This is a genomic window from Ruegeria sp. BF12 (genome assembly GCF_056538705.1).
Window position 1 is genome coordinate 1 of record NZ_JBQFTP010000004.1, and the last position, 56539, is coordinate 56539.

General features: G+C 58.7%; 55 protein-coding genes (1 of these 55 cut by a window edge). 26 read left to right on the top strand and 29 right to left on the bottom strand.

Annotated features, from left to right (window positions below; translation table 11 throughout):
• The coding region (locus ACR0J0_RS08335) for a transposase (protein ID WP_480662894.1) at window positions 1-266 on the top strand (266 nt) is incomplete at its 5' end.
• Between the two features lie 39 nt (window positions 267-305).
• Here ACR0J0_RS08335 and ACR0J0_RS08340 read toward each other — a convergent pair.
• Complete coding sequence (locus ACR0J0_RS08340; protein WP_480662896.1) at window positions 306-1562, bottom strand: tetratricopeptide repeat protein; 1257 nt, start codon at window positions 1560-1562, stop codon at window positions 306-308.
• A 238-nt stretch (window positions 1563-1800) separates the two neighbouring features.
• Here ACR0J0_RS08340 and ACR0J0_RS08345 point away from each other — a divergent pair, with 238 nt between their 5' ends.
• Entirely contained in the window at window positions 1801-2730 is a 930-nt protein-coding gene (locus tag ACR0J0_RS08345; protein WP_480662898.1) for a transferrin-binding protein-like solute binding protein, read from the top strand.
• A gap of 97 nt (window positions 2731-2827) precedes the next feature.
• On the opposite strand, the gene rpe is transcribed toward ACR0J0_RS08345, so the two are convergent.
• Window positions 2828-3523, bottom strand: coding sequence for a ribulose-phosphate 3-epimerase (gene rpe / locus ACR0J0_RS08350; RefSeq protein ID WP_480662900.1), 696 nt, complete (start codon window positions 3521-3523; stop codon window positions 2828-2830).
• Window positions 3524-3688: 165 nt separating this feature from the next.
• Here rpe and phnC point away from each other — a divergent pair, with 165 nt between their 5' ends.
• From phnC to ACR0J0_RS08375, 5 genes are all read left to right on the top strand, one after another.
• Window positions 3689-4510, top strand: coding sequence for a phosphonate ABC transporter ATP-binding protein (gene phnC / locus ACR0J0_RS08355; protein ID WP_480662902.1), 822 nt, complete (start codon window positions 3689-3691; stop codon window positions 4508-4510).
• Between the two features lie 65 nt (window positions 4511-4575).
• Window positions 4576-5478: a phosphonate ABC transporter substrate-binding protein gene (gene phnD / locus ACR0J0_RS08360; RefSeq protein WP_480662904.1), complete on the top strand. Its 903-nt coding sequence runs from the start codon at window positions 4576-4578 to the stop codon at window positions 5476-5478.
• A 67-nt stretch (window positions 5479-5545) separates the two neighbouring features.
• Window positions 5546-6427 carry a phosphonate ABC transporter, permease protein PhnE gene (gene phnE, locus ACR0J0_RS08365; RefSeq protein WP_480662906.1) on the top strand — a complete coding sequence of 294 codons (882 nt, stop codon included), beginning with the start codon at window positions 5546-5548 and terminating at the stop codon, window positions 6425-6427.
• Window positions 6424-7791, top strand: coding sequence for a phosphonate ABC transporter, permease protein PhnE (phnE, locus tag ACR0J0_RS08370; protein ID WP_480662908.1), 1368 nt, complete (start codon window positions 6424-6426; stop codon window positions 7789-7791). The genes phnE (ACR0J0_RS08365) and phnE (ACR0J0_RS08370) overlap by 4 nt, the downstream gene beginning before the upstream one ends.
• A gap of 23 nt (window positions 7792-7814) precedes the next feature.
• Complete coding sequence (locus tag ACR0J0_RS08375; RefSeq protein ID WP_480662910.1) at window positions 7815-8435, top strand: LbetaH domain-containing protein; 621 nt, start codon at window positions 7815-7817, stop codon at window positions 8433-8435.
• A gap of 155 nt (window positions 8436-8590) precedes the next feature.
• On the opposite strand, the gene phnF is transcribed toward ACR0J0_RS08375, so the two are convergent.
• A complete protein-coding gene (gene phnF / locus ACR0J0_RS08380; protein WP_480662912.1) occupies window positions 8591-9301 on the bottom strand; it encodes a phosphonate metabolism transcriptional regulator PhnF in 711 nt (236 codons plus the stop codon).
• A gap of 103 nt (window positions 9302-9404) precedes the next feature.
• Between phnF and phnG the strand changes: the two genes are divergently transcribed.
• Genes phnG through ACR0J0_RS08420 form a run of 8 tightly spaced genes read left to right on the top strand, consistent with a single transcriptional unit; the run spans window position 9405 to window position 14990 of the window.
• Entirely contained in the window at window positions 9405-9863 is a 459-nt protein-coding gene (phnG, locus tag ACR0J0_RS08385; protein WP_480662914.1) for a phosphonate C-P lyase system protein PhnG, read from the top strand.
• A complete protein-coding gene (gene phnH / locus ACR0J0_RS08390) occupies window positions 9863-10438 on the top strand; it encodes a phosphonate C-P lyase system protein PhnH (protein WP_480662916.1) in 576 nt (191 codons plus the stop codon). The genes phnG and phnH overlap by 1 nt, the downstream gene beginning before the upstream one ends.
• Window positions 10439-10441: 3 nt before the next feature.
• Window positions 10442-11533: a carbon-phosphorus lyase complex subunit gene (locus ACR0J0_RS08395; protein WP_480662918.1), complete on the top strand. Its 1092-nt coding sequence runs from the start codon at window positions 10442-10444 to the stop codon at window positions 11531-11533.
• Entirely contained in the window at window positions 11530-12126 is a 597-nt protein-coding gene (locus ACR0J0_RS08400; RefSeq protein ID WP_480662920.1) for an HAD family hydrolase, read from the top strand. Before ACR0J0_RS08395 ends, ACR0J0_RS08400 begins: the two co-directional genes overlap by 4 nt.
• Window positions 12123-12983, top strand: a complete 861-nt coding sequence (locus ACR0J0_RS08405) for an alpha-D-ribose 1-methylphosphonate 5-phosphate C-P-lyase PhnJ (protein ID WP_480662922.1) — start codon at window positions 12123-12125, stop codon at window positions 12981-12983. The genes ACR0J0_RS08400 and ACR0J0_RS08405 overlap by 4 nt, the downstream gene beginning before the upstream one ends.
• A complete protein-coding gene (gene phnK, locus ACR0J0_RS08410; protein WP_480662924.1) occupies window positions 12980-13750 on the top strand; it encodes a phosphonate C-P lyase system protein PhnK in 771 nt (256 codons plus the stop codon). Before ACR0J0_RS08405 ends, phnK begins: the two co-directional genes overlap by 4 nt.
• Before the next feature lie 11 nt (window positions 13751-13761).
• Entirely contained in the window at window positions 13762-14445 is a 684-nt protein-coding gene (gene phnL / locus ACR0J0_RS08415; RefSeq protein WP_480662926.1) for a phosphonate C-P lyase system protein PhnL, read from the top strand.
• Window positions 14442-14990: an AAA family ATPase gene (locus ACR0J0_RS08420; protein WP_480662929.1), complete on the top strand. Its 549-nt coding sequence runs from the start codon at window positions 14442-14444 to the stop codon at window positions 14988-14990. The genes phnL and ACR0J0_RS08420 overlap by 4 nt, the downstream gene beginning before the upstream one ends.
• Here ACR0J0_RS08420 and ACR0J0_RS08425 read toward each other — a convergent pair.
• Entirely contained in the window at window positions 14972-15655 is a 684-nt protein-coding gene (locus tag ACR0J0_RS08425) for a DUF1045 domain-containing protein (RefSeq protein ID WP_480662931.1), read from the bottom strand. The two genes, ACR0J0_RS08420 and ACR0J0_RS08425, sit on opposite strands and share 19 nt — an antisense overlap.
• 52 nt (window positions 15656-15707) lie before the next feature.
• On the opposite strand from ACR0J0_RS08425, the gene ACR0J0_RS08430 reads away from it, so the two are divergent.
• Window positions 15708-16847 (top strand): alpha-D-ribose 1-methylphosphonate 5-triphosphate diphosphatase, encoded by a 1140-nt coding sequence (locus ACR0J0_RS08430; RefSeq protein WP_480662933.1) that lies wholly within the window; start codon window positions 15708-15710, stop codon window positions 16845-16847.
• Here the strand turns inward: ACR0J0_RS08430 and ACR0J0_RS08435 are convergent, their stop codons facing one another.
• Genes ACR0J0_RS08435 through ACR0J0_RS08465 form a run of 7 tightly spaced genes read right to left on the bottom strand, consistent with a single transcriptional unit; the run spans window position 16848 to window position 23342 of the window.
• Window positions 16848-17324 carry a class I SAM-dependent methyltransferase gene (locus ACR0J0_RS08435; protein ID WP_480662935.1) on the bottom strand — a complete coding sequence of 159 codons (477 nt, stop codon included), beginning with the start codon at window positions 17322-17324 and terminating at the stop codon, window positions 16848-16850.
• A 14-nt stretch (window positions 17325-17338) separates the two neighbouring features.
• Window positions 17339-18091 (bottom strand): polysaccharide deacetylase family protein, encoded by a 753-nt coding sequence (locus ACR0J0_RS08440; protein WP_480662937.1) that lies wholly within the window; start codon window positions 18089-18091, stop codon window positions 17339-17341.
• On the bottom strand, window positions 18088-19230 hold the full coding sequence (locus ACR0J0_RS08445) for a glycosyltransferase family protein (RefSeq protein WP_480662939.1): 1143 nt from the start codon (window positions 19228-19230) through the stop codon (window positions 18088-18090). The genes ACR0J0_RS08440 and ACR0J0_RS08445 overlap by 4 nt, the downstream gene beginning before the upstream one ends.
• Window positions 19227-19811: a histidine phosphatase family protein gene (locus ACR0J0_RS08450; protein ID WP_480662941.1), complete on the bottom strand. Its 585-nt coding sequence runs from the start codon at window positions 19809-19811 to the stop codon at window positions 19227-19229. Before ACR0J0_RS08450 ends, ACR0J0_RS08445 begins: the two co-directional genes overlap by 4 nt.
• Entirely contained in the window at window positions 19808-20884 is a 1077-nt protein-coding gene (locus ACR0J0_RS08455; RefSeq protein ID WP_480662943.1) for a glycosyltransferase family 4 protein, read from the bottom strand. Before ACR0J0_RS08455 ends, ACR0J0_RS08450 begins: the two co-directional genes overlap by 4 nt.
• The gene (locus ACR0J0_RS08460) at window positions 20884-22131 is read right to left on the bottom strand and encodes a glycosyltransferase (protein ID WP_480662944.1); all 1248 of its coding nucleotides are present in this window, start codon (window positions 22129-22131) and stop codon (window positions 20884-20886) included. Before ACR0J0_RS08460 ends, ACR0J0_RS08455 begins: the two co-directional genes overlap by 1 nt.
• The gene (locus ACR0J0_RS08465) at window positions 22128-23342 is read right to left on the bottom strand and encodes a glycosyltransferase family protein (RefSeq protein WP_480662946.1); all 1215 of its coding nucleotides are present in this window, start codon (window positions 23340-23342) and stop codon (window positions 22128-22130) included. The genes ACR0J0_RS08460 and ACR0J0_RS08465 overlap by 4 nt, the downstream gene beginning before the upstream one ends.
• A gap of 365 nt (window positions 23343-23707) precedes the next feature.
• On the opposite strand from ACR0J0_RS08465, the gene ACR0J0_RS08470 reads away from it, so the two are divergent.
• Window positions 23708-26083: a mechanosensitive ion channel domain-containing protein gene (locus tag ACR0J0_RS08470; RefSeq protein WP_480662948.1), complete on the top strand. Its 2376-nt coding sequence runs from the start codon at window positions 23708-23710 to the stop codon at window positions 26081-26083.
• A gap of 88 nt (window positions 26084-26171) precedes the next feature.
• Here ACR0J0_RS08470 and ACR0J0_RS08475 read toward each other — a convergent pair whose 3' ends face one another.
• Genes ACR0J0_RS08475 through ACR0J0_RS08495 form a run of 5 tightly spaced genes read right to left on the bottom strand, consistent with a single transcriptional unit; the run spans window position 26172 to window position 33390 of the window.
• Window positions 26172-27527, bottom strand: a complete 1356-nt coding sequence (locus ACR0J0_RS08475) for a CoA transferase (protein ID WP_480662950.1) — start codon at window positions 27525-27527, stop codon at window positions 26172-26174.
• Window positions 27524-28678 (bottom strand): ABC transporter permease, encoded by a 1155-nt coding sequence (locus tag ACR0J0_RS08480; RefSeq protein ID WP_480662952.1) that lies wholly within the window; start codon window positions 28676-28678, stop codon window positions 27524-27526. The genes ACR0J0_RS08475 and ACR0J0_RS08480 overlap by 4 nt, the downstream gene beginning before the upstream one ends.
• Window positions 28675-29703 (bottom strand): ABC transporter permease, encoded by a 1029-nt coding sequence (locus tag ACR0J0_RS08485; RefSeq protein WP_480662954.1) that lies wholly within the window; start codon window positions 29701-29703, stop codon window positions 28675-28677. The genes ACR0J0_RS08480 and ACR0J0_RS08485 overlap by 4 nt, the downstream gene beginning before the upstream one ends.
• Before the next feature lie 14 nt (window positions 29704-29717).
• Window positions 29718-31625, bottom strand: a complete 1908-nt coding sequence (locus ACR0J0_RS08490) for an ABC transporter substrate-binding protein (RefSeq protein ID WP_480662955.1) — start codon at window positions 31623-31625, stop codon at window positions 29718-29720.
• Window positions 31618-33390: an ABC transporter ATP-binding protein gene (locus ACR0J0_RS08495; RefSeq protein ID WP_480662957.1), complete on the bottom strand. Its 1773-nt coding sequence runs from the start codon at window positions 33388-33390 to the stop codon at window positions 31618-31620. Before ACR0J0_RS08495 ends, ACR0J0_RS08490 begins: the two co-directional genes overlap by 8 nt.
• Window positions 33391-33623: 233 nt before the next feature.
• Here ACR0J0_RS08495 and ACR0J0_RS08500 point away from each other — a divergent pair, with 233 nt between their 5' ends.
• From ACR0J0_RS08500 to ACR0J0_RS08530, 7 genes are all read left to right on the top strand, one after another.
• A complete protein-coding gene (locus ACR0J0_RS08500) occupies window positions 33624-34121 on the top strand; it encodes a class I SAM-dependent methyltransferase (protein ID WP_480662959.1) in 498 nt (165 codons plus the stop codon).
• A 17-nt stretch (window positions 34122-34138) separates the two neighbouring features.
• Entirely contained in the window at window positions 34139-34768 is a 630-nt protein-coding gene (locus ACR0J0_RS08505) for a glutathione S-transferase family protein (protein ID WP_480662961.1), read from the top strand.
• A 113-nt stretch (window positions 34769-34881) separates the two neighbouring features.
• Window positions 34882-37284 (top strand): GcvT family protein, encoded by a 2403-nt coding sequence (locus tag ACR0J0_RS08510; RefSeq protein WP_480662963.1) that lies wholly within the window; start codon window positions 34882-34884, stop codon window positions 37282-37284.
• A gap of 2 nt (window positions 37285-37286) precedes the next feature.
• On the top strand, window positions 37287-38837 hold the full coding sequence (locus tag ACR0J0_RS08515) for a trimethylamine methyltransferase family protein (RefSeq protein ID WP_480662965.1): 1551 nt from the start codon (window positions 37287-37289) through the stop codon (window positions 38835-38837).
• On the top strand, window positions 38838-39509 hold the full coding sequence (locus ACR0J0_RS08520; protein ID WP_480662967.1) for a TetR/AcrR family transcriptional regulator: 672 nt from the start codon (window positions 38838-38840) through the stop codon (window positions 39507-39509). It abuts the gene before it with no gap.
• Window positions 39509-40813 (top strand): NAD(P)/FAD-dependent oxidoreductase, encoded by a 1305-nt coding sequence (locus tag ACR0J0_RS08525; RefSeq protein ID WP_480662969.1) that lies wholly within the window; start codon window positions 39509-39511, stop codon window positions 40811-40813. Before ACR0J0_RS08520 ends, ACR0J0_RS08525 begins: the two co-directional genes overlap by 1 nt.
• A gap of 55 nt (window positions 40814-40868) precedes the next feature.
• Window positions 40869-41600 carry a hypothetical protein gene (locus ACR0J0_RS08530; protein WP_480662971.1) on the top strand — a complete coding sequence of 244 codons (732 nt, stop codon included), beginning with the start codon at window positions 40869-40871 and terminating at the stop codon, window positions 41598-41600.
• Window positions 41601-41614: 14 nt separating this feature from the next.
• Here the strand turns inward: ACR0J0_RS08530 and ACR0J0_RS08535 are convergent, their stop codons facing one another.
• A complete protein-coding gene (locus ACR0J0_RS08535) occupies window positions 41615-41974 on the bottom strand; it encodes a DUF3307 domain-containing protein (protein ID WP_480663395.1) in 360 nt (119 codons plus the stop codon).
• 244 nt (window positions 41975-42218) lie between these two features.
• On the opposite strand from ACR0J0_RS08535, the gene ACR0J0_RS08540 reads away from it, so the two are divergent.
• Entirely contained in the window at window positions 42219-45215 is a 2997-nt protein-coding gene (locus ACR0J0_RS08540; RefSeq protein WP_480663397.1) for a cyclic nucleotide-binding domain-containing protein, read from the top strand.
• A gap of 3 nt (window positions 45216-45218) precedes the next feature.
• Here ACR0J0_RS08540 and ACR0J0_RS08545 read toward each other — a convergent pair whose 3' ends face one another.
• The 9 genes from ACR0J0_RS08545 to ACR0J0_RS08585 form a co-directional block, all read right to left on the bottom strand.
• Window positions 45219-45560 (bottom strand): ArsR/SmtB family transcription factor, encoded by a 342-nt coding sequence (locus tag ACR0J0_RS08545; protein WP_480662973.1) that lies wholly within the window; start codon window positions 45558-45560, stop codon window positions 45219-45221.
• Between the two features lie 58 nt (window positions 45561-45618).
• On the bottom strand, window positions 45619-46851 hold the full coding sequence (locus tag ACR0J0_RS08550) for a mandelate racemase/muconate lactonizing enzyme family protein (RefSeq protein WP_480662975.1): 1233 nt from the start codon (window positions 46849-46851) through the stop codon (window positions 45619-45621).
• A gap of 24 nt (window positions 46852-46875) precedes the next feature.
• The gene (locus tag ACR0J0_RS08555) at window positions 46876-47970 is read right to left on the bottom strand and encodes a Zn-dependent alcohol dehydrogenase (RefSeq protein WP_480662977.1); all 1095 of its coding nucleotides are present in this window, start codon (window positions 47968-47970) and stop codon (window positions 46876-46878) included.
• 81 nt (window positions 47971-48051) lie between these two features.
• A complete protein-coding gene (locus tag ACR0J0_RS08560) occupies window positions 48052-49251 on the bottom strand; it encodes a TCR/Tet family MFS transporter (RefSeq protein WP_480662979.1) in 1200 nt (399 codons plus the stop codon).
• Window positions 49252-49318: 67 nt separating this feature from the next.
• Entirely contained in the window at window positions 49319-50047 is a 729-nt protein-coding gene (locus tag ACR0J0_RS08565) for an alpha/beta fold hydrolase (RefSeq protein WP_480662981.1), read from the bottom strand.
• A 12-nt stretch (window positions 50048-50059) separates the two neighbouring features.
• Entirely contained in the window at window positions 50060-50848 is a 789-nt protein-coding gene (gene pcaD, locus ACR0J0_RS08570) for a 3-oxoadipate enol-lactonase (protein WP_480662982.1), read from the bottom strand.
• Between the two features lie 59 nt (window positions 50849-50907).
• Window positions 50908-51882: a threonine ammonia-lyase gene (locus ACR0J0_RS08575; RefSeq protein WP_480662983.1), complete on the bottom strand. Its 975-nt coding sequence runs from the start codon at window positions 51880-51882 to the stop codon at window positions 50908-50910.
• Window positions 51879-52706: an alpha/beta fold hydrolase gene (locus tag ACR0J0_RS08580; RefSeq protein WP_480662984.1), complete on the bottom strand. Its 828-nt coding sequence runs from the start codon at window positions 52704-52706 to the stop codon at window positions 51879-51881. Before ACR0J0_RS08580 ends, ACR0J0_RS08575 begins: the two co-directional genes overlap by 4 nt.
• Window positions 52706-53392, bottom strand: coding sequence for a haloacid dehalogenase type II (locus tag ACR0J0_RS08585; protein WP_480662985.1), 687 nt, complete (start codon window positions 53390-53392; stop codon window positions 52706-52708). The genes ACR0J0_RS08580 and ACR0J0_RS08585 overlap by 1 nt, the downstream gene beginning before the upstream one ends.
• Window positions 53393-53520: 128 nt before the next feature.
• On the opposite strand from ACR0J0_RS08585, the gene ACR0J0_RS08590 reads away from it, so the two are divergent.
• Window positions 53521-53949: an FKBP-type peptidyl-prolyl cis-trans isomerase gene (locus ACR0J0_RS08590; protein ID WP_480662986.1), complete on the top strand. Its 429-nt coding sequence runs from the start codon at window positions 53521-53523 to the stop codon at window positions 53947-53949.
• 263 nt (window positions 53950-54212) lie between these two features.
• Here the strand turns inward: ACR0J0_RS08590 and ACR0J0_RS08595 are convergent, their stop codons facing one another.
• The 3 genes in view from ACR0J0_RS08595 to fabA are tightly spaced (at most 31 nt apart) and all read right to left on the bottom strand, a layout consistent with a single transcriptional unit that may run on beyond the window.
• Complete coding sequence (locus ACR0J0_RS08595) at window positions 54213-55004, bottom strand: enoyl-ACP reductase FabI (RefSeq protein ID WP_480662988.1); 792 nt, start codon at window positions 55002-55004, stop codon at window positions 54213-54215.
• Window positions 55005-55009: 5 nt separating this feature from the next.
• Window positions 55010-56239, bottom strand: a complete 1230-nt coding sequence (gene fabB, locus ACR0J0_RS08600; RefSeq protein ID WP_480662990.1) for a beta-ketoacyl-ACP synthase I — start codon at window positions 56237-56239, stop codon at window positions 55010-55012.
• Between the two features lie 31 nt (window positions 56240-56270).
• Window positions 56271-56539, bottom strand: the 3' portion of a protein-coding gene (gene fabA, locus ACR0J0_RS08605) for a bifunctional 3-hydroxydecanoyl-ACP dehydratase/trans-2-decenoyl-ACP isomerase (protein ID WP_170326986.1). It continues 241 nt past the right edge of the window; the window shows 269 of its 510 coding nt (coding positions 242-510); the start codon falls outside the window, past its right edge; the stop codon is at window positions 56271-56273.

Genomic DNA, 56539 nt, shown 5'->3' on the forward strand with positions numbered 1-56539 from the left:
ACTGGCTACTTGGGGATCGCGGCTATGACGCCGACTGGTTTCGAGAAGCGTTAAAAGACAAAGGGATACGCGCCAGCATCCCCGGCCGTAAACAACGCAAGACCCCGGTCAAGTACGATAAGCGTAGGTACAAACGCCGCAACTGTATCGAGATTATGTTCGGCAGACTCAAGGACTGGAGACGCGTCGCAACCCGCTATGACCGCTGTCCCAAAGTACTCCTTTCTGCCATCGCGCTCGCAGCAACCGTAATCTATTGGTTATGAATCCTGACCCTAGAAATCTTGATCAACCCTGCTTGCAACTCAAAACCTACGTTCAAGCCCAAGCTCAAAATCAGTTTCTGAGAAACTGTAGGCATCGATGCCGGAGTTTGTGCGGCGATACGCGACTTGTGCAAAGGGCGAAAAACCATTGCCGATAAAAAGGTCGTTTTTTTCAACTCTTAACGTCGAACCCCAAGTGATTTCATCCGGGTCTCCAGTCAGCAAAGGGCTCGGTGTCTTAAACGCTGTGCGTTCGAGATAAGCGGAGGGGCGATATGTGAATCCCCCGCGTGCATTATATTGGCCAAACAGAGTCAGTCTTTTGCGGGTGTAGTTTTCGAGGTTGGCGTCCACGGATTTGTCCTGCACAAAAGCACTCAGTCCAATTACGCCACGTCCACCTACTGATCGCCGTAAGCCCAACTCGCCTTCAAAACTGTGTCCGTCCAGCGCGCTAGATCTGGGGCTATGCAACTTGAAACCGCTGATGGCACCAAAGACGGAGACACCCAGCAAGTTGCGGCGCTCGAACGCTGCTTGCAGTCCGACGCGGTTCTCATAGACGTTCCCCCCGATCAACCGGGTGGCCAGAACCGGCCCAAATGAACTCGTCGTGTATTGCGAAAGAGCGCGCAGCCCAAGACGTCCCACGAAGATATAATCATCATGTTGCGAAGTAGGTGCTTCGGTGAGGTCAAAGTCTACCGAGGCAAAAGCGACCATTTGTACATTAGGAAGGGAAATATTGAGCGGCTGTCGAAAATTGGCGGCACCCGTTGCACGCAGCCCTATCTCCGTCGAGGTGTCGCGGTTTAGAGTAAAAGGCAGATCCAGCCCGAAGAAGTTGAGTGTTATCGAGTCTGTATCGTATCTTCTGTTGTTGCCGACTTGCGTGAACCCGATGCTGAGATCCCAGTCAAATCCACGCCGTGCGTCAATTTCGCGTATAAAACCCAATACGCGAGCCCGTACAGGATCTGGAAGATCACCAGAGAGAACGGTGAAAAACTCATTTCTGGCGCGGGTCCACTGTCTGGCCATGAAAAATGCACGGGCCAGTTCCAGGCGAACCCTGATCAGGTTCGGGTTTGTCGCCAGAATAGTTGAGAACTTTTCGATCGCGGACTGGGGTCTACCGTTTTCGAGGTCAGAAAGCCCGCTCAGAAACAAGGATTCGATCTCGATTTCATCTGCAAGCAGTGCGGTAGACGTTGCGACGCTTGACTCGGCTTGCAGTCGCCCGGCAGTTAGACTCGTCAACAAAAGACATGTGAACACAAGTAACAGCCGTATCATACCAGATTCCATTGATGAGTAATTCTGTGGTGGTCTGAAAAGGCTTGGTTGGGCGAGCTAATAATTTGATTTAATTTTGTTTTAGGTATTGCGTTGCCGGAATATTTCTGTCCCTCACCCAATACCTGTCGCATTTCAAACACCAAACAGATAGTCCTTTAGATTGAAATGTTAACAGAGGTTGCACTGATTAAGGGAGTAACTAATGTGCCGTTAATACATTGACTATGGAGCAGTTATGAAATCCCGAATTAGTTGCCGGATTGCAGCATTTATTCCGGTTGTTCTTTTGAGCGCCTGCGGTGGTATCGCGGGGCTTGATATAGATCTTAGTGACGACGACGATAGTAGTAGTACGCCTTCAGGCGGCCCGATTTCCACCATACCGGCGGAAAAAATTGTTCTTCCCCAGAATGGTACGGCGACGCTCAATGGGCGGGCTGTGGTCCAGGCGTTTACTACAGATCAGTCGACCGGAAACATCACGGCACAGGGGCAGACCGGTCCTGCATCCTCCACAATGGTCGTTACGACCAGCGCAGGAAACATTGTCGCTGCCACTGCAAGCGCGGCTGGTTCCGTTGCTGAACTTGACGGACGCGCAGGAGACACTGTCGACCAGGGCACTGTAGTTGTTGCGATCAACTCGCCTGATCGGGACAAGGCGGTCGTGCTTGTCGACCCGTCCAGAGCTACTTTTGAATATCAGACGTTTGGGGTCTGGTTAGAGGGGCGGGGAGAGGCCAACGGCACTGCAGGTGCTGGTTCGTGGGGGTCGGTCACCCCGACAGCAGATATGCCCAGTGGAGGGACCGCGCAGTACACCGGTGCAAGCACAGGAATCGCGCGCCTTTCTGATGGTGATAACTACCAGACTTCATCGGCCATCAATGTAACTACAGATTTCTCAACGGCGACCATAACCAGTAAGAACACATCTGTGGACAGTTTGCGAGTAGGTGGCACGACACGTGCGGCCCCCGAACTGGATTTCTCAGGGACAGGGAACGTCTCGAATTCGGGGTTTACGGCTAATATCTCAGGTTCTGCGACAAGCGGCCGAGCCGATGGTGTGTTCTATGGGCCCAAAGCCGAAGAGGTGGGCGGCACATTCAGTGCAACCGGTTCCGGTGGCGTTGCATATATAGGTGCATTTGGGGCGGATTGATATCTGAAGAGAGCCTTTGGCAAACAAAGGCTCTCGCTGCAATTGGTACGGGATGGCTAAGTTTATGCCAGAGCCGGAGAACAGTAGCGAAAAGCGTTCACTCGGCGATCTTTATTGCCGCCGCAGCAGTTCGAATAGCCTGAAGATTCTCACCGTACACTTCGGGCCGGTCGACCGATCCGCCTTTGAACACGGCAGATCCAGCCACAAGCACATCCGCTCCCGCTGCAGCAACTAATGGAGCGGTTCGAGGATCGACCCCACCGTCGATCTCGATATGCACCGGGCGGTCTCCGATCATCTGGCGTAGCTTGCGAATCTTGGCGGTCATGTCGATGAACTTCTGCCCGCCAAAGCCGGGGTTGACGGTCATGACACAAACCAGATCGGTGAGGTCCAGCAGGTGCTCGACCGCCTCGGCCGGAGTGCCGGGGTTCAGTGCAACACCTGCTTTCATTCCGGCCGCGCGGATGGCTTGCAGGGTGCGGTGCGTGTGCGGACCGGCCTCGACATGCGCCGTCAGAATGTCTGCTCCTGCATCTGCATAGGCCTGAATGTAGGGATCAACCGGCGCGATCATCAGATGCACGTCCATGACCGTTTTGACATGCGGACGGAACGCTTTGACCGCTGGCGGGCCAAAGGTCAGGTTTGGCACGAAATGCCCGTCCATAACGTCGACATGGACCCAATCAGCCCCTTGGGCTTCGATAGCCTGAATCTCGGCGCCGAAATTGGCGAAGTCGGCGGACAGGATCGACGGGGCGATCTTGATGCTGCGGTCAAAGCTCATGGTTGGCCTCATTTGGATAGCGTGTTGGCACCGCATATAGCGGCGATATGCAGCGATGGGTAGGCCCCTTGGGCCGCAACGGCGTTTACAAAACTTTCACCCAACCGACACATAGCCGTTGAATCTCATCTGTAGCTGACCGCCAACACGAATTGGGGGTGGCACGTGCTGCGCATAGAGAAATTGACCAAACGCTTTGGCGACAATGTTGCCGTAGATGCAGCGACACTGGATGTAGACAAGCCTTGCATGATCGGCATCATCGGGCGGTCGGGCGCGGGCAAGTCGACCCTGCTGCGGATGATCAACCGCCTGACCGACGCAAGCAACGGCGAGATTCTGTTCGAAGGCCGCGATGTCACCAAACTGAGGGGCCGCGAGAAACGCGCGTGGCAAGCCGATTGCGCGATGATCTTTCAGCAATTTAACCTTGTACCGCGCATGGACGTGGTATCGAACGTGCTGCACGGCACGCTGAACCGTCACTCGACGCTGGCGACCATGTTCAACCTGTTCCCGATGGAAGACATCCACCGCGCGATCGACATTCTGGATCGTCTGGGGATTGCCGAACATGCGCCCAAACGGGCCGAGGCGCTATCGGGCGGTCAGCAACAGCGTGTCGCCATCGCGCGCGCCCTCATGCAGGATCCCAGTATCATTCTGGCGGACGAACCCATCGCCTCGCTTGACCCAATGAACGCGCAGGTCGTGATGCAAGCCCTACGTCGCATCCACGAAGAGGACGGCCGCACCGTCATTGCCAACCTGCACACACTGGACACTGCCCGCCGCTATTGCGACCGCGTGGTCGGTATGCGCGACGGTCGTATCGTATTCGACGGCCTGCCCGAGCAACTGACAACGGGTGTCGCCCGCGAAATCTATGGAGCCGATGCCAGCTTCTCGGAAGAGGCGACCTCGACCGAGATCGAAACGCTGGACGCGACCCAGAAGGCCCTGATGGAAGCCGAGGCCACCATCTAAGCCCGATCGACCCCTTTCATCGACCGGCCGATGAAAGGCCGGCGCATCAAACCGGAGAGAGACAGATGAAAAAACTGATTGCTGCCCTGGCGGCCACAACCGCGATGGCCGCGCCGGCCATGGCTCAGGAAATCAGCGAATTCCGCATCGGTATCCTGGGTGGCGAGAACGCTCAGGACCGTCTGAATAACAACGAATGCCTGCGCGAATACGCCGAAGAAGCACTGGGCGTTGAAACCAAGCTGTTTGCCCCCGCTGACTATGACGGCGTAATCCAGGGTCTTCTGGGCGGCACTATCGACATGGCGTGGTTGGGCGCGTCGAGCTATGCAAAAACCTATTTGAGCGACGCCGAAGCGGTTGAGCCGGTACTGGTCAAAGTCAACACCGACGGCGGCTACGGCTATTATTCGATCGGTTTTGCCCGCAAGGACAGCGGCATCGCCTCTCTGGAAGACATGAAGGGTAAGACCTTTGGCTTTGGCGACCCGAACTCGACCTCTGGTTACCTGATCCCGTCCATCGAAATTCCTGCGGCTACCGGCGCGACCATGGACTCGGGTGATTACTTCGGCGAAGTGAAATTCACCGGCGGCCACGAGCAGACCATCGTTGCAGTGAACAACGGTGACGTTGACGGCGGCGTAACCTGGGCCGACGGTCTGGGTGACTGGGAAGACGGGTATCAGTCGGGTGCGCTGCGCCGTGCCGTCGATGCCGGTCTGGTCGACATGAACGACATGGTCGAAATCTGGAAATCCAAGCCGATCCCGGAAGGCCCCATCGTTTTGCGCAAAGCTCTGCCTGTGGACGTCAAAGAAAAGATGACCGCCCTGATGGCCGGTCTGGCTGACAAGGACCGTGACTGCTTCTACGGCGTTGCAGCGGGTGAAGCGAAAGCATTCGAGCCGATCACCCACGATGCGTATGAAATCATCATCGAAGCGCGAAAGCTGAAGTCCAACTAAGCCTGCACACCCATTGATCGGGGTCCGGTGACAAATCGGGCCCCGTTTTTCCACTCAGGAGCATTCCATGACAGACCTGACCGCAGGGTCCCCCAGCGTCGACCAGATCCGGGCCGACTATACCGAGATGACACGACGCAAGCGGGTCTATGGTGGTATCCTTCTGATCGTTTTTGTGGCCCTGTTGGCCGCAGGTTTCCGCACAGCTGACGATCGAAACGCTGGCAGTTTTATCGACGGTTGGCACCGCATCTTCGACTACCCAACCGAGGTTCTGTCAGAGGCGTGGGATAAAATCGACGCGCTGCCTGCCAATCTGGTCAAGTTCTTTCCGGCACTGGTCGAGACCCTCAACATCGCCGCCGCATCGACCCTGACCGGAACTATCGCAGGGACGTTTCTGGCGCTGATGTCCACCCGCGGCATGGCGCTGTGGCCGTCGCTGATCCCGCTGTTTCGCCGCATCGCGGACATCTGCCGCGCGGTGCCTGAAATCGTGATTGCCCTGGTGCTGATCTTTGTTCTGGGCGGTGGCCCGGTTCCGGCGATGATTGCCATTGCAATCCACACCGCAGGCGCGCTGGGCAAACTGTTTTCCGAAGTGAATGAGAACGCCTCGCTGAAACCGGTCGAGGGTCTGCACTCGGTGGGCGCCAACTGGTCGCAACGGATGTACCTGGGTGTCATTCCTCAAGTCGGTCCAAATTATGTCAGCTATGCGCTGTTGCGGTTCGAAATCAATATCCGCGCCTCGGCCATTCTGGGTTTCGTCGGTGCGGGCGGTCTGGGCTATGAGCTGCGGAACTCGATGTCCTGGGGGCAGGGACGGTATGACGAGGCTGCTGCCATCTTCCTTCTGCTGTTCGTGACAATCGTCGTCGTCGATCAAATCTCGGGTCTCCTGCGCGAGCGTCTGACCCATGGTTCCGAAAAAGGAGCGCGGGCATGAGCACCTTCGCCACCGACTTGTCCATTTACGAACTGAAGGCCGAAGCCGACCGACTGTTCAACCGCAAACGTCTGGTGAATTTCGGCCTACCCGCGCTGGTGCTGGCCTATCTGACCTATGTGTTCTTTGCCTTTGACGTACCCGGTCTGACCGAGCGGGCCAACTGGGACAACGGCCAGACGCTGATTGCCGACAGCTATAGCTACAAAACCCATATCGAGCGCGACAACCGCACAGGCGAGGTTTCGGCTGCCGTCGAAGGGGAACGCAAAGGCCGCTACCCGGAAGGGCAGGCCCCGGAGTGGGTCAGCCTGGGGGAAACCACGGTCATTGATCTGGAAGACGGCCATGTCGTGCGCTTTGGACCCGAGACTGTAGAATACGATATCCCGGGTTACGGCACGGTCCGTGCGACACCGACTCGCTCATCGGGCGTTCAGGCTGAACTACCGGGCGGAGATGTCCCGGATTGGATCAATGTCTCGAAAAACCGGATGGCAATCACTACGGAAGCGGGGCGCCTGACGGTGACGCGTAATCGTTCCGAGGTGTTCCGCTACTTCAACGGGTGGGAATTGTTCTGGTTCACCCTCGATAGCCCCTACTATCGCAAGTCCTTCACTGAGTTGGCCGGGTTGGCCGCTCAAGGTGAGGCTGGAGAGATTTTCAACGATTTCTGGACCAACAAGATGTGGCGGCACCAAGACGTTGCATGGGCAATCTTTGAAACCATCCTGATGGCTTTCCTTGGAACATTTGGTGCCGCGATGGTGGCCCTACCGTTGGCATTCCTCGCCGCTCGCAATTTCAACCCTCTAAGGTCGCTCAGATTTGCCACTCGTCGCATCTTTGACTTTGTGCGAGGCGTGGATGCGCTGATCTGGACAGTTATACTGGCGCGGGCTTTTGGCCCCGGACCATTGACCGGCGCACTTGCCATGCTGGTGACTGATACGGGTACTTTCGGCAAGATTTTCTCAGAAGCGCTTGAAAACGTCGACCAGAAGCAGATCGAAGGGGTTCAGTCCACAGGCGCGAATGCCCCGCAGCGCTATCGCTTTGGTGTGATCCCGCAGGTGACACCGGTGCTGTTGAGCCAGCTGCTTTACTTCCTTGAGTCCAACACCCGTAGTGCGACAGTGATCGGCGCGATCACGGGCGGTGGTATCGGCCTGCTGCTGACGCAGGCGATCATTACCCAGAAGGACTGGGAGGAGGTCGCTTACTACATTGTCCTGATCATCCTGATGGTGATGCTGATGGACTGGTTCTCGGGCTGGCTGCGGCGGCGGCTCATTCAGGGAGAAACCGGCAAAAAGCGTAAGCCCAAGGACGCTAAAGCGAAGTCGTTCCCGCTGCCATGACCATAGTTAAGGACAAACAGACCATGGCGCGACTGCGTTTAGACCAGCCGTTCATCCATCCGGAGTGTCAGATCACCGCCAGTTACTTCGGCGAATTCGTCGAAATCGGCGCAGGGACCCGTGTGGCGAATTCGACTTTTGGCGACTATTCCTACTGCGACCGTACCTGTGACATCGCCAATGCGGAAATCGGCAAGTTTGCCAACATCGCCAGCTTCACGCGGATCGGTGCAACGGATCACCCGATGGAGAAAGCGTCGTTACACCATTTCCTCTATCGCTCGGCCGACTATTGGGACGATGCGGAAGACGACGCAGAATGGTTCGAGTGCCGCGCCAGCCGCATAACTCGGATAGGCCACGATACGTGGATCGGTCACGCGGCGATCATAAAGCCCGAAGTGACCATCGGCCACGGTGCGGTCATAGCTTCGGGTGCGGTCGTCACCAAGGATGTGGCACCATATACCATCGTAGGTGGTGTCACGGCTGAGCCGATCCGGGGCCGGTATCCGAAAGGCGTGGCCGAGCGTATGATAGCTTTGGCCTGGTGGGATTGGGACAATGCCCGCCTGCGCGCGGCTCTGCCGGACTTCCGTGCATTGAGCGCGGAAGCGTTTCTGGACAAGTACGAAACGGTTTGAACGGCCGTGAGGCGAAAACTCCCGCGCCCGCGTCCGCATCGGCTGCGCCGACGCAACCTGGCGGCCTTGGGCTCGGCGCCGCGCTTTGCGCGGCGCTATGCCCAACGGGATGAGCCCTCCGTGAGGAGGTCGAAGAGGGGCGGGAGCGTTGCCGCCTAATCTTCGTTCAAAGTCAGGGTAACCCGGTCTCCGGCAAAAACAGTCCGTCCGAACTCAACAGGCAACCCGTTTGGGTCCGCGTTTATTCCAACAGAATAGAGAACCGGCGTGCCTTCGGGCAGGCGCAGGTGCAGAGCTTGGGTCGCCGTGGCTGCGCGGGCAGTCAGGCGCGTTGAGATACGTGTGTAGTCCGCAACACCGCATTGCTGCAGGGCTTTGGTCACGGACTGAGTGTCTGACAGGGCTTCAAGAATTTCGGGCAGGCGTTCTGCGGGGAAGACGCTTTGAAACAGGCCGATCGGCTGCCCGTCGGCGAGGGAAAGCCCGTCATAGACATGCACAGGATCACCAGCGGCAATCTGTAATGCCTCGGCTTCGGTTCCATCCGCTGTGCGCGTGGTCAGGGTCAGGATTTTCTTTCCGGGAATCTTGCCACTGGCCGAAATACTCTTGTGGTATCGCACGCGTCTACCAATCGCATAGTCGGTTGGTTGTGCGGCCACAAAAACACCGGCGCCGCGGCGGGCATGAACCAGGCCTTGTTCGGCCAAATCTGACAGGGCACGTCGCACCGTGTGGCGGTTGACCCCATGTTTGGCGGCCAGTTGCGCCTCGGTCGGCAGGCGATCACCAGTGTTATAGCGGCCTTCGGCGATGTCGGATGTCAGGCTCAACGCGATGCCTTTCCAGACGGGTGTTTTTCTCATGTCATCAAAACTTCACAAGGATGCGGATTGCGAGTCGCCGTGGTGGGGTGTAATATTTGTCTAGTTGTATAGATCAAGTAGACAACCCGGCCAAGAGGCTTTGATGGCAGATCAGACAAATATTGAGAATGCAGCACGGCAGGGCTGGATGGGCCTGCTGGCGCGTGCACCCGAAGGGGCGCTGATGGCGCTTTGGGACAAATACGAAGCTTGTCCAGATTTCGAGTGGCTGCGCAGCCCCGAAGTCGGTGGCGTGATGGTTCGCGGGCGCACAGGTGGTACCGGCGCACCGTTTAACCTTGGAGAAATGACCGTCACGCGCTGCTCATTAGTACTGAACGACGGAACAGTCGGGCACGGATATGTGCAAGGCCGTTCCAAGCCCAAGGCCGAGGCGGCCGCGCTGATCGATGCCTTGATGCAGACCTCGGCTGCAGATGCTGTTCGTGCGCAGGTGATCGCGCCGCTCAACGATCAAATGCAGGCCGCCAAAATGGGCCGAGCGGCCAAGGCCGCAGCAACGAAGGTCGAGTTTTTCACCATGGTCAGGGGAGAGGATTGATGAGCACGCAGTCCCAGTTTTCGGGTGGGTTTCAGAACGCGCCGGTCGATGCCGCCCACGCGTTTCGTGCCGCCATGACCGTGATGGCCCGGCCGGGCGAGATCCGTCACGTCACCGGTGGCCAGCCGCCAGAACCCCTTTCGGTCGCAGCGGGAACTCTGCTGCTGACACTGTGCGATCCGGACACAAAGGTTCATCTGGCGGGCGCAGCTGATACGGATGCCGTACGCCATTGGCTGACCTTTCACACAGGGGCGCCTCTCTCGGCGCCTGCGAACGCAGATTTTGCGGTCGGGACTTGGTCGGAACTTGGGCCATTGAGCACATACCGTATCGGGACGGCAGAACACCCGGACCGGTCAGCAACCCTGATTGTTGAATGTGACGACCTGCAACAGGCGGGAGCTGTCTTGCGCGGTCCGGGCATCAAAGACACGGCGCGTCTGACCTTGCCGGACGTTGTGGCGTTGCAGGCCAACGCGACTTTGTATCCGTTGGGGTGTGACTTCTTTTTCACGTGCGGTGACAGGGTTGCAGCCCTGCCGCGCAGCACGCAGATCAGTTTGGAGGTCTGAGCGATGTATGTAGCAGTCAAAGGTGGTGAAAAGGCCATCGAAAACGCGCATTCCTGGTTGGCCGAGGAACGGCGTGGCTCGACTGATATTGCCGAACTGAGCATCGCGCAAATCCGTGAGCAACTCAGTCTGGCGGTCAACCGAGTTATGGCCGAGGGCTCTTTATACGACCCCGATCTGGCTGCGCTGGCGATCAAACAGGCGCGCGGCGATCTGATCGAGGCGATCTTTCTGATCCGGGCCTATCGGACCACGTTACCGCGATTTGGGTATTCCAATCCGGTTGAAACAGGCGAGATGGCCTGTGACCGCCGTATCTCGGCCACGTTCAAAGACGCGCCGGGCGGTCAGGTCCTTGGACCAACGTTCGATTACACACACCGGTTGCTGGATTTCAAACTGGCCGCCGACGGTGAGGTTCCAGCCGCGCCCGAGGGGCAACCTCGCATGGAAGCAACGCCGCATATCACCGAATTCCTCAAGGGAGAGGACATTATTCAGGATGATCCAGTCAGCAATGCGACGCCTGGCGACCTGACGCGTGAACCGATGGAGTTTCCGACGAACCGCCCCCTGCGCCTCCAATCGCTGACACGCGGGGACGAAGGGTTCGTGTTGGGCATGGCCTATTCGACCCAGCGCGGCTACGCCCGCAACCACGCCTTCGTGGGCGAATTGCGCATCGGAAAAGTCGCGGTTGAGATGGACATCCCCGAGCTGGGTTTCGCCATCGAGATCGGTGAAGTCGAACTGACCGAATGCGAGACGGTGAACCAGTTCAAAGGATCCAAGACCGAACCGCCGCAATTCACGCGCGGATATGGGCTGGTATTCGGCCAGTCGGAACGTAAATCCATCGCGATGGCTCTGGTCGATCGCGCCCTGCGTTGGGAAGAGTTGGGTGAGGACAATCTGGGCGCTCCTGCGCAGGATGACGAATTTGTCCTCAGCCACTCAGACAACATTCAGGCCACCGGTTTCCTCGAACATATCAAGTTGCCGCATTACGTGGATTTTCAGTCCGAGCTGGAACTTGTCCGCAAACTGCGCCGTGAGGCCGAAGAGCGGATCACACCGAAGGAGGCTGCGGAATGAAGGCTGTCGTTTTTGATATCGGTGGAGTGTTGGTCGACTGGCAACCCCACCTTGCTTGGGCTGAAGAGTTGGGTTCAGAAGAGGCTGCGCATGCGTTCATTGAACGCACGGATTTCCTGGCCCGCAATGCCCGCGGAGATAGCGGCGAACGCTTTGCCGATCTGGCACTGGAGCTTGAGGACCCGCGGGATCAAACCCTGTTTGCGGCTTATGTCGAACTATACACGCGTACCGTCGAAAACCCGATCCACGGTACATGGGATGTGCTGGACCGGCTCAAGATGCGTGGAACTCCGGTTCATGCCATCACCAACTGGTCAGCTGAAACATGGCCGGAAGGGTTGAAGGTTCACCCGCGTCTTGGCGAAGTTTTCGGAACTCTTGTCGTTTCGGGGCAGGAGTGTGTGATGAAGCCCGATGCGCGGATTTTCGAACTGCTTTGCGAACGGGCAGGTATCGCGCCTCAGGACTGTGTGTTCATCGATGACGGTTTGCACAATGTCGAAGGCGCGCGCGCTGTCGGCATGGACGGCATACACTTTACCACTCCGCGAGCGTTGGAGGTTGAGTTGACCGAAAGAGGTTTCCTATGAGCGAGTATAATTTCGCCTATCTGGATGAACAAACCAAACGAATGATACGCCGTGCCATTCTCAAAGGGTTGGCGGTGCCGGGTTATCAGGTGCCGTTCGCCAGCCGCGAAATGCCGATGCCCTATGGCTGGGGCACCGGTGGGGTGCAGGTCTCGGCAGCGACCCTGACGCCCGAGGATACGTTCAAGGTGATCGATCAGGGTGCGGATGATACGACCAACGCCGTTTCTATCCGTAAGTTCTTTGAAAACACCGCAGGTGTTGAGACCACGGAAGAGACCGAGAAGGCAACGGTCATCCAGACACGCCACCGTATCCCCGAGGCTAAGCTGCGCGGGGATCAGATCATCGTCTATCAGGTGCCGATCCCGGAGCCTCTGCGCTTTCTGGAGCCGCGCGAGACCGAGACGCGAAAGATGCACAGCCTCGAGGAATACGGTTTGATGCACGTAAAGCTGTATGAGGATATCAGCCAACACGGTGCGATTTCGACCGCCTATGCCTATCCAGTGAAGGTGTCGGACCGCTATGTCATGGACCCGTCGCCGATCCCGAAATTCGACAACCCCAAGCTTGAGATGGACGCGATCCAGCTATTTGGCGCGGGGCGCGAGCAGCGGATTTACGCGGTGCCGCCGCATACCAAAGTCGTGAGCCTCGATTTCGAGGACTACCCGTTCGAGGCGACCAAGGCCAATCATCCCTGCGACCTATGTGGGGCCGAAGACAGCTATCTGGACGAAGTGATCATGGATGACGCGGGCAACCGGATGTTTGTCTGCTCGGATACCGATTATTGCCGGTCGCGCCGCGAGGCGGGCCAAGTAGGTCGACTGGCCGAGGAGGACGCGGCATGACCCCCCTGTTGCAGGTCAAAGGCATCGAGAAACGCTATGGCGCGCGGATCGGGTGCACGGATGTAAGCTTTGATCTCTATCCCGGCGAGGTGATGGGGATCGTGGGTGAAAGTGGCTCGGGCAAGTCCACCTTGCTGAATTGTATGGCCGGGCATCTGGAACCTGACGCCGGGCGGGTGGTCTTTGACACACGTGCCGATGGGCCGGTGGATACGGTCACCATGTCCGAGCCCGAGCGCCGGATGCTGAGCCGAACGGACTGGGCCTTTGTGCACCAACATGCCCGTGACGGTCTGCGGATGTCGGTCAGCGCTGGCGGTAATATCGGTGAACGCCTGATGGCCGTCGGCGACCGCCACTACGGCGCCATCCGGGACCGCGCGATCGACTGGCTGGGGCGAGTCGAAATCGACGAGACCCGCGTGGATGACCGCCCAACAGCCTTTTCTGGCGGGATGCAGCAGCGGCTGCAGATTGCGCGTAATCTGGTGACCGGACCGAGGCTGGTGTTCATGGACGAACCGACCGGCGGGCTGGATGTCTCGGTACAGGCACGTTTGCTGGATCTGCTGCGCGGGCTGGTTCGTGAGATGGGGCTGAGCGCCATCATCGTCACCCATGATCTGGCCGTGGTGCGTCTGTTGGCGGACCGGCTGATGGTCATGAAAGGCGGTCATGTGGTCGAAGCCGGGCTGACAGATCAGGTTCTGGACGATCCGCAACATGCCTATACGCAACTGCTGGTCTCCAGCGTTCTGCAGGTTTGAAGGTGAAGGCAATGATTGAACTCAAAGATGTCAGCAAAAGCTTTACCCTGCACAATCAGGGCAGCGCAGTTATTCCTGTGATGACAGGTGCGACACTGAAAGTGGCGCCCGGCGAGTGCGTTGCCCTGACAGGGGCATCAGGGGCGGGGAAATCCACGCTGATGCGGGTGATCTACGGAAATTACCTGGCCGCTTCGGGGCGGGTTCTGGTCGACGGGCTGGACGTTGCGCAAGCTGAACCTCGCGAAATCCTTGCGCTGCGGCGCGAGACCTTGGGCTACGTCAGCCAGTTCCTTCGTGTTGTACCACGGGTTCCAACGCTTGAGGTAGTGGCCGAACCTTTGCTGGCCATCGGCTGTGATAGACAGGTTGCGCTGGACAAGGCCGCGGGGCTGCTGGCGCGATTGAACATTCCAGAGCGTCTGTGGACCCTCAGCCCGACCACCTTTTCGGGGGGCGAACAGCAGCGGGTCAATATCGCGCGCGGATTTGCGCATGAATATCCTGCGATGCTGTTGGATGAACCCACAGCGTCTTTGGACGCACAGAACCGCGAAACAGTGCTGTCCCTGATCGAAGAGGCCAAGGCGCGCGGCGCTGCGATTGTGGGAATTTTCCATGACGTCGAAGCGCGTGACCGTGTATGTGACCGCGAGATTAACGTCTCGGATTTTACTCCGGGGATCGCTGCATGAGCCTTGCTCCGGTCATAGCGGTCGTTGGACCATCGGGTGTTGGGAAGGACAGCGTGATGGAAGCGCTGGCCGCGCATGCGCCGGGGATATCTCGTGTTCGTCGCGTGATCACCCGCCCCGAAGGTAAAGTGGGCGAGGATTTCGACCGGGTCTCGGTCGAAATCTTCGAGCAGATGGTGCTGGACGGCGCGTTTGCGCTGCACTGGCCGGCGCACGGATTGCTGTATGGCATCCCAAAAGAAATCGCAGCGCAACGGCAAGAGGCTGATGCTTTGTTGGTCAACCTGTCCCGATCGATGCTGATGCGGGCGCAGGAGGTTTTTGGTGATCTGATCGTGATCTCTCTGACCGCTGACCCCGAGGTGCTGGCGCAGCGCCTTTCCTTGCGCGGACGGGAAAGCGCCAGTGATCAGGTGCGCCGCTTGGGGCGGGCTGGCATTCCTTTGCCGGAGGGGTTGAACCGCGTGATCGAGGTCGACAATTCAGGGCCGCTGGACGTCACGATAGACACCATTCTCGCCCGACTTCAGCCGGAAAGGGCATAGCGATGGATCAGGTGAAACCGGCCATCTTTGGCTTCGCCCATCAGAGCGAGATCCTTGATCTGAAACGGTTCGGGCAGCAGCGGGACCAGTTGGTCTTCCAAAGCCGCCTGAACGGTGCTCAGTGTAGGCTTGTCCAGCCTGCCGCTGAGAGTGATGTGAAAGCGGAACATATCCATCACGTAGGGATATCCCCATCGAACAAGATTGGCGTCTTGTTCGGGGGTCAAACCGGTCGCGCGCCGACGCGCCAGTTCAGCCTCGGGCGCAGGGGCGCGAAAACGGTCCAGATCGCGGACGCAAGCCGCCGCCAGGTCGTTCAGCCCGTCCGAGTCGCCTGTCGGCCGCAACGCCAGAAAACGACCCAGCCGGGCAATTTCGACTCCGTCCAGGGTCACTACAGGCCGAGATTCTGCCAATCGTTCGCACGCGTCTTTCAGGTCGCCCAACGCCTGCCCATCATTGAGGCGAAACGGCGGCTTCATCGTCGCATGCAGCCCATATTTTCGCGGAACTTCGGTCACGGCCGAAACGTCCACGCCGTCAACGACAGGGTGCGCAACCTCGTTCCCGGATTCCATGTCCCATCCCAGCCATTGGGTTGCAAATTTCGTCCATTCGGCCTCGGCCGGTGGCGCAAAATAGATCGCGTATCGCGTGAATGTCACATTGGCCTCCTATGCGTGGCCTTCCCAATAGCTCAAACGTTGTGAAATTCAGATGACAGAAGAAATGATACTTGCCAATGCCACACTTGTTCTTCCGGATGAGACGGTGACAGGCAGCGTTCGGATTGTGGGTGATACCATTGCTGAGATCGCCACCGGCGCGACAGTTCCGGCGGGCGCGACGGATTGCGAGGGCGATTACATCTGTCCTGGTCTGGTTGAGCTGCACACCGACAATCTGGAACGGCACATCCAGCCGCGTCCCAAGGTCGACTGGCCGCACGCTGCCGCGATCCTGGCGCACGACGCGGAACTGGCGAGCACAGGGATCACCACTGTGTTCGACGCAATGCGGATCGGTTCGATCCCATCCGGCAACCGTTACAAGAAATACGCTCGTGGACTGTCACAAGAACTGTGGGACCTGCGCGAACAGGACGCGCTGAAGATCAGCCATTTTTTGCATCTGCGCGCCGAAGTGTGCTCGGAAACGCTGGTGGATGAGCTGGATGAATTTGGTCCCGAGGACCGGGTCGGGCTTGTTTCACTGATGGACCACACACCCGGACAGCGCCAGTTCCGCGACATGTCGCAGCTTGAAGCCTATATGAAGGGCAAGCACGCGATGAACGACGATGACTTCCTGCAACATGTGGCGCAGCTCAAGGCGCTGCGGGACCGGTTCGGTGACAGGCACGAGATCGAAACCGTTAAGGCCGCAAATCGGTTCGGCGCAATGCTCGCCAGCCATGATGACACGACGGAGGGGCAGGTCCGCGTGTCGGCTGGGCACGGCATCACCTTGGCTGAGTTTCCGACTACAGTTGAGGCCGCACGCGCCTGCCATGATCACGGCATCAAGGTGATGATGGGCGCGCCGAACGTGATCCGGGGTGGGTCGCATTCCGGCAATGTCGCCGCGCAGGAACTGGCCGAGCTTGGCCACCTCGACATCCTGTCTTCGGACTACGTGCCGGCCGCCCTGCTGCTGTCCGCTGCGCGCCTGGGCGAGATGTGGGGCGATTTCGCCCGCGGTATGAAGACCGTGACAAAAACACCTGCCGAGGCTGTTGGATTGGATGACCGGGGCGAGCTGCGGGCAGGCGCACGCGCGGACGTTATCCGGTTCCGCATGCGCGAAGGCGCACCGGCACTGAATGGCGTCTGGTCGCGCGGGCGGCGCGTGGCCTGATCAGGCCCTGTAGAACAGATAGCGATCCGGAGCGATGGTGTCCGGGCCGCCGATCTGGTCAAAGCCAACCAGAGGCTGGCCCGAGATCAGCAGACCCCCGGGCAGCACTACTTGTGCGATCAAAGGGCTGAGGCGCGCCGCTTCGGCAACGTCCTCATCCTTGACGCCGCGCCCGAAATCGTAATGCGCCATGGCGATCGTTGGCCCACCCTCGGCCAGTTTCTGCAGCATCGGTTCGGCCTCGCCCTGCAGAAAGTCCTCTGCCGGAGGCGTACTGGACGGATGACATTGCAGCACGCGGTCCATTACCCAGATTCTTCGGTTCGGCAGGATTTCCCGCAGATGGTCGTAGGTGCGGCCGTTTCCAAGGCCCATGTCCAGCACGTCGCCATCCATGTCGGCAATCTGATCAACTGCCCAGTTCAGACCGTCGCGTTGGGCAGTCAGGCGGCGCAGCATGGAATCCAGTCGGCTCATTCAGGTCTCCGTATTCAATCGCGGGCTACCGACCAGACAAAACCCGGGCCTTTCATAAGCCGGTGCAGCAGGTCGTGAGAAAAGGTCCAGATGTCCTCATCATGAACCAGATGGTGGGTCAAGATACCAAAGGGTTCCGTGTTGTCTGTACGGCCCTCGCGGCGGTCGCGCAGCAGCTGAACCGTTTTGGCGATCAGCGTCTCGGGCGCGGCCAGTCCGCGGGTTCCACGCCAGTCAATCGGATCCAGGTGTGTGTTGATCTGATCCAGCCCCGGGGCGGCCTGCGGGCTTGGTCTTGGCGTCGCGGTCGACAGGATGCGATACCCTGCGGCGGGCAACTCCTTGACAACTTCGGGCGCGATGCGGTTCCAGGGGGGGACGAACATGGGGCACAGCTGATCTGCGAACAGCGTGCGCATGCGCGTAGTCCCGGATTGCGCGTCTTGGACGATTTCGGACAGAGGTCGATGCAGGCGAAACTCGGATTTCTTCTCGCCTTTAGGCGCGTGGTTCTGATGTGCCCATCCATGAACAACAGGGATCAGGTTCGGTCGGGAGGATACGTATTCGACAAGCCCGTCTTCGGCATCGCGTGGAATGATGGCCAGATGAACCGGTACGCCCAGCTTATCCGACATCGCGGAAAGCCGATCCAGGTGTGGCGTCGTTGAAACGGCGTCATCGTCGCGCCACCATATCGGCAGATCCAGCCCTTGCTGGTGCCAGACTTCAAGCTCTGCGGTCAAAGGGCTCCAGTCTGCAATCATGTGCGCTGCTCCCAAAGCCTTTTCGCAATCTGAACGGATTGCGCAGCACCATCGAAACCATGGGTGGAAACCGGGCGCGGCCCGGAAGCAATTACTTCGCTGACGGCCTGAAACAGGGCTTCCCCGTCCAGGGATTTACTTGGCAACACGCCTATTGCCGAAAGGTCCGATAGGGTTTGGCCGCGCAGGCTTTGCTCGACTTCGTTGCCGTCGTCAAACGGGATGAAAACAGCAGGTATCCCAGTCTGCAGAATGTCCAACGCAGTGTTGTAGCCGCACATGCTGACTGAGGCCGCTGCATGGGGCAGCATGTGTCGGAAATCGGGGCGCACGGGTCCCAATATCACTGGGAGGTCACCCGCCAGTTGCGCTAGTTGTTCAATACGCGCCTGTGCGTCCTGCCCGCCCACCAACAGGCGCCAGCGCCTGTTGGGCATCTTTCGGGCGGCCTCGATGGCCGCGCGAAAGATTGGCTGACCTACCGATCCGCCACCGGCGCTGACCAGCACTTCGTCCCTACCTATCGCGTTTGCGTGTGGGGTCGGGGTGGGTGGAGCCACGAAACCGGTGTAAAACAGGCGATGTGCCAATTGCTCGGACACTGGCCAACTGACGTTCAGGGGCACGACATTCTGATCCGAATGTACAAGGACGCCGTCGTAATGCTCCAGAATGATTTTTTCGGCCCGTTCAGCCTTCGAGGGTTTGGACGGCGGCGCCAGAATGTCCCGGATCGATCCCAGAATGACCGGGCGCGGGTTCATGTTCCGGGCTGTCTCCAATGCTGCCGTGAATTCAGCGGCCAGTGACCGTCGACCGAATGGGTAAAGCTCTGTGATCAGAACGTCTGGCTCAAAGGTGCGAATGGCCTCGACCAATGCGGTTTTTCGCGCCTCGAAATAGTCGGGATCGGCGACCGTTCCTTCCTGAGTCAGTAAGCGGGTGAATTCTGTACCATCCGAACGCAGTGGCGGCAGTCCCAACATTGTCATTTTGGTGCTGTCCAGTTGCGGGGCAGGCATTCCGCCGGACACAATGAAGGTTTCGTGCCCATCCTGAACAAAGGCTCGGCCCAAGGTCAAAGCACGGCTGAGATGCCCGGTGCCCAGCAAGTGGGTCACAACGATCATGACCTTCATTCGGGAGCCTCCTGTCGCAGCAGCCGGATCGGCTCAGGGTAGGCGCAGAAGCTATCAAGATCGATGATGTAAAGGCGGTTTCGTTTGATTTTGAAGGGTGCAGGGCCTTCGAAATTCCAACTCCATGCCCCGGCTAATATCACGCGCATGATACCAATGTGGCACACGGCCACCGTGTCGCCCTGCAACCCGTCCAGCCACGGCTGCAGCCGTACCCGGACTTCTGCAGGGCTTTCGCCGTTCGGGGGGCGATAATCCCAACCCCAGTCCTCAATATGGCGGTAACCGCTGTCCGCGTCGGCAATCAGGTCGACACCGCGTTTACCTTCCCAATCGCCCCAGTTCATTTCGGTCAACGCTTCGGAAACGCTGGGTTCTTGCCCTGCCACCAAACGAGCTGTTTCGCTGGCGCGTTGCAGTGGGCTGGACCAGAGAGCCGCCGCACCCCACGGTTCGGGCAGTTGATAACCTGCCAGTTCCGTTCGGGCATCGGCATCCAATGGAATGTCGCTGCGTCCCTGAATGCGGCCCGCGCGGTTCCAATGCGTGTGACCATGGCGCAAAAGGGCAAGCTGGCTCATGAAATGGTCTCCGTCAAAGGTCGGGCCGCCTGCCAGAACCGGTCGGTTGCGCCGGGCATCAGGTGGAGTTCGGACATACGTTTACGGGCCTCGTTGCCCAACGCGCGGCGTGTTGCGATATCTTCAAGCAGCACCCGTATTCTGGCGGCCAGGCCTTCCGCTCCGGCATCGACGGACGGATACTCAGCAGGTGCCAGAACGTCTCGTACACCGGGTCTGTCCTGCGCGACGACGGGTACACCATTGGCCTGAGCCTCCAGATAGACCATGCCATAGGCTTCGTTGACGCCGGGCCAGACCAAAAGTGAAGCGGTCGCGTAAACAGCCTGCAGGGTTTCGCGGTCCAACTGGCCAAGAAACCGGACTTTAGACCCGAATGGGGCCATCAGGCCTTCGACTTCGGACCGGGCAGGACCGTCGCCTGCGATATTCAAGGTCCAATCGCCGGACAGCCGCGTCAGTGCCTGCGCCAGCAGTGTATAGGAGGCAAATTTATCGCCGTGCCGCATCATCCCGACAGCCAACATTGGACCTTCGCAGGTTGACGCAGGCGGTAGGTTATCCATTGGCAGGAATGGCGGCAGTTCGACCAAACTCTGATCGCCGAATTTTTCGCGCTCCAAAGTAATAAGGTCGTTGGCCGTATGGTAAAAAATGATCCGAGCGGCGTTGCAGGCGTCATGTGCGGCCTGCGCGAACCCTGCCCATGGACCGTGCAAACGACTGGTCGCGCGGGTGCTTTCCAATTGAACATAGGGAATTTTCCGCGCGGCGCACACCTTTGGGCCCAGCAGGTCGGGTGCCTTGTAATAGTTGTGGTACGTCACCCACAAGGCCGTGTCCGTGGGCAAATCTACAATTACACGCTGCGCTTCAGTGTCGGCTTCGGCTCGTAATTTGGACTGAACCTGAACGTCGCCAGATTTGTCGTAAATGCGCAACCGGGACACCAGATCGACCCGATCCCCCTGTGCCGCAATGGCCTGCATCAGATTTCGCGCCATTTCCCTGTCGCCCGAAGGCACCGGGCTGTCCGGTGATTTCATCGGAGAGTAAAAGGCGACGCGGGCCATCAGCCTCTGTCCGCGCCCAGCGCACTCAGGCGTTTGGATAAAAGAGCAATGCCGGGATCCATGCGGAACTCGGCAATCAGGCGGTCATAGGCAGCCGCCGCCATCGCGGCCGAGCGTTCGGGATTGGTCGCCATTTCCGTTATGGCGGCTGCAAGAGCAGCCGGACTGTCATCCGACAAAAGCCCATGTACGCCGGTGTCGATGAATTCGGGAATGGCGGAAACCGGAGTCGACAAAACGGGCAGCAGCTGAGACGCGGCCTCCATCAAGACATTCGGCAAACCGTCCCGGTCGCCGTCTTCCGCGATCCGGCTGGGAAGCACGAACAGATCAGACTGGCGCATCGCTTCGATAACCTCGGGTTGATCGCACGCCCCTTTCCAAGTGATCCGATGCGATATCCCGGCGGCTTCGGCCCTGTTGCGCAGCGCATCGCCAAGCGCGCCGCCACCTATATGCGTCCAGTGCCAGTCCAGCGATTCCGGCAGAAGCGCGAAAGCATCTATCAGGCGGTCGAACCCCTTTTTCTCGACAAGGCGGCCAACCGAAACCATGTGAAACGGTCCCTCTGGTTTCCGGGCCTCTCGGGTTGGGGGAGCAGGGAAGCGGTCCAGATCCAAACCGTGGTAGATCAGGTCGACCCGCGCCGGGTCGTCGGCCAGACTGCGCAGGTGCTTGGCCCCGATTGCGGTGCAGGTCGCGCCGAAGGCCGCGCCGTGGGTGTTGGCTTGCAGTTTTTCCGCCTTTTCCCAGTCGGGCGAGGTCCAGATGTCCTTGGCATGTGCGGCAAAGCTCCAGGGCAGGCCGCGCATGATGGCCGTGTAGCGAGCGACCGAAGATGGAGTATGCATGAAATGCGCATACATGACCCGAGTTTCTTGGGGTAATTCGGTGGCCAGAACGCAAGCCTGCCCAAACCGTCGGATCCGGTTATGCGTCGGATCACGGCGTAGATCTGCGCGCCAGACATCATAGGCCTCGGCGTATCCAGGCAGGGTTTGCGCGATGCGACGCCCGGCCCAGACGCGCTCAGGTTCCTCATACAGGTATTCGGGCAGATAGTGCACGTTCCCGTTGAAACGATCATGCAGCGGATGACGCTTGATGTCCGTTGGGTGGCGCAGGGACCAGATATCAAAGCTGTGGCCCGCGTCCTGCAGGGCGACCAGTTCCTGAGCGATGAACGTCTCGGACAGGCGCGGCCACCCTTTGACCAGCACCGCGAGCTTAGGTTTTGCAGAAGTCATCCGGTGGCCCGTTCCCGTTCCCCGCCAAGCAGCGCGTCAACGCGGCTTGTTACATAGTCCAGGCCGTCCAGCAGGCCTTCGCGGATTGCTTGGGACGGCAATGGCTGATGGGGCAGGTTACGGATAGCCTGTATCATGGCATCCGCCGACAGCCCGTCGCGGTTTTCGTCCAGCATCCGAACAAGCCCCAGATCTTCGGCTCGGGACGCCCTGATCCATTGCTCTAGGCGCGGGGTCGTGCGTGGAACGATGACAGCACGTTTGTCGAACGACAGGACCTCGCAGAAGGTGTTGTACCCGCCCATGCAGACCACCCCTGCGGCCCCGGCAAACAGCGTTTCGATCTGGGATTCGAACCCGACGGCTGTGACCCGACCGTTAAGTGCAGCAACTCGCGTCTCAAACTCTTCGCGCAGTTCGCCAGCCAGAAAAGGGCCGTAAACAAGTACGGCGCGCGGCGACAATGTTGGGTCTTTCTCATAGGCGGACAAGACCTGATTGACCATGGCTTTGCCGTCACCGCCGCCACCGGGCGTAATCAGGATGTATGGCTGTTCCGGCGGTTCGCCGACCGGCCCCAGATCTCGCCGCAGATAGCCGGTCCAATGGATACGCGACTGCGCGGCCGGGCTGAGCGGTAGCCCTTGGGTGGGATCATAAATCGAGCGCAGCCCATAGACCCAGATTTCGTCATAGTATCGCTCGGTTGCTTCGATGGCCTCTTTCCGCTCCCATTCGGCCGCCAGAACCTCGGGTTCATCCAGAACGTCGCGTAAGCCAAGAACCAGTTTGGCACGAGGGTTCCGCAGAAGGCTCTCCAAAGTGGGCAGAAGCTCGCTCCGAAAACCGGTCGGTTCCTTGTCGACGATCAACACGTCCGGGTCGAACTGTTGCACCGCCGTCTGGATCAGTCCCGCGCGCAGCTCGGTCACTTCCTCGATGCCCATTCCGATCGTCTGCGCGGCATAGGATCCGTCGGCGCGCTTGGTCACCCCCGGCAAGCGCACGTGATCGACGCGACGTGGAAAGGTGAACCGTCCGGCCACGGGCGATCCGGTCAGGATCAGCGCAGATGCCGACGGGTTAACCTGAGTGATCGCCCCGGCCAGCGCGCGGGAACGGCGCAAATGACCCAACCCGAACGTGTCGTGGCTGTAGAACAGAATGCGCGGCGCACGGCCGGTTATTTCTTTTTGTATTCCTAGGCTCATGCCTTCGCCCGTTTCAGTTTTGGTGCAACTCCGCGCGCTCGCACCAGTATCGTATATTTTTTCCAACCGCTTGCAAAATCACCGGTGTAACCAGTCATTCCCGGCTTTCATTGCGAATTGGTGACATTTTACCAGCCCGGTTCGAGTGCCCGCTCTGTTTTACATCAAAATGTCAACTCGTCCGCCACGCAGCCTGCGCCGGATCGGTCATATTCAGTTTTTGCCGGGTTGAAAACACTTCTATTCATAGCATGGTCTCAGGAACACGGCTTGACACGATATCGAGAAGGCAGGGGTTGATTATTTGAACCCACCAGCCGGCTTCTATAACCTGTGTGGCGAAAGACGAATTGGAAAAATACCCGATGACACGCACATTGCTGGCCGGATTAACGCTTATAATCTGGTCCTTTACCCTGACAATTGTCACCGGGGCTGCGGCGCAGACCTCGCTTATTCCTGGGTATACCTCGGGTACGGACTCCAGCAGTGCAACACCCGACGAAGGTGATCTGGCTGCGGCGATCCGTTCGGCGACCGAAGCCGGGGCCAGTGTGATCGTCATAGACAGCACCGGCCAGATCGTTTCGTCAGGCGGACAAAACACGGCTGCTGCCGGACCTGAGTCACAAGACCCGATGGGCGACGGGTCCCAGCTTATGAAGGCGCAGGAACGGTTCTCGAAGTTCCGAGAGTCGATGAATTCAAGGCTCGAGGCTTTGCCCTATTCGATCTTTGAGGTCCAATACATCCTGCGCCAAACCAGCCCGGACGGCCGGATACAAACTTATGTCGAGGTCCTGTTCTGGAACGTCTTGTTTCTGCTGATCGGCCGATGGTTGTCGATCGAGATCTATGGCAAGCGGATCGCAAAAGGCATTGTTGTTGCCCGATCCAAGGAAGATCCACAGGGTTATCGGGAAAAGATGCCGTTTCTGGTCTTCCGGTTTCTTATGGGGATCGGAGCCACGATCTTTGCAATGTTGATGGCGCTGATCGTCGGATTTCTGTTCTTCGGCGAGGCCGAGGACATTTCGATCCAGTTTACTGTCACGGCTATTTTCACGGCGTTTTTCCTGTCGCGCACCGTGTCAGACCTTTGGCGGATGGTCCTGTCCCCCTATCTCAGCCAATACCGCTTGCCGCCGTTTTCGGACCGTGACGCAAAGCGCTTGTATCGCTGGGCCTCGGCGCTGGCGACCTATGACATTACCGTGGTGCTTTTTGCGACCTGGGTTGCGGATTTTGGGCTGAACTACAACGTCTACGCGATGGTCTATGGCAGCCTGACCATGTTTGGTGCGGTCGGCAATGTCCTTATGATCCTGTTCAACGCGCGTGCCATTTCGAACGCCATTCGCGGTGGCCGGGCGCCGGATCAGGTGTCTTGGATACTTAGGTTCATTTCGTTTGCGTGGGCACCGGCGTTGATCGTGTACATGGTGTTCAGCTGGTTCAAGCTTGCCGTGGATCTGGTTTTGGAAAACCAAAACTCGATCCCGATCGTGGCCAGCAGCTATGCGATCTTCATGTCGGTCGTCATTGCCTATGGTGCCATGAACTATCTGCTCGAGCGGTACTTCGACCGAAATCGCCAGCTTGAAGAACTGAACGCCGAAACAGACGAGGCAGAAGCAGAAGCTGAGGTGATTGAGACACCGCAGTCTGAAATGAGAAAGCACTCGATCCTGACTTACGAAGATCTGGCGCGTCGAGTTGCTGGTATTCTGGCTTTTGTCGTCGGGCTGTATGCGCTGGTGGTGATCTGGAACCCGGATGCCAGCTGGAGTGAGGATCTGCCGATCGAGCGTGCGCTGGATGTAATGGTGATCCTGTTCATTGGGTATATCCTGTTCCATTTCTTCCGCATCTGGATCGACTCGAAGATCGCTCAGGAAATTGACGACGGTGGGGGTGAGGCCGAGCTGGGCGATGAAGGCGGGGAAGGCGGGCAGAGCCGCCTTGCGACGCTGTTGCCCTTGTTCCGCGGAGCCATTCTGGCAGTGGTGGTTGTGACGATCGTCCTGATTGCACTGATGGAGCTGGGCATCAATGTTAGTCCGCTATTCGCGGGTGCCGGCGTTGTCGGTCTGGCGGTGGGTTTTGGTTCTCAGACCCTGGTGAGAGACATCTTCTCGGGGGCGTTTTTCCTGATGGATGACGCATTCCGAAAGGGCGAGTATATCGACATCGGCGACGTGAAAGGGACGGTCGAAAAGATCTCGGTCCGGTCGTTCCAACTGCGCCACCATCTGGGCGCGCTGAACACCATTCCGTTTGGTGAGATCAAGGTCCTGACCAACTACTCTCGCGACTGGGTCATCATGAAACTGCCATTGCGTGTGACCTACGACACCGACGTCGAGAAGGTGCGCAAGCTTATCAAGAAACTGGGACAGGAACTGCTGAGCGATCCTGTGATCGGTGACAACTTCATTCAACCGCTGAAGTCTCAGGGCGTGATCGAGATGCAGGATTCCGCAATGATCATCCGGGTCAAGTTCATGACCAAACCGGGAGATCAGTGGTTGGTACGCAAGAAGGTCTATCAGGACATCCGCGAGTTGTTTGCCCGTGAAGGTATCAAGTTCGCGCACCGCGAAGTCACTGTGCGCCTTGCTGATGGCAAGGAGGCTGAGGATCTGACGCCGAAACAGCGCGAAGCGGTAACCGGTGCGGTGCAGGCTGCGATAGATGAAGACTATCTGGACGATATCGGCCCTGGCGGGGATGACCGCTGACCGGTGCTCCCGCCCCTTTGAGCTGCGTCTCTGACGAGACGCCGCCCAAAGCGTTGGGCCGGGCCGCGCGTTCCGCGCGGCGGTCGGTTCAGGTGGTCATCGAGGACCAGACCGCAGATGACGTGCCAAGCTTTGACGCAGGCAGGTCCCAGGACATGTTAGCAGTTCCGACGGTGAGCGCCGGTTTCAGGCGGTGACCGGGTCCCCATCCAGACGCCTCGGGCGTTGTGGCGTAGTCGGATGGCGCGGCGTTTGTGATGGGTTCTTCCTTGTCGGACTTGCTAAGAACGGCCAATAATTCGGCCGTACGAGCCAGTGAGAGCTGCCCCGACATGATCGGGTTTCCAGAGGCTGCCTCAGCCATGGCCGACAGCGTAGCGGCGGCCATCAGATACCCCGTTGCATGATCCAGCGCCTGGACCGGTAACGGCGTGGGCTTGTCGGCATTGGCCCAGTCACGGCCAGCATCTGCGATACCGGCACTCATTTGAACGAGACTGTCGAACCCGCGCCGTGTCGACCAAGGTCCTTGCCACCCATAAGCGTTGAGAGTGACCTCAACCCGGTTTGGTGCAAGCTCATCCCGCTTGGCCTTTGTCAAACCCAACGCATCCAAAGCGCCAGGGCGATAGCCATGGACGAAAACATCCGCCTGAGACAGCAGATCCTGAAGTTTCTCGAGGCCCGAAGGAGATTTCAGATCGAGATAAGCGCAGGTTTTGCCTAATGAGATATCCGGAATGACCCCGGGCTCGTCCCATCCGGGTGGGTCGACGCGCAGAACTTCGGCCCCAAATCCGGCCAATGTGCGGGTCGACACCGGCCCTGCCAGAACGCGGGTGAGGTCGAGAACCCGCAAGCCTGCCAATGGGCGTTTGGCGGTGGCCTCGGGCCGGTCACGTAGAGTGATCTGACGCGGGCTCTGCCAGCCGATCAACGGATCGCGGGAAACGGCCCGCCCCTGAGGATGGTCCAACCACTCAGCTCGGCTGCGCATGGCCGCAGCTACGCCGCCCTCGGCGACGATTGCGGCTTCGAGTTCGCTTGCGGACCACGTCCGCAGCGCCTTGGATACAGCGGTGCGATCCGCCTCGACCCCTAGCACCTTGAGCGCAGCCGCGCGGTGGCGGGGCAGGTTGGTGTGCAATCTGATCCACCCGTTCGAGACCTGATAATCGCCAGCAACGGCGTCCCAGAGGCTGGGCATCTCCCAACCATCGGGTTTGAATGAAAACCCGTACCAGAGCGAGGCCAACCGGTGGTCGACGGTGATCTGGGGTGCGTCGGGGGCAAGGTTTAATGCGGTCACAAGTCGTGCCAGTTCCTGACCTACCGCGCCGAAACTGGCGGTCGCAAGCTCGGAAACAGCATAGACGCTGGGTCGAGCTCCCGTGCCGATCGTGCGATAGCTGTCCGATGCGGGAAGGGCCGAAAGCAGGGTCATTGCTGATACGGGTCCAGACTGTCGCGCAACCCGTCGCCGAGGAAGTTGAAGGCCAGCACGACGATGATGATCGGCAACATCGGGATCGCCGTCCACGGATAGATCTCGATCGAAGCGAGGTTCTGCGCGTCGTTCAACATCACGCCCCAGCTGACCGCTGGCGCCCGTAGCCCGAGGCCAAGGAAACTGAGTGCGGTTTCCCCAAGGATCATTGCGGGTATCGACAGCGTCGCCGAAGCGATCAGGTGCGACATGAAGTTGGGCAACAGGTGTTTGCGGATCACCCGACCAGAGCTGGCTCCCATCATTTCAGCGGCGCGGACGTACTCCTCTTCCCGCAGGGACAGAAATTTTGCGCGTACGGAACGGGCAAGACCCGGCCAGTCAAGAATCCCGAGGATGATCGAGATGATGAAGAACACCGCGACCGGGCTCCAGTTCGACGGGACCGCAGCGGACAACGCCAGCCAGAGCGGCAGTTCTGGCAGAGAGCGCAGGATTTCGATCACGCGGTTGATGACCCAGTCGATCTTGCCGCCGAAGTACCCGGCAATCGAGCCGAACAGAATGCCGAGGAAGAAGGAAACCGAAATCCCGATCAGGCCGACGGTTAGGGATAGCTGCGCGCCGTAGAGGATCCGGCTGAACACGTCACGGCCCAGTCGATCCGACCCCCAGAGGAACAGCGTTGCGCCTTCAGGTGCGCAGAACAAGTGGGTGTCAGACCTAATCAGACCCGCCAGCTTATACTCTGCGCCTTCGCAGAAAAACCGGATTGGGCGTGGGTCTTCGGTGTCCGGAACGAATTTCCACTGAAAGGTTTCCAGGTCAGCTTCGGCCACAATCGGATAGACATGGGGGCCGAAGAATTTGCCATCGTGGAACCAGTTGACGCTTTGGGGCGGAGCATACAGATGCTCACCGTTCCGTTCATTCGGACCGTAGGGTGCGATGAAACCTGCGAAGGGAAGCATCAGATAACAGAACAGAAGGAAGATGCCTGAGATCAGGCCCAGCTTGTGCGTCCGGAACTTGCGCCAGACCAGCACCCAGTTCGGTGCGTCCAGATCGGCACGCTCCAATTGTTGAAGGGATGCATCCGGGTCAAATGGGGCGTCGTCAACAAAGCGACCGTCGGGATGTTTGGTCATGCTTCGCGCCCCTCATACCGAATACGCGGGTCGAGCATGACCAGCAGGATGTCAGAAATCATCGTGCCGATCAGGGTCAGCAGGGCCACGAACATCAAAATGAAGGCAGACAGGAACTGGTCCTGTGTTTTCAGGGCAGTCAGCAGGGTCGGGCCGATGGTCTGCAGGCCCAGAACGACCGACACCAGAACCGACCCCGACACCATCGACGGCAGCAGGTTGCCGATATCGGCCACAAAGGGGTTGAACGCCACGCGTAGCGGGTACTTTGTCAGCATCCGCGACGGGGACATCCCTTTGGCGATTGCTGTCTCGACGTAAGGTTTACCCAACTCATCCAGCATGTTCGCACGCAAGCGCTGCATCATGGCCGAAGCGCCGGATGTACCTATGACAAAGGTTGGCACGATCAGGTGGACGAGAATAGATTTCATCTTTTCCCAGCTCATCGGCTGGCCTTCGAAGGACGGATCCATCAGACCGCCGATGGGCAGGTTGAAATAGCGGTGACCGTAATAGAACAGGATCAGCGCCAGCAGAAAGTTTGGTGTCGCAAGGCCGAGGTAACCGACGAAGGCCGAGGTATAGTCGATCCACGTCCGCGAACGCGCTGCGGCGATGACACCTAGGGGCAGGGCCACAGCGTAGACGAACAGGATAGCGGCCAAGTTGACCACGACGGTCAGCCACAGCGTATCGCCAACGATTTCGGCCACGGGTCGGTCGAATTCAAAGGACCAACCATAGTTGCCTTGCAACAGACCTTCGAAGCCGTGTGGTCCCGGCCAGAAGCCCACCCAGATCAGGTATTGTTCCCATATCGGGCGGTCCAGCGCATATTCTGCCCGCAGGAATTCGGCCTTCGCCACACCGGCCGACTGGCCCGACGCCTGCAATTCGGCGATCTGGTTGCTCAGATAATCACCGGGTGGAAGGTTGATGATCACGAAGATCAGCACCGACACCACCAGCAAAGTCAGAAGCATCGTAAAAAAGCGATACACCGCATAGCGCAGCATGACCATTTAGCTGCTCCTGCTTAGTCGGCGAAAAAGAATTCGTCGGGACGGTGAATGCCGAAATGCGCGCCGGGCTCCCACGCCCACATGGCTTGTTCCGGGACATTGCGCAGACGGTTGGAGACTACGATTGGCTGCGGTGCGCCGTTCAGAATGCCAATGGCATAAAGCTGATCGGCGTGAATGTTCAACATCTCGGTCCAAATTGCCTTGCGCTCGTCGTCTGTTGTCGCGACTTCCCAATCATGCGCCAGCTGCATCAAGCGCTCGGCTTCCGGCATGTCGGGGGCTTCTCCGACGTCGCCACTGGTCTGATAGTATTGTCCCCATTTTGGCCAGGCCAGAAACACCTGATCCGTCGGCGCCAGATAGGCCGGGGACGTGTGCGGCTGCGGAATGCCGTCATCCCAGCCGAACCAGACAGAAGCCATTGTGTTCCCCGCGAAGACACGGTTGCGCAGGATATCACGGTCCAACGGCCGCATGACAAGGTCCACGCCGATCTCGCGCCACGTATCGGTAACGATCTGCAAGGCGTTTTCGACCTCTTGCCGTTCACCGGCGGTTTCCACAATCAGTTCCATCGGGCGACCGTCCGGCAGCAGGCGAATGCCGTTCTTGTTGCGCTCGGTCAGGCCTGCTTCATCCAGCAGCGCGTTGGCCATTTTGATATCGTACTGCGCCCAGGCCTGCGCATTTTCCTCGCTGTAAAACGGTGACGCCGGCAAAACAGACATCGCGCCGGGTTGGGCCAGCTTGAAATAGAGCGCCTGGTTGATCGTCTTGCGGTCGATGGCCAGGGAAAGCGCGCGGCGTACGCGGACATCGCGCAGAACCTCGCGCCAACCGTCATCGGCAAAATTCAGGTTCGGATAGATCGCGATTTGGGATGCAACGCCGGTTTTCCACAGCAAGGTCTTGTAGTTTCCGCCTGCCTCGCCCTTTTTCAGGATCGAAGCGTCACGGAACGCCAGTCCACGTCCCTGCAGATCGGTTTCACCTGCGTTGGCTTTTGCCGCGACCAGACCAGGGGCGACGATCTCCATCTCGACCACGTCGATATAAGGCAACTGAATACCATTGGAGTCGATCCGGTGGTAGTACGGGTTGCGCACGAAATTGTGGCGGATTTTCTTGCCCGAGCTGGCATTCAGCCACGGCTGCAGCGTCGGTAATTCGTGGTTGTCGAACTTGTACAGGTTATCCAGTTTGTTGTGCAGCGCGGCCCAGCTTTTGACGCGGGCGTCCTCGACCTGAAAGGCCAGTTCATCGGCATCCGCGAAGTCTTTGTGATACTGTTTCAGAAAGGCCGCCGGGCGGTAGATGAACGGCGGTCGGGCCTGCGCCAGAGATTGCAGAAAGTCCGGGTTTGGATCTTCCCACTCATAAACAACGGTGGTTTCGTCCGGGAATGTTACGGTGGGCGTTTTGCCTTCGACGATCAGAAAATCAGGCGGGCCCGAGGGGCTGAGCAATTCGTTGTTTGCGACGTTCTCCCACCAATAGCGGAAATCTTCCGATGTGAAGGGCGATCCATCGGACCACTTGTGGCCTTCGCGCAGATGCAGGGTGAATTTGCGGTTGTTCTCGTTTTCGAACGAGTCCAGCAGGTCGGGTACGATCTCATAGTCTTCGTTAAACCCAACCAGCCGCGAGTATCCGTATACAACCATCTGCCTGATGTCTTTCGACCGGGTCACCATGGTTCGCAGGGTGCCACCCGGCGTTCCGAATTCACGCCCCTTGGCGGCCAAGTCTACGACCAACGGTTCAACAGGCAGGCGTTCCGCAACCGGGGGCAGGTTTCCGGCATTTACCTCAGTTGCCCAGAATTCGCTTTCCTGCGGCGTTGGTGTTTCTGCATTTGCGGGCAGCATCCAGGCGGCCATTGCGGCGGCCAGGAACATGGGGCGAGTGGTCTTAAACATGGCATCGTACCTTATGGCCGGGCTCCATCTCTACCAGTGAAGGTACCACGGAGTCGGTAAATCGGAAGGCGTCATCCCAACTGTCTGGTGAACCTGCGCCCAAAGCAACCAGTTTCAGGTCGATGGGCCGGTTGATGTCGGGTTCCGGCTGAGCGGCAATCAGCGCCTTGGTGTAGGGGTGGCGGGGGTTATAGAACAGCGTTTCCGGCGGGGCCTGTTCGACGACAAGCCCACGCCGCATCACGGCAACTTCGTCCGCAATGCGCGCCACGACCGCGAGGTCGTGCGAGATAAACAGATAGGACAGGTTCAACCTGTCCTGCAGATTTTCCAGCAATGTCAGGATCTGTTCCTGAACCGATACATCCAGCGCCGAGGTCGGCTCGTCACAGACAATCAATTGCGGGTCCAGCATCATCGCACGCGCAATCGACAGACGCTGACGCTGCCCGCCGGAAAAGGCGTGGGGATAGCGCTTGAGCATGTCCGCATTCAGCCCGACGCGCCGCAACATCTCGATTGCTTTGTCTCGTTGCTCGGCAACGGAACCTATTGAGTGAATCTCCAACGGTTCGGTCAGGGCGTCCTGAATACGCATTCGCGGGCTGAGCGAGCTGTACGGGTCCTGAAACACCATCTGTGCCTTGCGCTGAAAGGCGGTGCGCTGGGCGCGGCTCATGTGATGGACGGTAATCGGATCTTCGCTGGGTGAGGTGCGAAACAGCACTTCACCGCCCGGATCAGGCATTTCAGCACCAAGGGCGATGCGCGCGGCCGTCGTTTTGCCCGATCCGCTTTCGCCGACGATCGCCAGCGTCTTTCCACGCGCCAGTTTCAGATCCACTCCTCTGCAGGCATGGATCAGTTTGTCGCCCTGCCAGCCTCTGCTGGACCGCATGGTGTAGGTCTTTGAAACCCCCTTCATCTCCAAAATGAGGTCTTCGTCCGGCATTGGCAGTCCGACCGATTCCTCATCGGGGATTGCCGGGGCCGCATTGAAAAGCTGTTGTGTATAGGGGTGGGCGGGGGCGCTCAGGATCGGCGCGGCCGCCCCGGATTCCATGACACGGCCCTTGTGCATGACGACAACCTGCTCGGCCATGTTGGCAACAACACCAAGGTCGTGCGTCACAAGAATAAGGGCCATTCCTGTCTCGCGCTGCAACTCCTTGATTAGACCCAGCACCTGCGCCTGTGTCGTTACGTCCAAAGCGGTTGTCGGCTCATCCGCGATCAGCAATTCCGGCTTGGACACCATCGCCATCGCGATCATGGCGCGCTGACGCATGCCGCCGGACATCTCGAAGGGATAAGAATCATAGGCGCGCTGAGGATCGGGAAAGCCTACGCGTTCGAACTGGGTCAGGACTTCTTTGCGGGCCTGTGCCTCGGATGCGCCGCGGTGTAACCACAACACTTCACTGACCTGATTGCCGATCTTGTGCAGAGGGGACAACGAGCGCATGGGCTCCTGAAAGATCATCGAAACGCGGTTGCCGCGAATATCGCGCATCTGGCGTTCGCTGATCTTGGTCAGATCTTCGAAGCCCTTCGAATCGTTCAGAGTAATCGTTCCGCTACGAATCTGTGCCGCACGCGGCAGGATGCGTAATGCGGCCCGGCATGAGATGGTTTTTCCTGATCCGGATTCACCGACCAAAGCAAGCGTTTGCCCGGCCTCGACGTCAAAGCTGACACCTTTAACAACCGAGTCGCCAGCACCAAAACCAATGCTGAGGTCTCTGACGGACAACAACGCAGTCATGCGGGTTTTCCACCCGTTCGTCCGTAGGTCGGCATCGGCGTTTTCAACTCCCTGTGTTTTTTGTCGCAGTTTCGCGCGGTTGGGGCGGTCTAGTCAAACCCGTTCTTGGGCCGAATTGTCGCGAAAATGTGAAACTCAGGCCAAATTACCTACACAAATCCTTGAAGATTTGTCATCACGTGCGGTGTCGGCCCCAATATTTAAGCTGACAGATATCAAGGAGAGATTTCCCCGTGCCAGACAAGCAAAGCCGCCTGGATCTGTTCATCGACCGCATGGTGTCCCAACGGGCCTGTCTGGATTTCGCCATTGCCCAGACAAAAGGAATGCCCGGACCGGTGTTCGAACTGGGGCTGGGCAATGGACGCACGTACCACCACATGGCGCAGTATATTGACGACCGTCCGGTCTACGTGTTCGAGCGTGCAGTGGCGTCTCATCCGGATTCCACACCGCCCGAGGACAAGGTGATATTGGGGGATGTGCGCGAAACGCTACCGGCTTCGCTGGACCGTTTCGGAGCGACCGCCACTCTGATTCACGCGGACCTTGGCGGCCATGACCGAAAAAAGAACGATGACTTCGCTCGCTTCGTCTCACCGCTGATCGAGCCGCTTTTGGCCGAGGGCGGTTTGATGGTGTCCAGCGACCGGATGTATTTCGACACTTTGACCGAGCTTCCCTTGCCTGACGGGGCTGTGGAAGGGCGCTGTTTCATCTATCGTCGCTAACCGACCAGGAAATCCCGATGCTGTTTTACGATTGCTCCACCGCCCCCAATCCGCGCCGGGCACGCATGTTCATTGCGGAAAAGGGTCTTGAGATCGAAACCCGCGAAATCTCGATCAGCAAGGGTGAGCAACTCAGCGACGAATTTCGCGCCGTCAACCCGAATGCGACAGTCCCGGTCCTGATGACGGACGAGGGCACCATGCTGACCGAGAACCTTGGGATTGCGGCTTATCTTGAGGCCCGCTTCCCCGAGCCGCCTTTGATGGGGCGTACACCCGACGAAAAAGGGCAGGTTCTGATGTGGAACAGCATTGTCGAACAACAAGGCGGCGCGCCTGTGGCCGAGACCTTGCGCAACACGCATCCCGCCTTTGCTGACAGGGCGATTCCCGGTCCGGTGAATCATGCCCAAATTCCGGAATTGGCGCAGCGCGGGTCCGCACGCGTTGGTCATTTCTTCTCTATGCTCGAAAACAGGCTGGCCGAAAGCCCCTATGTCGCGGGCTCTGATTTCACTTTGGCGGACATTTCTACATTTGTCTTCGTGGACTTTGCCCGCGTGATTAAGATGCGGATTCCACAGGAAAACGCGGCCACTCTGGCGTGGTTTGAAAAGGTCGCTTCCCGCCCCAGCGCGCAACTCTGATCGCGGCCTTTTTGATGTCGCATTTTTTGTACGCATAGAACTGTACAGAAATGTCTAGACAGAAGTGAACAGTGCGTCTAGCGTCCTGTGCGAGTCATGCAGGGGAGCGCAGGATGAAGTCTCAGTATCGCGTAGTGGTCATCGGGGGCGGCGTCGTGGGCGCCTCGGTTCTTTATCACCTGGCCAAGTTTGGCTGGTCGGATGTGGTTATGTTGGAGCGGCGGCGTTTGGCGTCGGGATCATCATGGCACGCGGCTGGCGGTATTCATGCGTTGAACGCTGACCCGAACATGGCGTCACTGCAGGCCTACACGATCGACCTGCTCAGCGAGATCGAAAAGGAATCCGGCCAAAATATCGGTTTGCACATGACTGGTGGCTTGACGCTGGCCGGCACGCCGGAACGGTGGGAATGGCTGCAGGCCAATTATCGCATCTTCCAGTCCATCGGGATCGACGACTGTGAACTGCTGACCCCTGAAGAGGCACAGAGACGCTGCCCGATCATGTCGACCGATGGCGTGCTGGGCGCGATGTGGGCCGATCGTGAGGGCTACATCGACACAACCGGCACCGTGCAGGCCTACGCAACGGCCGCCAAGAAGCGCGGCGCTGAGTATTATGAGGAAACCAAAGTCGAGGAACTGATCCAGACTGATGATGGCTGGCAGGTTGTCACCGACAAAGGCACGATCACTTGCGAGCATGTGGTTAACGCTGCGGGCCTTTGGGCCAAGCAGGTTGGGCGTATGGCTGGCGTCGAACTACCGGTTTCGCCACTCAAGCACCACTATTTGATCACAGACGCGGTGCCCGAGGTCGCAGCGGCAGATTTCGAGATGCCGATGACCGTCGACCTCGAAGGGTTCACCTATATGCGGCAGGACCAGAAAGGTGTTCTGGTCGGCATCTATGAGGTCGATCACGAACACTGGGCCATGGACGGCGCGCCGTGGAATTATGGTGAGGAGCTGTTTCAGGAACAGCTCGACCGGATCGAAAATGAACTGACGCTGGGCTTTGAACGCTATCCGTCGATCCAGAATGTCGGGATCAAGACATGGGTCAACGGCGCGTTCACCTTTTCTCCGGATGGGAACCCTCTGGTCGGTCCGGTGCCGGGCAAGCGCGGTTATTGGTCGGCCTGTGCGGTGATGGCCGGGTTCCTGCAAGGGGGCGGCGTTGGCAAAACGCTGGCCGAATGGATGATCCATGGCGAGCCCGAAGCCGACGCTTGGCCGATGGACGTTGCGCGCTATGGCAACTTCGCGCAAAACAAGCGCTACATCCGCGAAACCACAGGCCAGTTCTACTCGCGCCGTTTCGTGATGACTTATCCGAACGAACAACTGCCCGCAGGCCGCCCATTGAAAATGGCCCCGGCGCATGATGCGATGACCGAGGCGGGCTGCAAATGGGGCGTCAGCTGGGATTTGGAAGTCCCGCTCTACTTCGCGCCGAAAGGGTTTGAAGAGACCCCGACGCTGAAACGCTCGAACGCGCATGACATCGTGGCCGAGGAATGCAGGGTGATACGTGAAGGCGCTGGTCTGCTGGATATCTCAGGCTTTTCGCGGTTCGAGGTTTCTGGCCCCAACGCCGAAATCTGGCTGGACAAGGTCATGGCGTCGAAACTGCCCGCGCCGGGGCGGGCGAAACTGGCCCCCATGCTGGGTGAAAACGGACGCCTCAAGGGAGACCTGACCGTTCTGAATTGGGGCGATGGCACCTGGTGGATCATGGGCAGCTACTACCTGCGCGCCTGGCATATACGGTGGTTCGATGATCACATGATCGATGGCGTCAACGTCCGCGATCTGGGCGAGGAATACTGCGGGTTCGCCGTTGTCGGACCGAAATCGCAGGCCGTGGTCGAGAAACTGGCAGAGCAGGACATTTCGGGCCTCAAATTCATGGGCTGCGGTGATTTCGACATTGGCTTGGTCCGCGCGCGTGTCGCCCGGATGTCCGTCACGGGCGAGAAGGGATACGAGATCAACTGCCGCTATGGCGACCACATCAAACTGCGCCGGATGCTGCTGGAGGCGGGTGCTGATGAGGGTATTCGTGAGTGCGGTTTCAACGCGATGCTCTCGACCCGGCTTGAGAAGAGTTTTGGCATCTGGTCGGCGGAATTCACGCAGCTTTATACGCCGGGCATGACCGGGATGGATCGCTGGATCGACTGGGACAAGGACTTTGTCGGCAAAGAGGCTGCAGTCGCCGAGCGTGATGGAAATGGCCCGGCGCAGGTCCAGGTCACGCTTGAGGTGGACGCCGTCGATGCAGACGCCAGCGGATATGAACCTGTGTGGTCGGGTGAGGATCGCGTCGGCTTTGTGACTTCTGGCGGGTATGGCCACTACACCGGAAAATCTCTGGCAATGGCGCTGGTCAATCGCGACAAGGCCGAGCCGGGGACGGAACTCTCGGTCCATGTGGTCGGTGTCGAACGTACTGCGCGGGTGATTGCACCGTCGCCCTATGACCCGCAGGGCAAGGCGATGAGGGGCTGAGCATGATCGGGCAGACATCCGAACGCGGGCGACGACGGCGCGGGCGAAGTGCCGAAGCTTCCCCCACACCCGGTCGAGACGTGAATTATCGCCAGTTGCGCAATCCCTTTCCTCAGATGGAGGTTTTCCCGGCTGACCAGATCGCGGACATGCATGAAACAGCACTGCGTACCTTGCAGGAGTTGGGGGTCAAATGTCTGCTACCCGAGGCGCGCCGCATCTTCGAGAAAGCGGGCGCGCGTGTGGATGAAGACACCGAGATGGTCTTTATCGGGCGCGATCTAGTCGAGGCCGCCGTTGCCTCGGCCCCCAAGTCGATTGCTTGCCACGCCGGAGCGCGCCGCCGCGACTTTACCTTGGAACTGGGCAGCCTTGTTTTCCAGCCGGGGGCAGGGGCACCGAACGCAACAGATCTGGAACGGGGGCGCCGCCCGGCGACCGGCCAAGACTATCTGGAGTTTCTGAAACTCACTCATCACTTCGACGTCTTTCAGATGATCTCGCCCCAGGTCGAGCCGCAGGATGTGCCGACCCACCTGCGTCACTACTTCACGACGCAGGCGCAGATGGAGTTGACGGACAAGTTCCCGTTCTTCTTCTCGCGCGGGACACCGCAAGTGATGGATTGTTTTGAAATGCTCTCGATCGCGCGCGGTCTCTCGGACGATGAGTTTCAGTCGGGCGCGCATTGCTACACGATCATAAACACAAACAGCCCGCGCACGCTGGATATCCCGATGGCGCAGGGACTGATTGATTTCGCGCGGAATGGTCAGATGTCGATCATCACGCCCTTCACTTTGATGGGCGCAATGGCTCCGATCACGGTGGCGGGTGCAATCACACTCTCACATGCCGAGGCACTGGCGGCACTGACGTTGACCCAACTGGCCAAGCCGGGTGCGCCGGTCTGCTATGGCACGTTCACCAGCAATGTGGACATGAAATCAGGCGCGCCTGCTTTTGGCACCCCATCGCACTTCCAGGCCTCGCTAGCGGCGGGGCAATTGGCGCGGCACTTGGGCCTGCCTTGGCGTTCGGCGGCGGGGTCGGCCTCGAACATCAACGATGTGCAGGCTGCCAACGAAAACCAGTTCGGTCTTTGGGGCTGTCTCATGGCCGGGGCGACGGTGATCATCCACTCGGCTGGCTGGCTGGAGGGCGGTCTCACCGTCTCATTCGAAAAGATGATCTGCGATGCCGAGGTTCTGAACATGGTAGCCGAGCTTTGCGCCGGGGCGCAGGCAGGAACCGCTGAAATCGGGTTCGACACAGCGCTAAGCGAGGTTGGACCCAGCGGGCATTTCTTTGCGTCCAGCCAGACGATGGAGCGGTATAACACAGAGTTCTACCAGCCCCACGTGCACGACTATGCCAATTTCGGAACCTGGACCGAACGCGGGTCGGTGGATGCCAATCATCGCGCGACGGGGGTTTGGAAAGGTATTCTGAATGACTTTAAGGCTCCGCCAAGCGACAGCGATCGCATGGGCGCCTTGCAGGAGTTCATTGCCCGTCGCACCGCTGACGGCGGCGCACCGCCGGAGAGTTGAATGAGCACCAAACCTATCCTGCACCGGGATGACCCCGAAGCCGAGCCCTTGGTCGGCAACATCAAGGTCACGCGTGACGATTGGCTGAACGTGGCTATGGATGTGCTGATCTCGGACGGCGTGGACCAGATCAAGGTGCTCAACCTCGCAGAACGGATGGCTGTGTCGCGGTCGTCTTTCTACTGGTACTTCAAATCCCGGCAAGAGTTGCTGGATGCCTTGCTGGCGCGCTGGCAGGCCACCAATACGGCAGCGTTGGTCGCACAGGCCGAGGCTCCGGCAGACACCATCACGGCGGCGGTTTGCAATGTGCATCGCTGCGTGGTGAACACTTCGTTGTTCGATACTGCACTAGATTTTGCCGTGCGCGACTGGGCGCGCAAGTCTGGCAAGGTGCGGCGCGCGCTGGATCAATCTGATGCGCGCAGGCTTGAGGCGCTGCATGCCATGTTCGCGCGCTATGGCTATTCCGAGTACGAGGCCGAAACCCGCGCGCGCGTGCTGTACTACATGCAGATCGGCTACGATCTGGCGCAGTTGAATGAACCGATGGAGACGCGGATCGCTATGGTTCCGCATTACCTTTTCGTTTTCACCGGGGTTGAGCCCAGGCCCGAAGAAGTCGAAGAATTCAGCGCGTATTCAATGCGCTATTGGAAAGGAGCACCTTAATGAGCCAACCTGACGCAATCATCATCGGAACCGGTGTGATCGGCGCAGCCATCGCCTTTGAAATGGCAAAAGCGGGCTGGAAAACCTTGTCGCTGGACCGCAACAGCCAGGTTGGCCACGGCTCGACTGCCGGGTCCTGTGCGATCATTCGGATGCATTATTCGACATTTGATGGAACGGCCTTTGCGTGGGAGGGTTACCACTATTGGCGCGATTGGGCCGAATATCTGGGCCTGCCGGAAGATGCCAACCTGGCGCAGTTCCGAGAAACCGGCTGCCTGGTGATGAAGACCGAGGCGAACGGCCTGCTGGAAAAGCACATGAAAAACAGTGCCGATCTGGATTGCCCGTTCGAGGAGTGGTCGGTCGACAAAGTCAGTGAGCGATTGCCGATCTACTCGCAGGACAGTTTCGCGCCTGCACGTCGCATGGATGATCCGGAGTTTGGGCAACCGAACGGACGCAAGATGCAGGGCGGTGTATTCTGGCCGCAGGCCGGCTATGTCACCGATCCGGCGCTGTCCGCGCAGAACCTGATGGATGCAGCCAAGCAGCACGGGGCAGAGGTGCGCACCAGCGCCGAGGTGGCCGAAATCCTGACCGATGACGGCCGGGTCTCAGGTGTGAAGCTGGCCTCGGGTGAGGAAATCCGCGCAAAGGTTGTGGTGAACGTCGCTGGCCCTGGTTCCGCCATCATCAATAAAATGGCCGGTGTTCTGGACGACATGACAATCGAGACCCGTCCTCTGCGACAGGAAGTGGTGCACGTTCCCGCGCCCGAAGGGTTCGATTTTGAAAACGACGGCACGATCGTCTCGGACAGCGATATTGCCTGCTACTGCCGCCCCGAACACGGCAACCATATTCTGGTGGGTTCGGAAGATCCGGAATGTGACCCGCATCAATGGTGCGAGGATGACGTGCACTACAACCACGACTTCTCGGATCAGTGGACCACACAGGCCATGCGTTATGCCCAGCGTGTGCCAAGCCTTGGCATCCCATCCAAAACACGTGGGGTCGTTGATCTGTATGACGCGTCGACCGACTGGATCCCGATCTATGACAAATCCAGCCTTCCGGGGTTCTACATGGCCTGCGGCACCAGCGGGAACCAGTACAAGAATGCTCCGATCGCGGGCAAGATGATGACGGCCCTGATCGAGTACTGCGAAGGCGGCGCGGACCACGATGCGCAACCGTTGCAATACGAACTGCCCTATATCGGGCGGTCGATTGATGTTGGGTTTTATTCTCGCAAGCGCCCCATCAACGAGGAAAGCAGTTTTTCCGTTCTGGGCTAGTCTGCGTGCCAAATCGCTCTAACCTCCTGGGGACTGTAAATAGGCAGGACCCAGGATGACCGAGCCAAAAAATCGAGTTCTGATACTTGGAAGCGCCCCGTCCGCTCTGGCCGCGCGTGACTGGGCGCGAGAACCCTTTACCCACGTCGTTGCCATCAATAATGCCTGGCGTATTCGGCAAGATTGGGACGTTCTTATCCACCCCGAAGATTTTCCAACAGGCCACCGCCCAGTTGAAACACGATGTGGCCAGAGGATTGTCGAGGCCGACGAATACGTTCCTTTGCAAAACCAATTCGGTGGATTTGTGTACGCTGGCGGCACCATGGCTTTTACTGCAGGGTATTGGGCGCTGTCCGCGCTTCAGCCCGCCGTGTTGGCCTTTTTCGGCTGCGACATGATCTATCCAAGTTCCGGCCAAACTCATTTCTACGGCCACGGTTCAGCCGATCCTTTGCGGGACGACATTACCTTGCGGTCGCTTGAGGCGAAATCCGCCCGGTTGGCGTTGTTCGGCGCTGCGCAAAACTGCCACGTGGTCCGGTTGTCTCAGGGCGATAGCCGTCTGGTGTACCCGTCTGTCACGCCAGAGAACCTTGTGCCCGCTGAGCTGCCGCCGACCAAAGGCATGCGCGATGTATTGCAGGCCGAAGAGGCGTTGAATTACCTAGTTCCTTCTGGCCGGTACTGGGAAGTGGCGCACAAGTTTGACGCTGCGAAGATCGATCAATTGGACAAGCAATGGCTTGCCGCGTATTGCCCGGTGGCTTTGAAAAATGTCGCGTGATTTTGGGTCGCGGCTCAGGCGGCGAATTTAACCCAAGCCCAAACCATGGCGATATATGTCAGGTTGTGCAGGCACTGATCCAGACCGGCGGCCCGCCAGAAAGCGGCCTGAGTTGGTATTAATTGCTTCTTGTCCGAATAGCTGGCTTTGGCAAAATCGATATTGAAATGTACGATCCATTCCAGCGCGGCAATGATCAAAATAAACGACCAAGGTGCGCTAAAGATCATGAACACGATCACCGACCCGATAACGTGTACGCCAGCATGCTGAGCACGGCCTGCGTGCAAGTACTCACCGCGACCGGACAACATTTTAGGAGTCTGGAGGAAAAAGTCCGCAAACATATGTTTGATCTGCAATAAGCAGAGCATCAATAATACTGCGCCTATGCTGGCAGTCAAAATAGTCCTCCCGATATCGTCCCAATCCAAACTCTAGGCACTAAATTGTAGTAGCGCAAATGAACTTGTTCACACTCGGCGATTATCTGATCAAATTCGAAACTATTTGCGTCTCTTATCCGGATTGCGGTAAATTCAGGGTGTTGGATTTGCGACACTTTCGTCAAGATCGGATCGGTGATCCATAGCAGGGGCAGATTCCATAGAACGTTCAATTTTCCGATTCATTTGGAAGTATTCAAAACGCGACCAGCTGATCCTGTTGGCCGTGACCTCAACGCTGTTTCCTCTGCTCTACCTGACGCTGGAATTACCCAAACGCATCATCAACGATGCGATCGGTGCCACAAGTTCAATTGTGGATGTCTGGGGTTACGACCTGCCGCAGACCACGTTTCTGATCATTCTGTGCGTGGCCTTTCTGGTGGCTGTTTTGGCGCATGGATTGATGAAGATGCGCATCAACACCATGAAAGGTGTGCTGAGCGAGCGGATGCTGCGCCGGTTCCGGTATCAGCTCATCAGCCGAGCGTTGCGTTTTCCGCAGCCTTATTTCGAACGGGTCAGCCAGGGCGAACTTGTGTCGATGGTCACCGCCGAAAGCGAGCCGATGGGCGGGCTGATGGGCGATGCGATCAGCCAGCCAGTATTGCAGGCCGGGCAGATGATCACGATTTTGTCTTTCCTGTTTTTGCAGAGTGTCTGGTTCGGTCTGGCGGCGGTTGCATTGATCCCGCTGCAGGCCTGGCTGATTCCGAAACTGCAACGGCAGATCAACCTGCTGAACAAGAAGCGCATTCAGGAAGTGCGGGTTTTGGCGGCTCAGATCGGTGAGAATGCGGCGGGTGCGTCCACGTTGCGTACGAATGGCGGGTGGCGATATCGCCGCGCAATGATTTCGGATCAGTTGGGCCGTTTGTTCGGTATCCGGTTCGAGATCTATCAGAAAAAGTTCTTTATGAAGTTCCTGAACAACTTCATCTCGCAGCTGACGCCGTTCATGTTTTATCTGGTGGGCGGTCTTCTGGTCCTTCAGGGGTCGGTTTCGCTGGGTGCGCTGGTCGCGGCGTTGGCCGCGTACAAAGACCTGAGTTCGCCGTGGAAGGAGTTGCTGACTTACTACAACCAGACGCAGGACATGGGCTTGCGCTGGGAAGTGGTGACCGAGCGGTTTGCCCCTGCCGGAATGCAGGATGAAAAACTGTTCGAAGGCGAGCCGGAAGATAAGCCCCGGCTGAACGGTGACATTGTTCTGGACCATGTCTCGGTGCGCGATATGGACGGCAATCAGGTGTTGGATGATCTGGATCTGACTTTTCCGGGTGGAAAGACCGTCGGGATCGCCGCCCCGAGCGAGGAAGACCGTCGCGCCGTTGCCGAGTTGCTGACCCGGGAAATCCTGCCCAGCGCTGGCCGGGTCCGGATCGGAGACGCAAACTTGGCAAACCTGCACCAAGGCGTTGTCGCTGCGCGTATCGGATACGCCTCGTCTCGGCCTGTGATGTTTCAGGGCACGCTGGGTGACAACGTAATGATGCCGATGCGCTTCAAGCCGCTGACTAGCGAAACGGACGATCCCGATTTTGCCGAGACGCTGAGGGCAGGAAACAGTTCTGATCCCTTCAAGGCGGATTGGCTGGACCCGTCGACCGCCGGGTTGGAAAGTGCAGTCGCGGTTCGGGACTGGTGGCTGAAGCTGATCGACGGAAAAGGCTCTGGGATGGCGTTGTTCCAGCGCGGCGCCGAGCAGGCGTTCGACAGTGCAGAACACCCGGAACTGGCGCACAAGTTGGTCGAACTGCGCCCATTGGTTCAACAGGCCGTCAAAAAGGCGGGTTTGGATCAGCAAGCGTTTGTCTTTGAACGCAACACCTACAACCCCGCTTTGCCGGTTGCCGAGAACCTGTTGTTTGCCACGCCCAAAGTGCCCGTGACGCAGGAACTCTTGGCGCGCCAGACCGTTTTTCTGGGTCAGCTCCGCGAGTTTGGGCTGGATGAGACACTGATCAGCCTGACCCGCGACGTGATTGAGATGTTGCGTCAGATTTTTGGTCTGGATGGCACCGACCATCCGCTGTTCCGTAAGCTTGGACTTGAAGCGCAGACCTATGAGGCCGCCGTCGAACTCGTCGAGAAAACCCGGAACGAAGGAGTCTCGGGTCTCAACGATGAACAACTGGCCAACCTGCTGGCTGTCCCGTTCGTGATTTCGGCTGAACAGATTGGTCCGGCTTTCACGGGCGATCTCAAAGACCGCATCCTCGAACTACGGCACAGCCATTCCGAAAAACTGCTTGAACGGTTACTGGATGTCTTTGTGCCACTGGATGAGACGAAGTTCGCGCCCGGACTGACCGTTCTGGAAAACGCACTTTTCGGAAAGGTCAGCAAGATCGGCGGTGCGCGGTCAGACGAGGTGCGCAAGCTGATTGTCGACGTTCTGAACGAGAACGGAGCCCGTCCGCTGGTGGTCGAGCTGATCTTCGACGTCCCGGTCGCACTTGGGGGCCAGAACCTGCCGGCGGTGTTTGCCGAACCACTGTCTTTTACGCGCGCGACGATCAAGAAACCGGACATCCTGATCCTCGAGGATGCGCTGGCAAGCTACGATATGAAATCCAAGGTGGCCGTGTACAAAAACCTGCGCGCCCTGTTGCCGGACACGACCGTGATCTACCTGAATGACCAGTTCGAAACCCCGGATGTATTCGACATGTATGTCGAAATCAGGCAAGGTCGTGTGGTCTCGGACGAAGGGCCTGCGGACGTGGAAGAAGATAGTGCCGCCTCAGCCGATCTCGCGCGCAAGCTGCGCGCGCTGGAGCAGACCCCGCTGTTTTCCGGTCTGGACCGTCGACAGCTGCGCCTGCTGGCATTTGGTGCGCGCTGGTTCGATGCGCAACTGGGCGAAGTGGTCTTCCTGAAAGACGACCAGCCGACCGATGGTGCCTATGTCGTGCTGGAGGGGGAAGCCGGGCTTTATCTTCCGCAGCCCGATGGTGAGGATCAGTTGATTGCCACAGTCGGGTCCGGTGCCCTGGTCGGTGAGTTGGGTTTGATCCGCAAGGAACCCCGCGCCCTGAGCATGATCGCCGAAACGGAACTGTCCTGTCTGCGCATCGGAGAGGAAGAGTTCCTGGCCGTTGTCGAAAACGACGCCGCAACGGCGTTCAAGCTATTGCAGGTGATTGCGGGTTACGTGTCGAATTAGGGGTTATTCCCCGTCCGGTTTGCAAAACATTTCATACAGGACCGCGATGACCTGCGCCGCGCCGTTGTTGCTCAGCGAGTAGTAGATGGATTTTCCGTCCCGGCGCGTCGTAACAATCTTCTCGGCGCGCAAACGAGCAAGCATCTGGCTGACTGCGGCCTGGCGAATCCGCAGCAGGGCCTCCAGCTCACTGACTGACTTTTCTCCGTCGGCCAGATGACACAGGATCATTAGCCGCCCCTCATGCGCGAAGTTTTTCAGAAACGCAGACGCCCGGGCAGCGCTAGCCTGCAAATCTGACAGCGCCTTTTCTGTTTGCCGGGTTTCGTCGTCTTTAAGTGTCACACGTGACCTGTCCAACATCTTGTGGTTGGGTCAATGTGCCTCAAGAACCCCTCGGTTGTCACCCCTCGGTTGCCGGTGCGCCCCCTTGAAAGGCATTTCCGTCAACATAGTCACACGGTTCTTCCTGCATTTGCAGGTGCAGTTCGTTGCCTGTGTATGGGTGAGCGCGGGCAAGGTCTTCGTTCACCTCAATGCCAAGTCCGGGTGCAGCGGGGGCCAAGACGAACCCGCTTTCGACACGCAATGAACTGTTGATGAGTTGATCGTGAAATGGTGTTTCGATGGTCTCAAGCAGCAAAAGGTTGGGGATGGACGCGGCGAGATGGATATTCGCGGCCCATTCAACCGGACCAGCATACAGGTGCGGTGCCATCTGGGCATTGAAAATCTCGGCCATGGCGGCAACCTTTTTCATTTCCCAGATGCCGCCTGCGCGACCCAGCGCAGGTTGAAGAATTTCGGCTGCCCCTGCGCGCAAAACGGCACCAAATTCAGCTTTGGTTGTCATACGTTCACCAGTTGCGACCGGAATTCGAACGTTACGTGCGACGCGGGCCATGTCCTCGATCATGTCCGGCGGTGTGGGCTCTTCGAACCACAGTGGCGAGTAGGGTTCCAGCGCCTGACCCAGACGGATGGCTCCAGCGGTGTTGAATTGCCCGTGGGTTCCGAACAGCAAATCCGCTTTGTCCCCGACGGCCTCGCGGATGGCTTTGCAGAACGCCACGGACATCGAGATATCGGACATCGCTGGCATGTGCCCGCCTCGCACCGTGTAGGGGCCTGCCGGGTCGAATTTGACTGCAGTGAAGCCGCGGCGCACCATTTCTGCGGCGCATTCTCCGGCTTGCTCAGGCGATGTCCAGAAGTCATTCAGATTATGCTGGGGCAGCGGGTAGAGGTACGTGTAGGCCCGAATGCGTTCGTTCATCAGCCCCCCCAACAGGGCATAGACCGGGCGGTCACGGTCTTTGCCCAGAATGTCCCAGCAGGCGATTTCCAACCCGGAAAATGCGCCCATGACCGTCAGATCGGGACGCTGGGTAAAGCCGCTGGAATAGGCACGCCGGAACATCAGCTCGATATTCTCGGGATTCTCGCCCAGCATGTGACGTTCGAAAACGTCCCGGATTACATGGCGCATGGCTTCGGGCCCGACAGAGGACGCATAACATTCGCCCCAGCCGGAGATCCCTGTATCGGTCGTGACTTTGACCAGTATCCAATACCGCCCGCCCCACCCGGGCGCAGGCGGGGCTGTGACGATGATATCGAGGTCTTGCAGCTTCATCAGATTTTCTCCCGCCTTATGAGGTTAATCTCTGTCAAATATGATGACGTTGCGCTTGGCCGAGCCGGTTTTGGTGTCCTTGATCGCTTCATTGATCTGCGACAACGACCACCGGCCTGAGATCAGCTCGTCCAGTTTCAGACGGCCTTGTTCATAGAGATCAATCATCCACGGGATATCGCGCTGGATGACAACATCTCCCATTTTCGACCCGATCAACCCTTGTCCTAATGCAGCCAGCACTACCGGCTCGTAACTCGCCATGTCCCCGGAATGTGGCATTCCGATCATGATCGCCTTGCCGCCCCGACCCAAGTAGCGAGGGGCTTGATCATAAGCCGGGATAGCCCCGACGGTGATCAAAACTGCGTCTGCCCCGCGCCCGCCGAGGGCCTTGTAGGCATCTTTCCAGGGGGCTTCCTGATCGGCCAAAACGCCGTGGGTCGCACCGAATTCCTTGGCGATGGCCAATTTCTCTTCGGTCATGTCCACGGCCACGATCCGGCGCGCACCTGCGATGCGTGCGCCTTGGATCGCGTTCAACCCCACACCGCCGGCACCGATCACCACAACATCCTGACCGGGACGCAGTTCAGCGGCGTTTACGGCCGCGCCCACGCCGGTGATCACGCCACAGGACAAGAGGCTGGCCACGTCTTTGGGCATGTCATGCGGAATCTTCACGATTTGCCGATGGCTGACCACAACCTTTTCGGCGAATGCCCCGCAGGCCATGGCCTGTTCCAGCGGGCTGCCGTCTTCGGTCCGCAAGGGGCCTTTGACGGTATCGTAAGGCGTTTCGCAAATGGTTGGTTTTCCCCCGGCACATGAGGGGCAGGACCCGCACGCCCGGATCAGGGTAACGACGACCGCGTCGCCGACCTGGAAATCTCCGGTCGAGCCTCCGACGGCGGTGATTATCCCTGCGGCTTCGTGCCCGTAAACGGCTGGAAGAAACCCGCCCCAGGCACCGCTGGCGTACGAGATGTCGGAATGGCAGATCGCCACCGCATCCAGTGTCACTTCTACCTCACCCGTATTGGGAGGCGCGATTTGAACGTCTTCGATGATCAGAGGTTCACCGAACGCGCGGCAGACGGCGGCTTTAATGGTTTGCATGTGTTCCCTCACTCCCTTTCGGCCACGGTGGCGCGGTTGAGAGGGTACTGCAATACGGAATCCGCCAAAGCGATGTCGCTGTTACGCTATGACCCTACGTGAGCGCAAAAACAGTGAAAGGCCGAAGACCATCAAAACCAGTGCCAGCAGGAAGGGGGCACCCGGCAGGTAGATTGGCGCGTCCGGTTTGATGAACTGCGCAAACACGGTGGTCATCAGAAGCGGAGAAATGACCATCGACAAGGCGTGAAGCGAGGTTAGAACGCCCTGCAATTCCCCCTGCTGCGAGTCCGGTGTCGCGCGAGACATCAAGGCTTGCAGGGCCGGTGTCACCACGGCTCCGATTGCGGTGATCGGGATTAGCATCAATGCGATGAAACCGTTGGTCAGGAACCCCAGCAACAGGAAGCTGAAGATCTCGAAGCCCATGCCGTAGATGATGGTCACACGCTCGCCGAGGTATTTGGTGGCCGGGCGGATCAGCCCGCCCTGTACTGCGGCCATACCGATCCCATAGACGCCCAACGACAGGCCGATCATTTGCGGGGACCAGCCGAACCGTTCGGTCGTAAAGTAAGCCCAGATGGCGGGGTAGACGTAGATCGAGACGGAATACAGAAGATAGACCCACAGCATCGGTCGAATGCCGGGCAGTGCCGCGATGGCGCGTAACGAGTTCACCGGATTGGCTCGGCGCAAGTTAAAAACCCGTCTGGTTTTGTCCGTGACGGTCTCGGGCATGACAAACAAGCCTATGAGGAAAGCCAGGGCAGATAATGCCGCCGCAGCCCAGAACGGCGCGCGCGTGCCGTATTCGCTGAGCAATCCGCCGACGACCGGTCCCAACACAAATCCGACCCCGAACGCTGCGCCCAACAAGCCAAAATTGGCGGCCTTTTCATGGGGTTTTGACACATCAGCCATGAATGCCGCCGCTGTCGCGTGCGTGGCCGCCGTGATACCGCCAACGATGCGTCCGGCCAAAAGCAGCCAGATACTGCCAGCCAGCGCCATCACAACGTAATCCAGAGACATAACGAACAGCGACACCAACAGCACAACCCGTCGCCCATACGCGTCCGACAGGTTCCCCAAAATTGGCCCAAACACGAACTGCATCGCCGCGAATGCCGTGCTGAGAATCCCACCCCAGATCGCGGCGGAGGCCAACGTGCCGCCCTGAACCTCGACGATCAGTTCCGGCATGATGGGCAGCACCAAACCGATGCCCATGGCGTCGATCATGACTGTGAGAAGGACGAAGAAAAAGGGCAGTCGCATTGGAACCGGGAGGATGACAATCTGGCCGGACCTTAACCGCAGTCGATGCGAGTGGAAAGAGACCCGCTCAGACCCGCGATGTAGGCAATGCCTTCCCGATATTGTCCAACAATTCAGCCAGCTTTTGCGGCTGGGCAAAGAACGGCGAATGCGAGGTGCCAATTGTTAGGCGCATGCCCTCGGGGGCGCAATGACTCATCTGTTCCTGATACTCGGTCGGGATCGTCCGGTCATCCGTTGTGCGGATGTACGCTTTGGAAACCTTTTCGAACTTTTCAGTCACGGGCAGGGGGGTATCCTGTGGCGAGATGGCTTGCGGACACAGCCGCGCCAGCGCGTAGGGTACGGTTTCCGGCGGGCAATCGTGATAAAAGAGGTCATGCACCCTGTCTGGCTTGACCGTGTAGGACAGCCCGTCCGAGGATTTCTCGACCGCATCGTGGATTGTCTGGCGAGGCGACAGTTTTCGCATCTCTACCATCGACAACCCATCACGTGGGACATAGGCGGCCAGGTAAATCAGCGCACGCATGGCGTCGGGTGCAGCCTCGGCTGCGGCACTGACCGGATATCCACCCCACGAATGCCCGACGACAATTGTCTGAGGCTTTGTCGCCGACAGAATTGTATCGCGGCAGCTATCCAACGTCACATCGGCAATGGGGGTCGGGTCGGAACCATGGCTGGGCAAGTCTATTGCGCGAACGTTATGCCCAAGTGACTCCAGCGCAGGGATGAGGTCTCGCCAACACCACGCGCCATGACAGGATCCGTGGACTAACAGATAATCCGCCAAACCATTGCTCCTTCAAATGTGGCCGATGTCGGTCAGGAAACTCTGCAGCAACGCCGCATACTCTGCCGGTTGTTCGACACAAGGCAAGTGCCCGGCGCGTCGCATCAGTTCGAACCGGGATCCGGGGATAAGCTCAACGGTTTCCCTTACCAGATCTGGCGGAGTCGAGCCGTCCTCGCTGCCGGCGATACCCAGTGTGGGTAGCCGCAGACCGCTGGTCGGCGTGTAAAAATCCGTACCCGAGATCGCCGCACAGCAGCCCAGGTACCCGTCCACCGGCTGACGAACCATCATGTTGCGCCACAGCAGGTGGTCTGGCGAGGTGCGAAATTTTTTCGAGAACCAGCGGTCCATGGTTGCGTCGGCCAAAGCCTCGATCCCGCCCTTGCGTACCGCATCCATGCGGTCCTGCCAGATCGAGGGAATGCCGATCTTGGCCGCGGTGTTGGACAGTACGAGGCCGCGTATCTGATCCAGACGCTTTACTGCCAGCCCCTGCCCAATCAGCCCGCCGATCGAAAGACCGACGAACACGCAATCCCGAACCTCAAGGTGATCCAGCAAGCTCTCGGCATCCTTGACCAACGCACCCATCGAATAGGGGGCAGGAGGTTGCGACGACAGGCCATGTCCCCGCTTGTCATAGCGTATAATGCGCAGGCCGCCCGGTAGGTGCGGCAGCATATCGTCCCAAAGACGAAGGTCGGTTCCCAACGAGTTTGCAAACACTATCGGCGCGCCATCCGGATCACCGTCGATCCGATAGTGGATTTGCACCTCTCCGAGGTCTGCGATCTGCATGACTCAATCCCCTGTCGTCATATGCATTGGTGTCAGATTGCCCCAGTCCGATTAAATTGTCAGGTCAGGAAACCCAGCGCTTTTGCAAAGACTTCGGGGTCAGCGTTGCCCCCCGAAGCCACCACGATCACCGTGTCGCCCTCGATTTCGTCCGCCCGATACAGGGCCGATGCAAGCGACACCGCGCCGCCCGGTTCCAGTACGATCTTTAGACGCAAAAAGGCCTGCGCCATCGCGCGCATGGCTTCGTCCTCGGACACCGACAGGCCTGGGCCGCAGAGCCGGTTCAGGATCGGAAAGGTGATCTGCCCCGGCTGCGGTGTCAGGATCGCATCGCAGATATTGCCGGCGGTGGCGTTGTTGCTTTGAATATGACCGGTCGCGAGGGACCGTTTGACGTCTTCGAACCCTTCGGGCTCGCATGGGCGGGTCCGTAGACCCGGCGCGTGACCTTCCAGTGCCAGCGCGATACCAGAAGTCAGCCCACCGCCGCCACAGCACACCAGTACATCGGCTTCATCGACGCCCAATTCCGCCGCCTGCCGCGCAAGCTCCAGTCCCACAGTGCCCTGGCCTGCGATGACCTGAGGTTCATCGTACGGTCGGATCAAGGTCAGCCCGCGCTCGGTTGCCAGTGTTTCGCCAATATCCTCACGGCTTTCGTTTGCGCGGTCATAAAGGACAACTTCACCACCCAGCGCGCGTGTGTTGTCGATCTTCAACTGGGGGGCATCGGAGGGCATGATGATCACCGACGAAATCCCGTGCTGAGCTGCCGCATACGCCACACCCTGCGCGTGATTGCCCGAGGAATAAGCGATCACGCCACGCTGACGGTCTCCATCGCTCAAGGCCGAAATAGCCGACCATGCACCGCGGAACTTGAAGCTGCCAGTGTGTTGAAGGCACTCGGGTTTGACCAGCACGCGTCGGCCTGCGATTTCATCCAGAAAGGGTGAGCTCAGAATTGGTGTTTCCCGAACATGTCCTCTGAGCCGCCCGGCGGCGGCCTCGATCATTTCAAGTGTGCTCATACGGCGTTCAGTACCTTGCGAATAAGTTCAAGCGATTGCGGCTCGTCCAGAAACGGGGCGTGGCCACGATCCGGGATCTCTTCTGAGATAAGGCCGGGGTGGCGGTCGTGCATCTCTGTCAGCGTTTCTTTGCCCAGAATGTCAGAGTTTTCACCTCGAATGACCCCTGTCGGAATGTCCTGCAACGCTTCAAATAGCGGCCATAGGTCTGGTGCAGCCCCGGCAGATGCCTGTTCCAAAAGCACTGTGCGCAAAGCGGGATCATAGCGCAGCGTAAGACCGTCCGAGGTCTCTTCAAACTGTATCTCGGCCTGCTGTCGCCAACGTTCCAGTGATACGTCGGGGAAATGGGGTTCCATGACATGCTGCAGCGCCTGTGCCGCTTGGTCGTAAGTTCCGGATACGGGCTGTTTGCCGACATATTCCATGATCTTGGCGATGCCCGACGGGTCCAAGACCGGGCCGACATCGTTCAGAACCACGCTCGACAACCGTTCCGGGTGGCTTGCCGCCAGCGCCATGGCGATCAGTCCGCCGCGTGATGTGCCGATGACGTTCACGCGGTCCAGGCCAAGGTGGTCCAACAACTCAATCGCGTCATGCGATTCGCGAATGACGTTGTAGTTCATATAGTCGGGGTCATGGTCCGATTGCCCGCGCCCCCGGTAATCCATCGCGATCATCCGCATATCGGCCAGGTGAGGCGCGAGAAACGAAAAGTCCTTGCTATTCCGGGTCAAACCCGCAAGACACAACACCGGCGCCCCGGCTCCGGTGTCCTCGAAGTAAATACGTCTGTCGTCAGACGTTGTGAAAAAAGCCATTAGAGTCCAGCCAGTTGAGGAATGCTCGTCAGGTCGGACAGTACATGTGCAGGCCTCCATGGCAAGCGGTCCATCGGTTCCCCTGCGCGATTCACCCAAGCCGTAACAAAGCCATACCCGCTGGCCCCGGCCGCATCCCAGCCATTCGAGCTGACGAACAGGACTTCATCGCGGGCACAACCGAACCTGTCCTGCACAAGGTCGTAGACTCGTGAATCCGGTTTGAAGATGCCGACGCTCTCGACAGACAGAACATCGTCCAGAGCATCGCCTATGCCCGCCGATTGGACGGCACCGTCCAACATCGGAGGTGATCCGTTCGACAATATTGCCGTTTGCAACCCGCCTGCTTTGAGTGCACGCAGCATGTCCGGGACTTCGGCGTAGGCCTGCAATTCCCAATAGAGATCCAGCAACCGTTGCCGCAGCGTCGCATCTCCGTCCAGCCTCGTGGCCTCAAGCGCCCAATCCAGCCCGTCCTGAGTGACGTCCCAGAAATCCGCATGCGCGTCCGTAACCGCGCGCAGCCAGGTGTATTGCAACTGCTTAAGGCGCCAGTGGTTGGCCAATTCGGGCCATTTCTCCTGAAGGGCTTCAAAACCCGGTTCCCCCGCCGCCTGCCGCGCGGCAGCCGCCACGTCGAACAAAGTTCCATAGGCATCAAAAACGCAGGTCGTGATCGGCATCAGGTTCCCTCCCATCCATCCGGGGCAGGTTTGCACAACAATAAAAGCCATAAAAGAGGTCAGGGTTTACAATGTCGTGTTACACCCTAGGCTTGGCCGCTCAAACTTTACAGAGGCCGGAGGCCAGCATGACCGAAATCAAACAAGGCGACACGGTTCGCATCCACTACACAGGAACGTTGCTGGATGGGAACGTCTTTGACAGTTCCGAAGGACGTGATCCGCTGGAATTTGTCGTAGGATCTGGCCAGATTATCCCCGGTTTGGATTCGGCGATGCCGGGCTTGAACGTGGGTGACAAGAAACGGGTCGAGATCGCCTGCGTCGATGCCTATGGCCCGATAAATCCTGCGGCGCGCCAGCAAATCCCGCGTGAGGGTATTCCGGATGACATTCCGCTGGACCTGGGCACCCAATTGCAAATGCAGACTCCGGACGGGCAGGCCCTACCTGTGACAGTTGTCGACTCTGACGAAGCGACCGTAACGCTGGATGCAAATCACCCGTTGGCCGGGCAGGACCTGATTTTTGACATTGAGGTTGTCTCGGTGAATTAACCGAATGCCCACAGCACCGGATCAGCCCGAAATTAGGCTGATCCAGGATTCTACGGTCGCACGTATATGCGGTTGCGTGAAAAACACGAACAGCATCAGTAGAGTGGTTAGTGCCAAGAGGGCGACGCGCCCACGCAAGCCCAGAAAACCGGACCTGCGTCGCGACCGGGCGCTGCTTGCTAGAATGTGATCGGCTTTGCTCATGCCGATATCCCTGCCCGCGAAAGATGGTCAAATCTTGGCACCGGCAGGGAAAGATCGGGTCACATATGGTCGGGCTGTGGCATGCCCAGAATGTGGAAGCCGCCATCGACTCGGATGATTTCGCCCGAGGTGCAGGCGCCCGCATCTGACGTTAGGTAAACTGCGGTGCCACCAACGGCCTCAAGCGTCGCGTTCGAGCGCATCGGAGCGTTCTGATCGCAGAACTTGTAGGTCTTGCGCGCACCGCCGATCGCCGCGCCGGCCAGCGTCTTCATCGGGCCGGGCGAGATTGCGTTCACACGGATGCCTTCGGGGCCAAGATCATTGGCAAGATAACGGGTTGCCGATTCCAGCGCAGCCTTGGCCACACCCATCACGTTGTAGTTCGGCACAACCTTGTTCGATCCCTGATAGGTCAGGGTCAGCAGCGTGCCGCCGTTGTCTTTCATCAACGGATAGGCGCGGCGGGCAACTTCGATGAAAGAATAGGCTGACACGTCCAGCGAGTGCTTGAAGTTGGCTCGCGTGGTGTTCAGGAACCGGCCCGTCAGTTCGGACTTGTCCGAATAGGCGATGGCGTGGACCACGAAGTCAATTGTCGGCCAGCGCGCGCCAAGCTCTTCGAATGCGCGGTCCAGCGACTCGTCATCCGTGACATCCGCGTCCACCATGAAATCACTGCCCAGGCTTTGTGCCAGCGGCTCCAGCCGTTTGCCGAACGCTTCGCCCTGATAGGTGAATGCCAGCTCGGCGCCGGCCTCGTGCATGGCCTTGGCGATACCCCAAGCAATGGAACGGTCGTTCGCCACGCCCATGATCAGGCCGCGTTTGCCCTTAAGAAGATCTGACATCATACTCACCCGTTATACTTCGACAGAACCATGGAACCGTTCGTGCCGCCAAAGCCGAAGCTGTTGGTCATGACACTGTCCAGTCCTGCGTTTTCAACAACTTGTGTTGCAATTTCACCGGGCAGGATGCCTTCGGCAAGAGTGTCGACGTTAATCGACGGCGTAATGAAGTCATGGTGCAACATCAGCAGGCAGAAAATTGCCTCCAAAGCACCAGCCGCGCCCTGTGCGTGGCCAGTCATCGACTTGGTCGAGGAAATCGGGGGCACGTTGCCTTCACCAAAGATGCGGCGGACGGCCTCTACCTCGCCAACGTCACCGACCGGGGTCGAGGTCCCGTGGGCGTTGATGTAGCCGACCTTGCGGCCTTCGGGCACGGTCGACAGGGCCAGACGCATTGCGCGTTCGCCGCCTTCGCCGGACGGTGCGACCATGTCGTGGCCATCCGAGGTGGCCGCATAGCCGGTCACTTCCGCGTAAATTTTTGCACCGCGGGCCCGCGCGTGTTCCAGATCCTCAAGAACGACGATCCCACCGCCGCCCGAGATCACGAACCCATCGCGATTCTGGTCGAACGCGCGGGATGCCTTTTCCGGAGTGTCATTGTACTTGGACGACATCGCACCCATCGCGTCGAACAGGCAGGAGAGCGTCCAGTCCAACTCTTCTCCGCCACCTGCGAACATGACGTCCTGCTTGCCCAGCATGATCTGCTCGGCAGCGTTGCCGATGCAATGCAGCGAGGTCGAGCAAGCCGAAGTGATCGAGTAGTTGATGCCCTTGATCTTGAACGCGGTTGCCAGGTTAGCCGAAATCGTCGAACACATGCATTTCGGAACAGCAAACGGCCCGATACGCTTGGTTGCGCCGGTCTTAAGAACGGTCTGGTGCGCAGTTAGCATGGCGCTGGTCGAGGGACCACCGGAACCGGCAACCAACCCGGTGCGTGGGTTCACAACCTGATCTTCAGTCAAGCCAGCATCCGCAATCGCCTGGCTCATGGCGATGTGCGCATAAGCGGCACCGGGGCCCATGAAGCGCAGGGTCCGCTTGTCCACATGCTCGGTCACATCGATTTTCAGCGTACCGGCGATCTGGCTGCGAAAGCCATGTTCGACCATCTGTTCATTGGCTTCGATGCCGGACTTTCCGGCCTTAAGCGAGGCCAGAACCTCTTCGGCATTGTTCCCGATGGAGGAGACAACCCCCAGACCGGTGACAACTACTCGACGCATGTGCGTGCTCCTTATTTCAGGCCGGTCCGGCTTAGGCTTCGGACAGAACGACTTTCATGTCTTTGACGTCGTAAATCATTTCGCCGTCCGCTTCGACGATACCATCCGCCACACCCATGGTCAGGCGGCGGGTCTGGATCGCCTTTTTAAAATCGATTTTATAGGTCAGCATCTTGCGGTCCGGACGCACCATGCCGGTCAGTTTGACTTCACCAACCCCCACGGCCATGCCGCGCCCCTGCCAACCACGCCAGCCCAGATTAAAGCCGGTCAGCTGCCAAAGACCATCCAGTCCCAAAC

Coding starts and splice junctions, on each gene's coding strand:
- ACR0J0_RS08340 (WP_480662896.1), bottom strand. CDS start 1,562: ATGATACGGCTGTTACTTGTGTTCACATGTCTTTTGTTGACGAGTCTA.
- ACR0J0_RS08345 (WP_480662898.1), top strand. CDS start 1,801: ATGAAATCCCGAATTAGTTGCCGGATTGCAGCATTTATTCCGGTTGTT.
- rpe (WP_480662900.1), bottom strand. CDS start 3,523: ATGAGCTTTGACCGCAGCATCAAGATCGCCCCGTCGATCCTGTCCGCC.
- phnD (WP_480662904.1), top strand. CDS start 4,576: ATGAAAAAACTGATTGCTGCCCTGGCGGCCACAACCGCGATGGCCGCG.
- phnE (WP_480662906.1), top strand. CDS start 5,546: ATGACAGACCTGACCGCAGGGTCCCCCAGCGTCGACCAGATCCGGGCC.
- phnE (WP_480662908.1), top strand. CDS start 6,424: ATGAGCACCTTCGCCACCGACTTGTCCATTTACGAACTGAAGGCCGAA.
- ACR0J0_RS08375 (WP_480662910.1), top strand. CDS start 7,815: ATGGCGCGACTGCGTTTAGACCAGCCGTTCATCCATCCGGAGTGTCAG.
- phnF (WP_480662912.1), bottom strand. CDS start 9,301: ATGAGAAAAACACCCGTCTGGAAAGGCATCGCGTTGAGCCTGACATCC.
- phnG (WP_480662914.1), top strand. CDS start 9,405: ATGGCAGATCAGACAAATATTGAGAATGCAGCACGGCAGGGCTGGATG.
- phnH (WP_480662916.1), top strand. CDS start 9,863: ATGAGCACGCAGTCCCAGTTTTCGGGTGGGTTTCAGAACGCGCCGGTC.
- ACR0J0_RS08395 (WP_480662918.1), top strand. CDS start 10,442: ATGTATGTAGCAGTCAAAGGTGGTGAAAAGGCCATCGAAAACGCGCAT.
- ACR0J0_RS08400 (WP_480662920.1), top strand. CDS start 11,530: ATGAAGGCTGTCGTTTTTGATATCGGTGGAGTGTTGGTCGACTGGCAA.
- ACR0J0_RS08405 (WP_480662922.1), top strand. CDS start 12,123: ATGAGCGAGTATAATTTCGCCTATCTGGATGAACAAACCAAACGAATG.
- phnK (WP_480662924.1), top strand. CDS start 12,980: ATGACCCCCCTGTTGCAGGTCAAAGGCATCGAGAAACGCTATGGCGCG.
- phnL (WP_480662926.1), top strand. CDS start 13,762: ATGATTGAACTCAAAGATGTCAGCAAAAGCTTTACCCTGCACAATCAG.
- ACR0J0_RS08420 (WP_480662929.1), top strand. CDS start 14,442: ATGAGCCTTGCTCCGGTCATAGCGGTCGTTGGACCATCGGGTGTTGGG.
- ACR0J0_RS08430 (WP_480662933.1), top strand. CDS start 15,708: ATGACAGAAGAAATGATACTTGCCAATGCCACACTTGTTCTTCCGGAT.
- ACR0J0_RS08435 (WP_480662935.1), bottom strand. CDS start 17,324: ATGAGCCGACTGGATTCCATGCTGCGCCGCCTGACTGCCCAACGCGAC.
- ACR0J0_RS08440 (WP_480662937.1), bottom strand. CDS start 18,091: ATGATTGCAGACTGGAGCCCTTTGACCGCAGAGCTTGAAGTCTGGCAC.
- ACR0J0_RS08445 (WP_480662939.1), bottom strand. CDS start 19,230: ATGAAGGTCATGATCGTTGTGACCCACTTGCTGGGCACCGGGCATCTC.
- ACR0J0_RS08450 (WP_480662941.1), bottom strand. CDS start 19,811: ATGAGCCAGCTTGCCCTTTTGCGCCATGGTCACACGCATTGGAACCGC.
- ACR0J0_RS08455 (WP_480662943.1), bottom strand. CDS start 20,884: ATGGCCCGCGTCGCCTTTTACTCTCCGATGAAATCACCGGACAGCCCG.
- ACR0J0_RS08460 (WP_480662944.1), bottom strand. CDS start 22,131: ATGACTTCTGCAAAACCTAAGCTCGCGGTGCTGGTCAAAGGGTGGCCG.
- ACR0J0_RS08465 (WP_480662946.1), bottom strand. CDS start 23,342: ATGAGCCTAGGAATACAAAAAGAAATAACCGGCCGTGCGCCGCGCATT.
- ACR0J0_RS08470 (WP_480662948.1), top strand. CDS start 23,708: ATGACACGCACATTGCTGGCCGGATTAACGCTTATAATCTGGTCCTTT.
- ACR0J0_RS08475 (WP_480662950.1), bottom strand. CDS start 27,527: ATGACCCTGCTTTCGGCCCTTCCCGCATCGGACAGCTATCGCACGATC.
- ACR0J0_RS08480 (WP_480662952.1), bottom strand. CDS start 28,678: ATGACCAAACATCCCGACGGTCGCTTTGTTGACGACGCCCCATTTGAC.
- ACR0J0_RS08485 (WP_480662954.1), bottom strand. CDS start 29,703: ATGGTCATGCTGCGCTATGCGGTGTATCGCTTTTTTACGATGCTTCTG.
- ACR0J0_RS08490 (WP_480662955.1), bottom strand. CDS start 31,625: ATGTTTAAGACCACTCGCCCCATGTTCCTGGCCGCCGCAATGGCCGCC.
- ACR0J0_RS08495 (WP_480662957.1), bottom strand. CDS start 33,390: ATGACTGCGTTGTTGTCCGTCAGAGACCTCAGCATTGGTTTTGGTGCT.
- ACR0J0_RS08505 (WP_480662961.1), top strand. CDS start 34,139: ATGCTGTTTTACGATTGCTCCACCGCCCCCAATCCGCGCCGGGCACGC.
- ACR0J0_RS08510 (WP_480662963.1), top strand. CDS start 34,882: ATGAAGTCTCAGTATCGCGTAGTGGTCATCGGGGGCGGCGTCGTGGGC.
- ACR0J0_RS08515 (WP_480662965.1), top strand. CDS start 37,287: ATGATCGGGCAGACATCCGAACGCGGGCGACGACGGCGCGGGCGAAGT.
- ACR0J0_RS08520 (WP_480662967.1), top strand. CDS start 38,838: ATGAGCACCAAACCTATCCTGCACCGGGATGACCCCGAAGCCGAGCCC.
- ACR0J0_RS08525 (WP_480662969.1), top strand. CDS start 39,509: ATGAGCCAACCTGACGCAATCATCATCGGAACCGGTGTGATCGGCGCA.
- ACR0J0_RS08530 (WP_480662971.1), top strand. CDS start 40,869: ATGACCGAGCCAAAAAATCGAGTTCTGATACTTGGAAGCGCCCCGTCC.
- ACR0J0_RS08535 (WP_480663395.1), bottom strand. CDS start 41,974: ATGCTCTGCTTATTGCAGATCAAACATATGTTTGCGGACTTTTTCCTC.
- ACR0J0_RS08550 (WP_480662975.1), bottom strand. CDS start 46,851: ATGAAGCTGCAAGACCTCGATATCATCGTCACAGCCCCGCCTGCGCCC.
- ACR0J0_RS08555 (WP_480662977.1), bottom strand. CDS start 47,970: ATGCAAACCATTAAAGCCGCCGTCTGCCGCGCGTTCGGTGAACCTCTG.
- ACR0J0_RS08560 (WP_480662979.1), bottom strand. CDS start 49,251: ATGCGACTGCCCTTTTTCTTCGTCCTTCTCACAGTCATGATCGACGCC.
- pcaD (WP_480662982.1), bottom strand. CDS start 50,848: ATGCAGATCGCAGACCTCGGAGAGGTGCAAATCCACTATCGGATCGAC.
- ACR0J0_RS08575 (WP_480662983.1), bottom strand. CDS start 51,882: ATGAGCACACTTGAAATGATCGAGGCCGCCGCCGGGCGGCTCAGAGGA.
- ACR0J0_RS08580 (WP_480662984.1), bottom strand. CDS start 52,706: ATGGCTTTTTTCACAACGTCTGACGACAGACGTATTTACTTCGAGGAC.
- ACR0J0_RS08585 (WP_480662985.1), bottom strand. CDS start 53,392: ATGCCGATCACGACCTGCGTTTTTGATGCCTATGGAACTTTGTTCGAC.
- ACR0J0_RS08590 (WP_480662986.1), top strand. CDS start 53,521: ATGACCGAAATCAAACAAGGCGACACGGTTCGCATCCACTACACAGGA.
- ACR0J0_RS08595 (WP_480662988.1), bottom strand. CDS start 55,004: ATGTCAGATCTTCTTAAGGGCAAACGCGGCCTGATCATGGGCGTGGCG.
- fabB (WP_480662990.1), bottom strand. CDS start 56,239: ATGCGTCGAGTAGTTGTCACCGGTCTGGGGGTTGTCTCCTCCATCGGG.